Annotated in this window: 52 protein-coding genes, 1 tRNA gene and 1 pseudogene (1 of these 54 running past the window's edge); 29 read left to right on the top strand and 25 right to left on the bottom strand. The window is 65.9% G+C overall.

The genetic code is table 11. The features are described 5' to 3' along the window. Positions 1 to 541, top strand: the 3' end of a protein-coding gene (cprA, locus tag LRS53_RS14350; RefSeq protein WP_231356362.1) for a cationic peptide resistance protein CprA. The gene continues 611 nt to the left of window position 1, outside the view; 541 of the gene's 1,152 nt are visible here — the last part of the coding sequence; its start codon lies off the left edge, out of view; the stop codon is at positions 539 to 541. A gap of 42 nt (positions 542 to 583) precedes the next feature. On the opposite strand, the gene LRS53_RS14355 is transcribed toward cprA, so the two are convergent. Beyond that, positions 584 to 1,501, bottom strand: coding sequence for a bestrophin family protein (locus LRS53_RS14355; RefSeq protein ID WP_231356363.1), 918 nt, complete (start codon positions 1,499 to 1,501; stop codon positions 584 to 586). Positions 1,502 to 1,805: 304 nt separating this feature from the next. Here LRS53_RS14355 and LRS53_RS14360 point away from each other — a divergent pair, with 304 nt between their 5' ends. Beyond that, a complete protein-coding gene (locus LRS53_RS14360; RefSeq protein ID WP_231356364.1) occupies positions 1,806 to 2,444 on the top strand; it encodes a DsbA family oxidoreductase in 639 nt (212 codons plus the stop codon). On the opposite strand, the gene def is transcribed toward LRS53_RS14360, so the two are convergent. Then, positions 2,441 to 2,980 carry a peptide deformylase gene (gene def, locus LRS53_RS14365; protein ID WP_231356365.1) on the bottom strand — a complete coding sequence of 180 codons (540 nt, stop codon included), beginning with the start codon at positions 2,978 to 2,980 and terminating at the stop codon, positions 2,441 to 2,443. The genes LRS53_RS14360 and def overlap by 4 nt on opposite strands. Positions 2,981 to 3,033: 53 nt before the next feature. On the opposite strand from def, the gene LRS53_RS14370 reads away from it, so the two are divergent. After that, complete coding sequence (locus LRS53_RS14370) at positions 3,034 to 4,224, top strand: serine hydrolase domain-containing protein (protein ID WP_231356366.1); 1,191 nt, start codon at positions 3,034 to 3,036, stop codon at positions 4,222 to 4,224. Between the two features lie 4 nt (positions 4,225 to 4,228). Here LRS53_RS14370 and LRS53_RS14375 read toward each other — a convergent pair whose 3' ends face one another. The 6 genes from LRS53_RS14375 to LRS53_RS14400 form a co-directional block, all read right to left on the bottom strand. Then, the gene (locus tag LRS53_RS14375; protein WP_231356367.1) at positions 4,229 to 6,076 is read right to left on the bottom strand and encodes a M48 family metallopeptidase; all 1,848 of its coding nucleotides are present in this window, start codon (positions 6,074 to 6,076) and stop codon (positions 4,229 to 4,231) included. 4 nt (positions 6,077 to 6,080) lie between these two features. Then, positions 6,081 to 6,668, bottom strand: a complete 588-nt coding sequence (locus LRS53_RS14380; RefSeq protein ID WP_231356368.1) for a LemA family protein — start codon at positions 6,666 to 6,668, stop codon at positions 6,081 to 6,083. 122 nt (positions 6,669 to 6,790) lie between these two features. After that, a complete protein-coding gene (locus LRS53_RS14385) occupies positions 6,791 to 7,399 on the bottom strand; it encodes a hypothetical protein (protein ID WP_231356369.1) in 609 nt (202 codons plus the stop codon). Positions 7,400 to 7,817: 418 nt separating this feature from the next. Continuing rightward, positions 7,818 to 10,457: an aminopeptidase N gene (gene pepN / locus LRS53_RS14390; protein WP_231356370.1), complete on the bottom strand. Its 2,640-nt coding sequence runs from the start codon at positions 10,455 to 10,457 to the stop codon at positions 7,818 to 7,820. Between the two features lie 12 nt (positions 10,458 to 10,469). Next, positions 10,470 to 11,303, bottom strand: a complete 834-nt coding sequence (locus LRS53_RS14395) for a DUF2797 domain-containing protein (protein WP_177344776.1) — start codon at positions 11,301 to 11,303, stop codon at positions 10,470 to 10,472. 84 nt (positions 11,304 to 11,387) lie between these two features. Next, positions 11,388 to 11,651, bottom strand: coding sequence for a YeaC family protein (locus LRS53_RS14400; protein WP_059314391.1), 264 nt, complete (start codon positions 11,649 to 11,651; stop codon positions 11,388 to 11,390). Between the two features lie 281 nt (positions 11,652 to 11,932). Between LRS53_RS14400 and pdeM the strand changes: the two genes are divergently transcribed. Next, entirely contained in the window at positions 11,933 to 12,592 is a 660-nt protein-coding gene (pdeM, locus tag LRS53_RS14405; protein WP_231356371.1) for a ligase-associated DNA damage response endonuclease PdeM, read from the top strand. A gap of 161 nt (positions 12,593 to 12,753) precedes the next feature. Here pdeM and LRS53_RS14410 read toward each other — a convergent pair whose 3' ends face one another. Both LRS53_RS14410 and LRS53_RS14415 read right to left on the bottom strand, forming a co-directional pair. Continuing rightward, a complete protein-coding gene (locus tag LRS53_RS14410) occupies positions 12,754 to 12,978 on the bottom strand; it encodes a hypothetical protein (RefSeq protein WP_017641806.1) in 225 nt (74 codons plus the stop codon). A gap of 67 nt (positions 12,979 to 13,045) precedes the next feature. Next, a complete protein-coding gene (locus LRS53_RS14415) occupies positions 13,046 to 13,927 on the bottom strand; it encodes a polyprenyl synthetase family protein (RefSeq protein WP_231356372.1) in 882 nt (293 codons plus the stop codon). 135 nt (positions 13,928 to 14,062) lie between these two features. Between LRS53_RS14415 and fni the strand changes: the two genes are divergently transcribed. From fni to LRS53_RS14445, 6 genes are all read left to right on the top strand, one after another. Further along, positions 14,063 to 15,112 (top strand): type 2 isopentenyl-diphosphate Delta-isomerase, encoded by a 1,050-nt coding sequence (gene fni, locus LRS53_RS14420; protein ID WP_231356373.1) that lies wholly within the window; start codon positions 14,063 to 14,065, stop codon positions 15,110 to 15,112. Further along, a complete protein-coding gene (locus tag LRS53_RS14425) occupies positions 15,112 to 16,407 on the top strand; it encodes a nucleotide disphospho-sugar-binding domain-containing protein (RefSeq protein WP_231356374.1) in 1,296 nt (431 codons plus the stop codon). Before fni ends, LRS53_RS14425 begins: the two co-directional genes overlap by 1 nt. After that, a complete protein-coding gene (gene crtY, locus LRS53_RS14430) occupies positions 16,397 to 17,563 on the top strand; it encodes a lycopene beta-cyclase CrtY (RefSeq protein WP_231356375.1) in 1,167 nt (388 codons plus the stop codon). Before LRS53_RS14425 ends, crtY begins: the two co-directional genes overlap by 11 nt. Further along, positions 17,560 to 19,056 (top strand): phytoene desaturase, encoded by a 1,497-nt coding sequence (locus LRS53_RS14435; protein WP_231356376.1) that lies wholly within the window; start codon positions 17,560 to 17,562, stop codon positions 19,054 to 19,056. The genes crtY and LRS53_RS14435 overlap by 4 nt, the downstream gene beginning before the upstream one ends. Before the next feature lie 2 nt (positions 19,057 to 19,058). Further along, on the top strand, positions 19,059 to 19,994 hold the full coding sequence (locus tag LRS53_RS14440) for a phytoene/squalene synthase family protein (RefSeq protein ID WP_160923011.1): 936 nt from the start codon (positions 19,059 to 19,061) through the stop codon (positions 19,992 to 19,994). 172 nt (positions 19,995 to 20,166) lie between these two features. Continuing rightward, a complete protein-coding gene (locus tag LRS53_RS14445) occupies positions 20,167 to 20,700 on the top strand; it encodes a gluconate 2-dehydrogenase subunit 3 family protein (protein WP_017641813.1) in 534 nt (177 codons plus the stop codon). Positions 20,701 to 20,739: 39 nt separating this feature from the next. On the opposite strand, the gene LRS53_RS14450 is transcribed toward LRS53_RS14445, so the two are convergent. The 5 genes from LRS53_RS14450 to LRS53_RS14470 form a co-directional block, all read right to left on the bottom strand. Further along, positions 20,740 to 21,267, bottom strand: coding sequence for a sterol desaturase family protein (locus LRS53_RS14450; RefSeq protein ID WP_269216734.1), 528 nt, complete (start codon positions 21,265 to 21,267; stop codon positions 20,740 to 20,742). A gap of 165 nt (positions 21,268 to 21,432) precedes the next feature. Then, entirely contained in the window at positions 21,433 to 22,377 is a 945-nt protein-coding gene (yegS, locus tag LRS53_RS14455) for a lipid kinase YegS (RefSeq protein ID WP_064308030.1), read from the bottom strand. Positions 22,378 to 22,503: 126 nt separating this feature from the next. Beyond that, a complete protein-coding gene (locus tag LRS53_RS14460; RefSeq protein ID WP_231356377.1) occupies positions 22,504 to 23,700 on the bottom strand; it encodes a molybdopterin molybdotransferase MoeA in 1,197 nt (398 codons plus the stop codon). After that, positions 23,697 to 24,236, bottom strand: coding sequence for a molybdenum cofactor biosynthesis protein B (moaB, locus tag LRS53_RS14465; protein WP_017641817.1), 540 nt, complete (start codon positions 24,234 to 24,236; stop codon positions 23,697 to 23,699). The genes LRS53_RS14460 and moaB overlap by 4 nt, the downstream gene beginning before the upstream one ends. 231 nt (positions 24,237 to 24,467) lie before the next feature. Then, entirely contained in the window at positions 24,468 to 24,959 is a 492-nt protein-coding gene (locus LRS53_RS14470) for a hypothetical protein (protein ID WP_231356378.1), read from the bottom strand. 203 nt (positions 24,960 to 25,162) lie between these two features. Here LRS53_RS14470 and mobA point away from each other — a divergent pair, with 203 nt between their 5' ends. The 4 genes from mobA to LRS53_RS14490 all read left to right on the top strand — a co-directional run bounded on the left by mobA (position 25,163) and on the right by LRS53_RS14490 (position 27,238). After that, positions 25,163 to 25,744 (top strand): molybdenum cofactor guanylyltransferase MobA, encoded by a 582-nt coding sequence (mobA, locus tag LRS53_RS14475; RefSeq protein WP_231356379.1) that lies wholly within the window; start codon positions 25,163 to 25,165, stop codon positions 25,742 to 25,744. A 103-nt stretch (positions 25,745 to 25,847) separates the two neighbouring features. Then, a complete protein-coding gene (locus tag LRS53_RS14480; protein WP_064308028.1) occupies positions 25,848 to 26,069 on the top strand; it encodes a YgdI/YgdR family lipoprotein in 222 nt (73 codons plus the stop codon). A 76-nt stretch (positions 26,070 to 26,145) separates the two neighbouring features. Further along, positions 26,146 to 26,222 (top strand) — tRNA-Pro (locus tag LRS53_RS14485). Positions 26,223 to 26,647: 425 nt separating this feature from the next. After that, the gene (locus tag LRS53_RS14490) at positions 26,648 to 27,238 is read left to right on the top strand and encodes an HD domain-containing protein (protein ID WP_231356380.1); all 591 of its coding nucleotides are present in this window, start codon (positions 26,648 to 26,650) and stop codon (positions 27,236 to 27,238) included. Positions 27,239 to 27,385: 147 nt separating this feature from the next. On the opposite strand, the gene LRS53_RS14495 is transcribed toward LRS53_RS14490, so the two are convergent. The 3 genes from LRS53_RS14495 to LRS53_RS14505 form a co-directional block, all read right to left on the bottom strand. After that, on the bottom strand, positions 27,386 to 28,006 hold the full coding sequence (locus tag LRS53_RS14495; protein WP_231356381.1) for a LysE family translocator: 621 nt from the start codon (positions 28,004 to 28,006) through the stop codon (positions 27,386 to 27,388). A 105-nt stretch (positions 28,007 to 28,111) separates the two neighbouring features. Beyond that, positions 28,112 to 28,600, bottom strand: coding sequence for a hypothetical protein (locus tag LRS53_RS14500; RefSeq protein ID WP_064308016.1), 489 nt, complete (start codon positions 28,598 to 28,600; stop codon positions 28,112 to 28,114). Between the two features lie 206 nt (positions 28,601 to 28,806). After that, positions 28,807 to 29,193, bottom strand: a complete 387-nt coding sequence (locus LRS53_RS14505) for a response regulator (protein WP_082900412.1) — start codon at positions 29,191 to 29,193, stop codon at positions 28,807 to 28,809. A gap of 235 nt (positions 29,194 to 29,428) precedes the next feature. On the opposite strand from LRS53_RS14505, the gene LRS53_RS14510 reads away from it, so the two are divergent. The 6 genes and pseudogenes from LRS53_RS14510 (at position 29,429) to LRS53_RS23990 (ending at position 38,107) form a co-directional block, all read left to right on the top strand. Beyond that, positions 29,429 to 31,042, top strand: a complete 1,614-nt coding sequence (locus tag LRS53_RS14510) for a histidine kinase famiy protein (RefSeq protein ID WP_231356382.1) — start codon at positions 29,429 to 29,431, stop codon at positions 31,040 to 31,042. A gap of 261 nt (positions 31,043 to 31,303) precedes the next feature. Beyond that, complete coding sequence (locus tag LRS53_RS14515; protein ID WP_231356383.1) at positions 31,304 to 32,797, top strand: ATPase domain-containing protein; 1,494 nt, start codon at positions 31,304 to 31,306, stop codon at positions 32,795 to 32,797. Beyond that, positions 32,794 to 34,896, top strand: coding sequence for an ATP-binding protein (locus LRS53_RS14520; protein ID WP_231356384.1), 2,103 nt, complete (start codon positions 32,794 to 32,796; stop codon positions 34,894 to 34,896). The genes LRS53_RS14515 and LRS53_RS14520 overlap by 4 nt, the downstream gene beginning before the upstream one ends. A 35-nt stretch (positions 34,897 to 34,931) precedes the next feature. Further along, positions 34,932 to 35,417 carry a GNAT family N-acetyltransferase gene (locus tag LRS53_RS14525; protein WP_017641829.1) on the top strand — a complete coding sequence of 162 codons (486 nt, stop codon included), beginning with the start codon at positions 34,932 to 34,934 and terminating at the stop codon, positions 35,415 to 35,417. 857 nt (positions 35,418 to 36,274) lie between these two features. Beyond that, positions 36,275 to 37,249, top strand: a pseudogene (locus LRS53_RS23985) (methyl-accepting chemotaxis protein); the annotation flags it as partial. Between the two features lie 27 nt (positions 37,250 to 37,276). Continuing rightward, positions 37,277 to 38,107, top strand: coding sequence for a methyl-accepting chemotaxis protein (locus tag LRS53_RS23990; protein ID WP_442968529.1), 831 nt, complete (start codon positions 37,277 to 37,279; stop codon positions 38,105 to 38,107). 684 nt (positions 38,108 to 38,791) lie between these two features. On the opposite strand, the gene codA is transcribed toward LRS53_RS23990, so the two are convergent. After that, a complete protein-coding gene (codA, locus tag LRS53_RS14535; protein WP_231356386.1) occupies positions 38,792 to 40,033 on the bottom strand; it encodes a cytosine deaminase in 1,242 nt (413 codons plus the stop codon). A gap of 11 nt (positions 40,034 to 40,044) precedes the next feature. Next, complete coding sequence (gene codB, locus LRS53_RS14540; protein ID WP_269216735.1) at positions 40,045 to 41,304, bottom strand: cytosine permease; 1,260 nt, start codon at positions 41,302 to 41,304, stop codon at positions 40,045 to 40,047. 197 nt (positions 41,305 to 41,501) lie between these two features. Here codB and LRS53_RS14545 point away from each other — a divergent pair, with 197 nt between their 5' ends. From LRS53_RS14545 to LRS53_RS14580, 8 genes are all read left to right on the top strand, one after another. After that, positions 41,502 to 42,419, top strand: a complete 918-nt coding sequence (locus LRS53_RS14545; RefSeq protein ID WP_231356387.1) for a 3-hydroxyacyl-CoA dehydrogenase family protein — start codon at positions 41,502 to 41,504, stop codon at positions 42,417 to 42,419. Then, positions 42,416 to 43,852 carry a sigma-54 interaction domain-containing protein gene (locus LRS53_RS14550; protein WP_231356388.1) on the top strand — a complete coding sequence of 479 codons (1,437 nt, stop codon included), beginning with the start codon at positions 42,416 to 42,418 and terminating at the stop codon, positions 43,850 to 43,852. Before LRS53_RS14545 ends, LRS53_RS14550 begins: the two co-directional genes overlap by 4 nt. 358 nt (positions 43,853 to 44,210) lie before the next feature. Next, a complete protein-coding gene (locus LRS53_RS14555; protein WP_064308006.1) occupies positions 44,211 to 45,605 on the top strand; it encodes a GntP family permease in 1,395 nt (464 codons plus the stop codon). Between the two features lie 10 nt (positions 45,606 to 45,615). Further along, the gene (locus LRS53_RS14560; protein ID WP_231356389.1) at positions 45,616 to 46,368 is read left to right on the top strand and encodes a 3-hydroxybutyrate dehydrogenase; all 753 of its coding nucleotides are present in this window, start codon (positions 45,616 to 45,618) and stop codon (positions 46,366 to 46,368) included. Between the two features lie 19 nt (positions 46,369 to 46,387). Continuing rightward, a complete protein-coding gene (locus LRS53_RS14565) occupies positions 46,388 to 47,089 on the top strand; it encodes a CoA transferase subunit A (protein WP_007162850.1) in 702 nt (233 codons plus the stop codon). A 1-nt stretch (position 47,090) separates the two neighbouring features. Continuing rightward, complete coding sequence (locus LRS53_RS14570; protein WP_017641837.1) at positions 47,091 to 47,717, top strand: CoA transferase subunit B; 627 nt, start codon at positions 47,091 to 47,093, stop codon at positions 47,715 to 47,717. Positions 47,718 to 47,730: 13 nt separating this feature from the next. Then, complete coding sequence (locus LRS53_RS14575) at positions 47,731 to 48,912, top strand: acetyl-CoA C-acetyltransferase (RefSeq protein ID WP_231356390.1); 1,182 nt, start codon at positions 47,731 to 47,733, stop codon at positions 48,910 to 48,912. A 156-nt stretch (positions 48,913 to 49,068) separates the two neighbouring features. Continuing rightward, a complete protein-coding gene (locus LRS53_RS14580) occupies positions 49,069 to 50,490 on the top strand; it encodes a short-chain fatty acid transporter (RefSeq protein WP_231356391.1) in 1,422 nt (473 codons plus the stop codon). Between the two features lie 56 nt (positions 50,491 to 50,546). Here LRS53_RS14580 and LRS53_RS14585 read toward each other — a convergent pair whose 3' ends face one another. The 5 genes from LRS53_RS14585 to LRS53_RS14605 all read right to left on the bottom strand — a co-directional run bounded on the left by LRS53_RS14585 (position 50,547) and on the right by LRS53_RS14605 (position 54,392). Further along, the gene (locus LRS53_RS14585) at positions 50,547 to 50,771 is read right to left on the bottom strand and encodes a hypothetical protein (RefSeq protein WP_017641840.1); all 225 of its coding nucleotides are present in this window, start codon (positions 50,769 to 50,771) and stop codon (positions 50,547 to 50,549) included. A 130-nt stretch (positions 50,772 to 50,901) separates the two neighbouring features. Further along, positions 50,902 to 51,654 carry a TerC family protein gene (locus tag LRS53_RS14590; RefSeq protein WP_017641841.1) on the bottom strand — a complete coding sequence of 251 codons (753 nt, stop codon included), beginning with the start codon at positions 51,652 to 51,654 and terminating at the stop codon, positions 50,902 to 50,904. A gap of 113 nt (positions 51,655 to 51,767) precedes the next feature. Beyond that, positions 51,768 to 52,583, bottom strand: coding sequence for a quaternary amine ABC transporter ATP-binding protein (locus tag LRS53_RS14595; protein WP_133859485.1), 816 nt, complete (start codon positions 52,581 to 52,583; stop codon positions 51,768 to 51,770). Then, positions 52,580 to 53,431, bottom strand: coding sequence for an ABC transporter permease (locus LRS53_RS14600; RefSeq protein WP_231356392.1), 852 nt, complete (start codon positions 53,429 to 53,431; stop codon positions 52,580 to 52,582). The genes LRS53_RS14595 and LRS53_RS14600 overlap by 4 nt, the downstream gene beginning before the upstream one ends. A gap of 1 nt (position 53,432) precedes the next feature. Next, positions 53,433 to 54,392: an ABC transporter substrate-binding protein gene (locus tag LRS53_RS14605; RefSeq protein ID WP_231356393.1), complete on the bottom strand. Its 960-nt coding sequence runs from the start codon at positions 54,390 to 54,392 to the stop codon at positions 53,433 to 53,435. A 284-nt stretch (positions 54,393 to 54,676) separates the two neighbouring features. Between LRS53_RS14605 and LRS53_RS14610 the strand changes: the two genes are divergently transcribed. Then, entirely contained in the window at positions 54,677 to 55,513 is an 837-nt protein-coding gene (locus LRS53_RS14610) for an MBL fold metallo-hydrolase (RefSeq protein WP_231356394.1), read from the top strand. Positions 55,514 to 56,027: the final 514 nt, after the last annotated feature.

Consider the following 56,027-nt stretch of genomic DNA (forward strand, 5'->3'; position numbering starts at 1 on the left):
CGTCGTGGGCCACCGTCGCTCGGGCTGCAAAGCCTCGGGCAGCATCTTCTGGGTGTTCCGCATGGGCTTCGCGCTGGAGCGCTTCACCTGCGGTCTGGATGAGCAGATCGATGTCATTCCGGTGGACTACTGCGCCGAAGCCCTGGTGGAGCTGGCGCTCAAGCCCAAGCTGAACTACAGCCTTTACCACATTTCGGCGGGCAATGCGGGCGCCTGCACCTTCGGCGAAATCGACGAGGCCTATGCCGGCGCCATGGGCGACGCCCCGGTGGGCGAGCGCTATCGCCAGGTGGACAGCGCAGATCTCAAGGAACTCGCCGCCGACTTCAACGAACGCATTGGCCCGGCCAATCCACGCCTGGTGCTGCGCGCGCTCAAGCTGTACGGCGGCTTCGCCGATCTGAATTATCTGTTCGACAACCAGCGGCTGCTCGACGAAGGCATCGCCGCCCCACCGCGCTTCACCGATTATCTGGATGTCTGCGTGCATTCCTCGCGGGACATCAGCATACCCGCGCAGATGCAGTGGGACTTCAAGTAAGGCCTAACCCCGGTCCTGGCAATCGCCAGGGCCGGGTCTTGCTCAGACGCGGTCCTTTTCCGGCGAATTCAGCCGCGAATCCCGCACGATCTCGCTGACCGAAGCATAACCCCCGCGGGCATCGCGCAGCATGGTGCGCAGGTTGCCTTCGATGGTGTTGCAGATGGTACCCATGGTGATCTGGTGACGACTGCGCTGGAAGGGATTCTGCAGATCGGTGCCGACCTTTTCCATGGCCAGGAAGATGAAGCCCACCACGGTGGAGGCCAGCGGCGTGTACCACTCCAGGCTTTCCACCAGGCCGATGGGCATCAGCACGCAGAACAGGAAGATGAACAGCCGCGGAAAATTCACATAGGGATAGGGCAAGGGGGTATTGGCGATGCGCTCCATGCCGCCCTGCCAGTTGGACATATCGACGAAGGTGGCTTCCAGGCGCTCCAGGCGGATACTGTCCAGGCGACCGGCGCGGTATTCCAGGGCGATCAGGCTGGAGGAACCGCTGAGGATGGCGTTGGCGAAGTTGTTGGTCTCCTTGCGCATCGCCCACTCCTCCTTGCCCAGGTAGGTGCGCACCTCCTTGGGCAACGAATCGCCGCTGAGCTGGCAGGCCAGGCAGCGGACATAGGCGAGGTGACGCTCGATGAGCACCGTCTTGATCGCGTTGAAATGTTCGTCGCCGTCGTCGATGAGCGTCAGCGCCTGCCGGGCGAAGCTGCGCGAGCTGTTGACCATGCCGCCCCAGAGGGTGCGCGCCTCCCACCAGCGCTGGTAGGCACTGGTATTGCGAAAGCTGGTCAGCACGATCAGCGCCGAGCCGATCAGGGTCAAGGGAATGTTGGGCAGCTGCGCCCGATTGTCGACGAAAATCATGTAATCGACGGTAACGGCGATGTCCCACAGCAGCAGCCAGAACACCGACCAGCCGACGTAGGTGAAGGTTTGCCGAAGGAAGGTCATTTTGCTGGTGAAAAAACCCAAGGTGATAGTCCTTAGCGCGAGAAAGAAGGGATGCAGCCATAGGAACCTGGGGTCGAAAACAGGTTCAAGGCAAGCCTCTAGAGCGCGGATCGCCGCCCATTTCACGTAACAGGCCAGGGACAATTGCGTTTCTAGATATGAAGAGGCCCGTCGCGCAGGCCGTTACCTGGCCAAGGCAGCAGCGCCTGGCTGGTTGCCACGTCACGGAGCATATCGACCCGCTCAGCGAACATCCGCGCCCAGGTGCGGTCCGACGGACACCACGCCCTTCCGGAGCACTGCCATGACCGCCACCCCGCGCGTTCGTCTGGATGTCTGGAGCGACTACGTCTGCCCCTTCTGCTACCTGGAGCTGCCCCAGCTGGCGCGCCTGCAGGAGGAATTCGGCGATCAACTGGCCATCGAGTGGCATGCCTTCGAATTGCGCCCCGAACCCACGCCCACCCTGGATCCCGCCGGGGATTATCTGCGCCGGACCTGGGACCGGGCGGTCTATCCCATGGCGGCGGAATACGGCATGGTGCTGCGGCTACCACCGGTCCAGCCGCGCAGCCGTCTGGCCCTGGAAGCAGCGGAATTCGCCCGCGACCACGACCGCTTCGACGCCTTCCATACGGCGGTCTTCCAGGCCTTCTTCGAAGAGGGGCGCGATATCGGCGAGCGGGAGGTGCTGATCGATCTGGCGCGCCGCAGCGGTCTCGATGGCGAAGCCTTGCAGGCCAGCCTGGCGCGCGGTGACCACACCGACGTGGTGCTGCACGCCGAGGATCGCGCCGAAGCCCTGGGCATCACCGCCGTACCGACGCTGCTGCTGCGTTCCGCGCAGGCGCCCATCGAACAGGCGCGGGCTCTGGATGGAGCGGTACCCTTCGCCCAGTTGGCGGCAGCCGTCCGGGCGCAGCTGGACGCGAGCCAAGCCTAGCGCTGGGCGGCCGGCGTCAACTCGGGGAACAGCACCTCGGTAAAGCCGAAGCGGGCAAAGTCCTGAATCCGCGAGGGATAGAGCCGACCGATCAGGTGATCGTACTCGTGCAGCACCACCCGCGCATGGAAGCCTTCGGCCTGCTGGTCCACCAGGTTGCCCGCGCCATCCACGCCTCGATAACGGATTCGCCGCGGCCGCGGTACCTCGCCGCGCAGCCCGGGGATCGACAGGCAGCCTTCCCAGCCCAGTTCTTCGCGGGCATCGAGGACCTCGATGCGCGGATTGATCAGTACCTGCAGCGGTACCGGCGGCGCCTCGGGATAGCGGGCATTGCGCTCGAAGCCAAAGACCATCAGCTGCAGGTCCTCGCCGATCTGCGGGGCGGCAAGACCCACGCCACCCGCGGCGGCCATGGTATCGAACATGTCCTGGATCAACGCCTGCAGCTCCGCCGAGCCGAGGCGCTCGGCGGCTATCGGCGGCGCCACCCGCAGCAGCCGGGGATCACCCATCTTCAAAATTTCGCGAATCATGCGAGGATTCCTTCTTTGCCAGTCACCGGCGTTTCGCCAGGAGCTTAAACCAGATGTCCTCCCTACTGCTCGCCAGCGCCCTCGGTCTCGGCCTGAGCGCTCCCCTCGTCCAGGCCGAGGAAGCCGCCCTCGCCGCGCGGCTGGATCCGATTCTGGAGCGCGCCATCGCCCAGCAGCGCATCGTCGGTACCGTGGTCATGGTCGCCCGTCAGGGCCGGGTGGTGTATCACCGCGCGGCGGGATTCGCCGATCGGGAAGCGCAGCGGCCGATGCAGGAAGACCAGCTGTTTCGCTTCGCCTCCCTGACCAAACCGCTGGTGGCGGTGACGGCGCTGCGCCTGGCGGATCAGGGGCGCCTGGATCTGCAGGCGCCGGTCTGTCGCTACCTGCCCTACTTCACCCCGCACCTGGCCGATGGCACTCCAGCCGTGCCCACGCTGGCCCAGCTCCTCAGCCACACCGCGGGTCTGCACTACGGCTTCGGCGAAGACCAAGACGGTCCCTATCACCGCGCCGGGGTATCCGACGGCCTGGATGGCGCACCCCTGACTCTGGAAGAAAACCTGCGGCGCCTCGCCGGCGTACCGTTGGACTTCAAGCCAGGTACCCAGTGGCGCTACTCCCTCGGGCTGGATGTCCTGGGCGGCGTGCTGGAAGCCGCGACCGGCCTGCCCTTGCCTCAGGTCGTCCAGCAGCAGGTGGCGGCACCGCTCGACCTGCACGACCTGAGCTTTCACGTCAGCGATCCCAGCCGCCTGGCCACGGCCTATCGCGACGGCTATCCACGCCCGGAGCCCATGAGCGAGCCCTATCTGCTGCCCCTGCCCAAGGGCGGCATCCTCTATTCCCCGGCGCGGGCACTTTCGGCCACGGCCTTTCCCTCGGGCGGCGGCGGCATGCAGGGCAGTGCGGGAGACTACCTGGCCTTTCTGGAGGCGCTGCGCCAGGGCCAGCTGCTCACCCCGACCAGCCAGCGTCTGTTCATGGAAGACCAGATCCCCAGACTGCAACGCGACGACGCGCCAGGCTGGGGCTTCAGCCTGGGCGCGGCGGTGCTGCGCGATGCCCGGCTGGCGAAGACACCGCTGACGCCCGGTACCCTGCAATGGGGCGGGGTCTACGGCAACGCCTGGTTCATTGATCCGGCGCGCGAGCTGAGCGTGGTGATCCTCACCAACACGGCGATCGCAGGCATGAGTGGCCCCTTTCCCGACGCCATCCGCGATGCCCTCTACCGGGACTGATCGCTCAGCTGGACCGGCCAGGAGCGGTCGAGCGGTGAGGCAGTGGCAGCGGCCTGTCCTCGCCGCGAGAAAGCTGTGCCTGGATGACGGGAAAGGGCAATTCCAGCACGGCGCAACACAGCCTCAGCAGCTCCAGTTCGCGGATTCGTACGGCTTGATCCGCCTCCACCAAGCGGATCAAGCCTTCCAGTACCAGGGTCCGCGCCTCGACGCCCAACCGGCCCAGGCCCATCAGAGCCACTTCGAGCGCGGGTAGCCAGGCCAGTGGCGGCTGGTAGGCACAGTGCAGTCCGGGAAAGGTGGTTGCCACGGCCAGGAGGAAGGCGCGCCGCGCCGCCAGGATGCTCTCATGGGTCTGCTCGGCAGCGACCGCGTAGAGGGTGAGCACCGCCGTCCGCTCCTGGGCCAGGGTACGCCGCCCTGCAGGCTGCTGGCGTCCGGGCGCCAGGCTGCCGATCAGCTGGCGCTGGATGATCCGGGCGAGGCAATAGCGGGACAGATCCAGCTCCGCGGATCGCAGCTGCGTCTTGAGCGCGACCAGCAAGGTGCGCAAGGCAGGCCGGGGCAACTGCCGGATGGCCGGAAAGGTCAGTTGGGCCAGCGGCAGGTGCAGCGCCGTGTCCAGGCTATCCACCCAGCGTCGCCCCTCCCCCGCGGCAGTCGGCGCGGAGGCACCGGCCAGGGCCAGCAGCACCTCGGCGGCCTGTTGCGGGTCTTGCAGGAAGAGGTACAGCGCTGGCGGGATGTCCGCCAGGCGCTCGTCGGCCACCGCAGGCGGGGCTGTTGGTTGACTCGCGGTTGGTTGTGCCGGCGCGGGTGGCGGACTGCCGGCGACATAGGCCACGCCCGTGGGCAGCAGCGCCTCCGCCCGCAGGCGCTCCAGCTGCCATTCGTCGAACCCCGGTTCGAGTTGCTGGATGCGTTCCAGGACCGGTGGATGGGTGGCGAACCAGGACGCGCCGGAGTCGCCCAGCACCATGTGGGCGACGCTGCGCGCCCGGCGATGATAGAGCCGCCCCTGCAGCGGATGGGCGGCGATCTTTTTCAAGGCATCGGCCAGCCCCTGGGGATGGCGGGTGAACTGCACGGCGGAGGCATCTGCCAGGCGCCCGCGCGAGCGCGTCGCCGCGGCCTGGATCAGATTGGCGAAGAACAGTCCGCAGCCGCCGATCGCCAGCAGCACGGTGCCCAGCAACCAGCCCAGCAGATGGTTGCCGTCGACCCGGGTGGTGGTCGAGGTGCGATCGGAAAACAGCTCCTGTCCCAGATCGGCGATCAGGCTGATGCCATGCAGCCAGCCCAGCAGGCGCAGATTCAGGCGCATGTCGCCATTGAGCAGATGACTGAATTCATGGGCGACCACGCCCTGCAACTCGTCCCTGTTCAACTGCTGCAGGGCGCCGCGGGTCAGGCACAGGCTCGCATCGGCCGGTCCATAGCCACTGATGAAGGCATTGATGGCCGGTTCGTCCGGCAGCAGATACAGCCGCGGCACCGGTACGCCGGCGGCCAGCGCCATCTCCGCCACCACGTTGTGCAGCTGGCGGGTCCGGGGATTGGCCTGATCGTCCAGCGGCACCGCGCCCAATCGCCTGACTACCTCTTCTCCACCCTGACGGGCGAGTTGCCGGACCTTCCAGAAGGACGCTCCGGCGATGACGCCGACAAAGACCAATCCGCTCTTGACCAGCGTTGGCCCGCATCCGCCCAGGTAGTCGACGACCTCCCGCGGCAAGAACGCCAGGGCCAGTCCGGCACTGGCCAGTGCCATGAGCAGCACCACCAGAGCCAGCAAGGCCAGACACAACCGGGTGCGCCGACGCGCCGCGGCCTGGTCGTCGAGAAAGCGCACGAACTCAGCTCAGGCTGATTTGCGGCACCTGGCGCGCTGCCCCATCCGGCAGCGCCAAGGGCTGCGCCAGGCGAAAGCCGAAGCGGCTGGCGAGCAGCGATCCGGGAAAGGTCTCGCAGCGATTGTTGTAGTCCATCACCGCATCGTTATGGGCCTGACGCGCGTAGGCCAGCCGATTTTCCGTGGAGCTCAGCTCTTCCATCAACTGGATCACCGTCTCGTTGGCCTTGAGCTCCGGATAGGCTTCGCTCACGGCGAACAGCCGCCCGAGAGCGATGCCGAGCCCCTGCTCGCCCTGCTCCAGGGCATGCAGCGCGACGGGATCCTCCGGCCGGGTCTTGGCCTGATGCAGACCGGATTGCGCCTGCTGGCGCGCCACCATCACCGCCTGCAAGGTCTCGCGCTCGTGCTGCAGATAGCCCTTCACCGCCTCCACCAGATTGGGGATGAGGTCGTGTCGGCGAGTGAGCTGGACATCGATCTGGGCGAAGGCATTGCGATAGGCGTTACGCGCCGTGACCAGGGCATTGTAGAGGCTGATCGCGAACAGGCCGATGGCGACCAGGGCAGCCAGCAGGAGCAGCAATTTCATCGAATCGTCCTTGAAGGTGGTGAGAGTGCCAGTCTAGGAGCAAGCCGCGCCGATCGTTGTTCAGCGCGACGGATGCGGCGGTTGAGGGGACGGCTGGTGGATCATGGGCCGACCATCGCTGCTCAGGGCGAGGATGGCGCGCCCGTGTCGGTCGGCTGCCGTGGCGCCGAATCTCCCTTGCGGCTGTGCTGCACCTCCACCAGCAGGGCGTCACGCTCCTGGCGCATCTGGGCGAGACTGGTCTGAGCTCGGGTCAGCTCTTCCTGCAGCCGCTGGGCCTGGGCCTCGGAGGCGCGCAATTCCCGATTCTGCGCGCGCAGCCCGGTCACCACCTTGTGCGCCCGGGTGAGCCGCATGACCATGTTGTCCACCTTGAGCTCCAGGGCTTCGCGGTGGGACAGCAGCTCCTCGACGTAGGGGTCGTCGCTCTTTTTCCATTCGGGGTAGTTTTCGTCGTACACCTCCTCCGGTCCCTCGTCGAAGAGGTCGACGTTGCGGTTCGCCGCCGGGCCGGGGCTGACGGGAAGAGGTGGCGGCTGGGTATCGGCAGGCGGATTGGCCACCGCCTCGGGGAGGGCCGGCGCCTGCGCCTCGCTGGCCTCCTCGCCCTTGGCCGCGGCGTCGCCGGCGAAGTAGCGCTGCCACAGGAGAAACACCACCAGGGCGATCAGCAGGATGTTGCACAGGGTTATCAGGACGAATCCCCAATCCATCAGCTGTGCATGACTCATCTGCCGCTCCGCTCTCTTCCGGTGATAGGGCCTGGGTGCCGAGCGAGGCCACGCGCCTACCCTGACGGCGGCGGCGCCTCTCTGCAGCTGATTTGAATACAGTTGTCAGCCTAAAGCATTTCCATCAGCCAAGCGGCGCCAGAGTGGGGACGAATTGCCTGGCAGAGGGGCGTGCGCTGCTTTTCAGCGGGCCGGAGGAGCGACTGAAGCTGGCGGCGGGGAAAACCTGGGCGAAAAAAAGCCCGACGCTAGGCGTCAGGCTTGGCAGCGGCGGGCGATGTTGGGCTTCACGGCATCGGCCCAGCCCACCTGAGCTTCGGTAAGTTGGGCTGAAACGGCTCTATCTTCGACGCCCAACAACAACGCAATGCCGGGTGGGTGTTGGGCTTCGCTGCGCTCAACCCAACTACGGATGGTCCTACGCCAGGCTCTTGCTCACCACCTCGTAGACGTCGCTGGACAGCTCGCCGCTGGCCAGGATGCGCTCCAGCTCGGCGCGCATCAGCGCCTGGCGCGCGGGACCGTACTTCTTCCAGCGGGTCAGGGGCGTCAGCAGGCGCGAGGCGATCTGCGGATTGAGCCGATTGAGGGTGATGATTTGATCGGCCAGGAAGCGGTAGCCGCTGCCGTCCTCGGCATGGAAGTTGACCAGATTGCTGTTGGCGAAGGCGCCTATCAGCGCCCGCACCTTGTTGGGGTTTTTCAGGGTGAAGACCGGGTTTTCCATGAGTGCCTGGACGCGGGCCAGGCCGCCCGGCAGCGGACTGGAAGCCTGGACGCTGAGCCAGGTGTCCATGACCAGCGGATCGGCCTTGAACTCCTCGAAGAAGCGCGCCAGTACCTCCGCCTTTTCCTGCTCGAAACCGGAGTTGACCAGGGCGCTCAGCGCAGCCAGGCGCTCGGTCATGTTGTCGGCGTGCTCGAATTGCTCCAGAGCGGCGTCGCGCGCCTCCGGCTCTTCCAGCAGCATGAGGTAGCCCAGCGCAGCATTCTGCAGGCTGCGACGCGCGATATGGTCGGCGCTGGCCTGGTAGGGCGTGGCGCGCGATTCCTCCCGAGCGCTGCGATAACGCTGCCAGAGCACGTCGCGCAGGGCCTCGGCGATGGTACGGCGGGCCTGGCGACGGGCACCGTGGATGGCACCGGGATCAGCTTGCTCGGACAGCTCCACCAGGTAGGCCTCGGACGGCAGCGACAGCATCTCGACGACCATGGCCGGATCGAGGGACTCATCCGCCGCCACGGTGCGCAGGGCCTCCACCAGACGGGTGTCCAGCGGCTGGCCGGCGATCATCTCCTGCAGCACCTGCACCGCCAGTTGCTGACCGGCGTCCCAGCGATTGAAGCCGTCGCTGTCATGTTGCATGAGGAAGGTCAGCTGCTCACGGCTATAGGGGAAGCTGAGCTTGACCGGGGCGGAGAAGCCGCGAAGCAGCGAAGGCAGCGGGCGCTCGGGCACATCGACGAAGGTGAAGGTCTGCTCGGCCTGGGTGACCGACAGCACCCGGTCGGTACCCTGGGCAGCGGCTTCGCCCTCCAGGCGCAGCGGCAACTCGCGACCCTGACCATCCAGCAGGCCCAGCTGGACCGGGATGACGAAGGGCTCCTTGGTCGGCTGACCCGGGGTGGGCGGGCAGCTCTGGCGGAAGGTCAGGCGATAGGTCCTGGCCGCGGCATCGTACTGCTCGCTGACCGCCAGGCGCGGTGTGCCCGACTGGCTGTACCAGCGCTTGAACTGGCTGAAGTCGGCGCCGTTGGCGTCTTCCAGGGCCTTGATGAAGTCGTCGCAGGTCACGGCCTGGCCATCGTGGCGCTCGAAGTAGAGATCGGTGCCCTTGCGGAAGCCGTCCGGGCCCAGCAGGGTGTGCAGCATCCGCACCACCTCGGCGCCCTTCTCGTACACCGTCAGGGTGTAGAAGTTGGAGATCTCGATGAACTGGTCCGGGCGTACCGGGTGGGCCATGGGGCCGGCGTCTTCGGCGAACTGGTTGGTGCGCAGGAAGGCCACGTCCTCGATGCGCTTGACCGTCGGCGAATTCATGTCGGAGCTGAAGCCGGCATCGCGGAACACGGTGAAGCCTTCCTTGAGCGACAGCTGGAACCAGTCGCGGCAGGTCACGCGGTTGCCCGACCAGTTGTGGAAGTATTCGTGGGCGACGATGGCCTCGACGCGCTGGTGAGCGGCGTCGGTGGCGGTGCGCGGGCTGGCCAGCACGGCGCTGGAGTTGAAGATGTTGAGCCCCTTGTTTTCCATGGCGCCCATGTTGAAGTCGTTCACCGCGACGATCATGAAGATATCCAGATCGTATTCGCGGCCGTAGACCTCTTCGTCCCAGCGCATGGACTTCTTCAGGCTGTCCATGGCGTGCTGCAGCTTGCTGATGTTTTCCGGCTCGACGTAGATGCGCAGGGCCACGTCGCGGCCGCTGCCGGTACGGTAGCTGTCCTCCACGCACCAGAGATCACCGGCCACCAGGGCGAACAGATAGGCCGGCTTGGGGAAGGGATCTTCCCAGGTGGCCCAGTGCCGACCGCCTTCGGTCTCGCCGCTGGCCACGGGGTTGCCGTTGGAGAGCAGGATCGGGTACTTGGCCTTGTCGGCTTCCACCGTGGTGGTGAAGACGCTCATCACGTCCGGGCGGTCCAGGTAGTAGGTGATCTTGCGGAAGCCCTCGGCCTCGCACTGGGTGCAGAACATGGTGCCGGAGACGTACAGCCCTTCCAGAGCGGTGTTGCTTTCCGGGTGGATGCGCACCGAGGTCTTGAGCACGAAGGCCTCGCCCTGCGGCTGCAGGGTCAGGCTGCCCGCCTCGACCTGGTAGTCGCCGGCGGCTAGCGCCTGATCGTCCAGCGCCACCGCCAGCAATTCCAGCTCCTCGCCGTGCAGCACCAGCGGCGGCAGGCCGGCGCCACGCGCCGGATTACGCTGCAGCCGCAGTTCGGCGTGCACCAGGGTCTGGTCGTCGTGCAGCTCGAAGCGCAGGCGGGTTTCCTCGATGAGGTACTCGGGCGCCTGGTAGTCCTTGAGGTAGATGGTCTGGGGTTGGTCGGTGCGCATGGGTTTACATCCTTACTCGGAAACGGACACGGCCAGCTGATAGGCCGTGTACTTGCGAATGTTGATCACGCCGGTGTCGAACATCAGGTATTGACCCTTGATGCCCAGCAGCGTGCCTTCCACCACGGGGGTCTTTTCCAGGTCGTGACTGACCACCTTGGTGGGATAGACCGTCACCGGATAATGGATCTCGATAGGGGCCATGTCGACCACTGGCTGGATCGCCTGCAGGCCGAAGCGGCCCTGGAGATCGTCCAGGCCCTGGGCGCAGGCGTCGAAGATGCGCTCGCGTACCGCTACCAGGTCTTCCGGTGCGGCGACGCCCTTGAGCATGGCGCGCCAGTTGGTGCGATCGCCCACCTGGCTGCGCAACACGTCTTCCACCAGGCCGGACTGCTGGCGGGTGGCAACCCTCAGGATCGGCAGCGCCTGGTAGGCGCCCTGGTCGATCCAGCGGGTCGGCAACTGGGTGGCGCGGGTGATGCCGACCTTGAGGCCCGAGGAATTGGCCAGGTAGACCACGTGCGGCACCATGCAGTGGGCTTCGCCCCACTCCGGCTGGCGGCAGGTGCCGTGCTCGTAGTGGCACTTCTCGGGGCTGACGATGCAGCTGTCGCACTGGGCCAGGGCGGTGAAGCAGGGATAGCAGTAGCCCTGGCTGAAGCTCTTGCGGGTCTTGCGACCGCAGTGGGTGCAATGGATGGCGCCCAGGTATTCGAGGCGCACGCGGCGGCCGATCAGCGGGTTGACCGGCACCTCGCGCTCATCGAGGCGGAAGGCATAGTTGACGGGGTCGGCCAGGGTCACGGCCATCTTGCGCAGGGCGCCACGGCCCAGTTCGGTCATCACGGTAGGAATTTCTCGATCTCTAAAAGACGCGAGGTGCCTCTTCGTCACCGAAGGGCACCTCGTCGGGTAGGGCGTAGTCGATCAGTGAATGGCGTCGGACTTGAACAGGATGTTCTCGATGGGCACCGACTTGGAGGCGCATTCCTGAGGGCCCATGTAACCGGTCCGCTGGTCTTCGGGCAGGTGCTTGGCCTCGTAGGCGATCACTGCCTGCAGGCAGAGCTCGACCTGGTCACGACTGAGTTTGCGGCCATCGGGCCACTTGCCGATCTCCACGGCCAGCTTCAGGCCGTCGTAGATATCGGGGGTGATGTTTTCCAGCATCTGGGCGAAGGATGTCGACATGGGTCGCTCCGGACTCTAGTGAACCGCCAGTTTACCGGGCTGCCCGCCGCGGTGCACCTGGCCTGGCTCAATGGCGGTGATAGCGTGAGGTCTTGCGCGCGGGCAAGGAGGATCGCGGCCATGGGCCGCTCCTACGGGAGCATCCGTAGGATGCGGCCGCATCGGCGGACCGTCATCGCCGCAGGTTGACCCAGTCACGCGTCAGCGCTGCCCAACGTGCAACGCCGCTGAACCCTGGCACCCCGCCGCCATCAGAGCAGGAGGCCTTTTCTGGAGACCCCATGCCTGCCTATCACCCTCTCATCCTCGCCGGTGTCGAACTCTGGCTGCTCGCGGAAAAGGCCATCTACTGGCCGGCGCGCCAGGCGCTGTTGGTGGCGGACATTCATTTCGGCAAGGCCGCGGCGTTTCGGGCACTGGGTCAGCCGGTACCCCACGGCACTACAGCGGGCAATATCGCGCGACTGGACAGCCTGCTGACGCGCTACGACTGCCGCGAGATCATCTTTCTCGGTGACTTCCTGCACGCGCCGGAATCCCGCGCGCCCCTGACCATGGACACCCTGGAGCGCTGGCGGGAACACCAGGCCCACCTGCGGCTGCTGTTGATCCGCGGCAACCACGACCGCCGCGCGGGGGATCCACCGGCCGCCCTGGGTATCGACGTGGTAGCTGAGCCGCTGGAACTGGACGGCCTGTCGCTGCAGCACGAACCCGATCCCCATCCGCGACTGCCGGTGCTGGCCGGACACATCCATCCGGCGTTTCGCCTGCACGGCCGCGGGCGTCAGGCGCTACGCCTGCCCTGCTTCTGCCTGGAAAACGATGAAGTGTTGATCCTGCCGGCCTTCGGGGACTTCACCGGCGGGCACCTGCTGGCGCCCGATCCGGCGCGACGGATCTTCGTGGTAGGGGATGGCGGTATCTGGCCCCTGCGCTAGGTTCTGTACGAAAAGTGCCTACGCTCGGTGATGCTTCGTTGAAAAAGGCTTCGGAATGCTCATTTACCGCTAGTAAACTCCGCTTCCTCAGCCTATTTCGCCTCGCCTGACCTTCGCTCGTCGACTTTTCGTGCAGAACCTAGAACCAGATACCCCGGCGATCAGCCCTCTTCGGTGATCCCGGTGATGGTGATGCCGTGCCGCTCGAGCAGGGCTACGGTAGGTTCGTCGTAATCCCGCGGGACCTCGCTGTCATCGTACTCTTCCAGGGCATCGTCGCGGACGATCTGGGCGACCCGCTCCATGTCCGGCTTCTGCTCGGCTTCGGTGGTAACCACCGAGGTGTTGCCGTCAACGTTGCTGTAAGCAATTTTCCACTTCGACATCTCAGGACTCCTCACACGGGAACAAGGCTATCGAGAGATTAGAGGGCCAGACGCCCAGTAATTCGCCCTAACGCGGACGAAAGACGATATCCAGCAATCCGGCCAGGGCACCTTCGGCGCAATCGGCCGCGGCCAGCGCCTCGCGGGCCTGCTTGAGGTGACTCTGCAACTGGCGTTGAGCATGGTCACGGCCGAGCAGGCTTACCAGGGTGGACTTGTCGCCATCCTTGCCGGCGTCCTTGCCCAGGCCCTTGCCGTCGTCGAGATCGTCGAGCAACTGGAAGGCCATACCCAGCTGGCAGGCGAAAACATGGAAGGCTTCGCGCTGCGTTGCGCTGGTGACCAAGGTAGCACCGGCCATGCCCATGGCCGCGGAGAACAGCGCCCCGGTCTTGAGCTGGTTGGTGAGGGCGATGGCTTCGGCCGGACGCGTCTGGCGACCGTCGTGCAGGTCATGGTACTGGCCGCAGACCAGCCCGGCCGTACCGACCGCATCGGCCAGCTGGCAGACCATCTGGGTCCGGGTTTCCGCCGGCACCACGGCGAGGCCGGCGACCAGCCGCAGGGCATGACTGAGCAGGGCCACCGCCGCCAGCATGGCGACGTCTTCGCCGAATTCGACATGCAGGGTCGGACGGCCACGGCGCAGGCGCGCATCGTCCATGCAGGGCATGTCGTCGAGGAACAGGGAGGCCGCGTGCACCATTTCAACCGCGCAGCCCAGATCGAGCACGGCTTCGTCGGACTGACCCAGGTCCTCGGCGGCCAGGACCATCAGCAACGGACGCAGTCGCTTGCCCGGGGCCATGACCCCACTACGGATGGCGGCGGCGACCGGATCGGTCCCGGCCGGCAATAGCTCTGCCAGACGCTCGTCGATACGGGTACGCTGCCATTGCAGCGAAGCGGCAAAATTGTCTGTCGCGTTCGGCACTAATACGGTCGCCATGAGTCGAGATACTCCATATGTGGAACCGACGAACGGTCGCACCTCGGTGGATTAGGTCTTCGCAAAGCGAACCCGTCGTCCCCTACCAGACCACAACGACCGACGAAAGGTCATTCAGGGCGGACTCTAGAAGACATGGTGGATTGGGAACTGGCAAGCCGCAAGAACGATCATCTGGACATCGTGCTGGATCCCCACAAGGCCCGCAGCGCCGTTACCACGGGCTTCGACGCCTACCGCTTCACGCACTGCGCCCTGCCCGAACTGAATCTGGACGAGATAGACCTGGGTACTCGGCTGTTCGATCGCCCCCTGGCCGCGCCCCTGCTGATCAGCTCCATGACCGGCGGGCCAGAGCGGGCCGCGCTGATCAATCGCCATCTCGCCGAAGCGGCCCAGACCCTGGGTATCGCCCTGGCGGTCGGCTCCCAGCGGATCGCCCTGCAGCAGGGTGGCGACCAGGGCCTGACCGGCGAATTGCGGCGCCTGGCGCCGGACATACCACTGCTGGCCAACTTCGGTGCCGCCCAGCTGGTGGCCGGCTATGGTCTAGACGAGGCACTCCGCGCTGTGGAGATGATCGAGGCAGACGCCCTGATCGTGCATCTCAACCCCCTGCAGGAAGCCGTGCAGGCCGGTGGCGATCGGACCTGGCATGGCATCCTCGGCGCGCTGGAAAACCTGGTTACACATCTGGCCGTGCCGGTCGTCGTCAAGGAAGTCGGGGCCGGCCTTTCGGGCCGGGTCGCCCGGCAATTGCTGGAAGCAGGCGTGGCGGTGCTCGACGTTGCCGGGGCCGGTGGCACCAGTTGGGCCGCGGTCGAAGCCGAACGCGCCCGTGACGAGCAGCAGCGTGCCATCGCCCGCGCCTTCGCCGACTGGGGCATTCCCACCGCCGAGAGCCTGCGTCAGGTGCGCGCGGCCTGCCCCGCGGCGACGGTGATCGCCTCGGGCGGCATCCGCGACGGCATCGACGCCGCCAAGGCCATCCGCCTCGGCGCGGATCTGGCGGGCCAGGCCGCCGCGGCCCTGCCCGGCGCCACGGAATCCACCGAGGCAGTGATCGCGCATTTCCAGGTGGTGATCGAACAGCTGCGCATCGCCTGCTTCTGCACCGGCTCGGCCGATCTGGCCAGCTTGCGCCAGGCCGAGTTGCTGGACGTCACGCCGCTGCGGTGCCCATAGTGGCCGACACCCGACCGGACGCCGCCATGCATGTCGCCCTGATCTCGCCGCCGCTGCCAAGCCATTTGTCCACCCATCTGGTGCTGGGCGAGGCGCTGGTCGCCCTCGGCCACCGGGTCACCCTGTTGCACCAGGTGGAGGTGGGCGATCGGACGCTCCCAGCGGGTATCCAGTTTCAGGCCATAGGCGCGACCAGCCATCCGCGTGGCAGCCTGGGCCCCTTGCTCGCCCGTACCGCCAGCAGCAAGCCCTGGTCGGTGTTCGGGGTGATCGCCGACATGGCACGCAATACCGAATTGTTCTGCCGTGAAGGCCCAACCGTCCTGCGCGACCTGGGTGTCGATTGCCTGATCGCCGACCAGATGGAACCGGCCGGTGGCCTGCTCGGCGACCACCTGGGCCTGCCCTATGCCTCGCTGGCCTGCGCCGTGCCGATGAATCGCGAGCCCCACCTGCCGCTGCCCACCCTGCCCTTCGCCTATCCCGGCAATGAACGGGAACGGCAGATCGTCCAGGGCGCCACCCAGGTGTTCGACCTGATGATGCGTAGCCAGGGCAAGGTCATCCAGCGCCAGGCTCAGGCGTTCGGCCTTGGCGACCGGCGCACCCTCGACGAGTGCTTCTCGCCGTATCTGCAGTTGAGCCAATGCCTGCCGGGCTTCGACTTTCCGCGCCGCGCACCGCCACCGCACTTCCACGAGGTCGGCCCACTGCGCTCGCCGGCGGTGCGTGAGCAACGGCTGGAACTGGAGATCGATCCGCGCCGGCCCTTCGTCTTCGCCTCCTTCGGCACCCTGCAGGGCGGCCGGCTACCGCTGTTCCGCCGCATCGCCCAGGCCTGTCGCCAACTCGATGTCCAGGTGCTGATCGCTCACTGCGGGCGGCTGGACCCCAGCGCCAAGCGGCGTCTGCTGGACGACGGCGCCACCTGGGTGACCGACTTCGCGCCCCAGGAAGCGGCCATCGCCCGCGCCGATGCGGTCATCACCCATGGTGGCTTCAATACCGTGCTGGACGCCCTGGCGGCCGGCAAACCCATGCTCGCCCTGCCCATGGTCTTCGACCAGCCCGGCATCGCCCGGCGGTTGGAGCGGGTCGGCGCCGGCATCTGCCTGGCGCCGCGCCTGGCCAGCAAGGCCCGCCTGGCCCAGGCCCTGGGCGCCGTGCTGGCCGACCCGGCCTATCGCCGGGCGGCCGAACGCTTCGTGCCCATTACCCAGGCGGCCGGCGGCGTCGTGGCTGCCGCCCGCCTGGTAGACGGCCTGACCCGAAGAGGGCTCGATCGTGCGTCCTGATCTGCTGATCGTCGGCGGCGGCCTGGCCGGTGGCCTGCTCGCCCTGCGCCTGGCAGAGACGCGGCCAGAACTGGACTGGCGCCTGGTAGAAGCCGGCCCACGTCTGGGCGGCAACCACACCTGGTCATTCCACGAACCGGATCTCACGGCGCCGCAGCATGCCTGGATCGAGCCCCTGGTCGCTCACCGCTGGCCGGGCTACGAGGTGCGCTTCCCCGAGCGGCAGCGGCAGCTCGGCAGCGGCTACGCCAGCATCAGCGCCGAGCGCTTCCATGAGGTACTGAGCGCGCGCCTGCCCGCCGAACGCCTGCTGCTGGGTCGCCAGGTGCTGCGCCTACAGGACGACGGCGTGGTGTTTGCCGACGGCTACACCCTGGCCGCCGGCGCGGTGATCGACGCCCGCGGCCCACGCTCCGATCCGGCGCTCTGGCTGGGCTATCAGAAATTCCTCGGCCAGGAGGTCCGCCTCACCCGCCCCCATGGCCTGGCCGAACCCATCGTGATGGATGCCACCGTCGATCAGCTGGACGGTTACCGCTTCGTCTACAGCCTGCCGCTGGCCCCCGACCGGCTGCTGATCGAAGACACCTACTATGCCGACGGCGAAAGCCTGCCGGTCGAACGCCTGCGCCAGCACCTGGCCGACTATGCCGAGCAGCAGGGCTGGGAGATCGCCGAGGTGCTACGCGAGGAACAGGGCGTGCTGCCCATTACCCTGGGCGGCGATCTCGACCGCTACTGGGACAACGTCAGCGCCGGGGCGCCCATCGGCCTGGCCGCGGGCCTGTTCCACCCCACTACCGGCTACTCGCTACCGGAGGCGGTGCGCCTCGCGGAGCACCTGGCCGCCCAGCCTTTCACCTCCAGTGCCGCGCTGCGTGACACCCTGCGGCAGTATGCCCAGGGGCGCTGGCGGCAGCAGGGCTTCTTCCGCCTGCTCAATCGCATGCTCTTTCTCGCTGGCCGCCCCGAACACCGGGTACGCGTCATGCAAAGGTTCTACGGCCTCGGCGAACCACTGATCCAGCGGTTCTACGCCGGCCGCCTCACCGGCTTCGATCGCCTGCGCATTCTCTCCGGCAAACCGCCGGTACCGCTGAAACCGGCCCTGGATGCCGCGTTGGCGCGTCCCCCTCAGTTCAAGGAAGCACCATGACCCAAGGTAACGGGCCCAAACGGGCCATCGTCATCGGCGCCGGCTTTGGTGGTATCGCCCTGGCGATCCGCCTGCAGTCGGCCGGCATCGCCACCACCCTCATCGAGGGTCGCGACAAGCCCGGTGGCCGTGCCTACGTCTATGAGGACGCGGGCTTCACCTTCGATGCCGGCCCCACCGTCATCACCGATCCCTCGGCGCTCGAAGAGCTGTTCGCCCTCAGTGGTCGGCGGATGAGCGACTATGTGGAGCTACTCCCGGTCAGCCCTTTCTACCAGCTGTGCTGGGAAGACGGCACCCGCTTCGACTACGTCAACGACCAAGCCCGTCTGGACGAGCAGATCCGTGCCCTGGAACCGGACGACGTGGCCGGCTACCAGCGCTTTCTGGCCTATTCCCAGGCGGTGTTCGAAGAGGGCTACCTCCGTCTCGGCGCCAAGCCCTTCCTCAAGGTCGGCGACATGCTCGCCGCTGGCCCCAAGCTGGCCCAGCTCACCGCCTGGCGCAGCGTCTACACCCAGGTGTCGCGCTTCGTGAAGAGCGAGAAGCTCCGCCAGGCGCTGTCCTTTCACACCCTGCTGGTGGGCGGCAATCCCTTCGCCACCTCCTCGATCTATGCGCTGATCCATGCGCTGGAGCGCAAGTGGGGCGTCTGGTTCGCCAAGGGCGGTACCCATCAGTTGGTCCTGGGTTTGCTGAAACTCTTTAGCGACCTCGGTGGCGAGCTGCGGCTGAATGCGCCGGTGGAACGCATCCTCACCGAAGGCAATCGCGCCACCGGCGTCTGCCTGGCCGATGGCAGCCAGATCGCGGCTGACCTGGTGGCCTCCAACGCCGACGTGGTGCACACCTATCGCAAGCTGCTCGGTCACCACACCCATGGCGTGGTCGAGAGCAACCGCCTCAAGCGCAAGAGACACAGCATGTCGCTGTTCGTCATCCACTTCGGCCTGAACCAGCCGCCGGTGGGCCTCGAACACCACATGGTGTGCTTCGGCCAGCGCTATCGCGGTCTGATCGACGAATTGTTCAAGGGCCCGGGCGTCCCGGACGATTTCTCGCTCTACCTGCATTCGCCCTGCGTCACCGACCCCTCCCTGGCGCCACCCGGCCAGAGCGCCCACTACGTGCTGGCGCCCGTGCCGCACCTGGGCAATGCCGACGTCGACTGGAGCGTGGAAGGCCCACGCCTACGCGACAAGATCCTCGCCTATTTGGAAGAGCGCTACATGCCCGGCCTGCGAGCCAATCTGGTCACCTCGCGCATCTTCACCCCAGCCGACTTCCGCCAGGAGCTCAATGCCCACGTCGGCTCGGCCTTCTCCCTGGAGCCCATCCTCACCCAGAGCGCCTGGTTCCGCCCGCACAATCGCGATAAGGTCATTCCCAACCTCTACCTGGTCGGCGCGGGTACCCATCCCGGCGCCGGCGTTCCGGGCGTGGTGGGCTCGGCCAAGGCCACCGCCAGCGTCATCCTCGAGGAGCACGGTTAGCCATGACTGCCACCCATGACGTCGTCGACCACGCCGAGCAGAGCATCGCCGTCGGCTCCAAGAGCTTTGCCGCGGCCGCCAAGCTGTTCGCACCCGAGACCCGCGAGAGCGCGGTACTGCTGTATGCCTGGTGCCGCCATTGCGACGATGTCATCGACGGCCAGGAGCTGGGCCATGGCCAGGTCGAGGGCGACCGCCGTGGCGGTCGGGAACGCCTGGCCGAGCTGGAACGGCTGACCCGCGCCGCCTATGGCGATGAGCCCCTGCAGGATCCGGCCTTCGCCGCGTTCCAGCGGGTGGTCAAGCGCCACGGCATCCCCCTGGCCCTGCCGCTGGACCATCTGGCCGGTTTTCGCATGGACGTCGAGGAGCGCGTCTATGTGGAGCTGGAAGACACCCTGGAGTACTGCTACCACGTCGCCGGCGTAGTCGGGGTGATGATGGCGCGCATCATGGGCGCCGAAGACGAGGAGACCCTGGATCGCGCCTGTGACCTGGGCATGGCCTTCCAGCTCACCAACATCGCCCGCGACATCGTCGAGGACGCTCGCATCGGCCGCATCTACCTGCCACGGTTGTGGCTCGACGAGCTCGGCGTGCCGGCCGAAGAGCTGGCCGACCCCCGCCATCGCGCGGCGGTCGCCCAATTGGCCGAGCGGCTGGTACGTCTGGCCGAGCCCTACTACGATTCGGCGCGCCAGGGCCTCGCCGCCCTGCCCCTGCGCTCGGCCTGGGCCATCGCCACCGCCCGTGGCGTCTATCGCGAGATCGGCGTGCAGGTGCTGCACCTGGGCGCCCATGCCTGGGACCAACGTGTCAGCACCAGCACCGCCGACAAGCTGCGCCTGGTCTGCCGCGGCGCCGCCCGCGCCATGCTTTCCCGGCACCAGCGCGACGAGCCGCGCCCGGCTATGCTCTGGACCCGACCGCGCCGCTGACGCCAGCGATTACGCTTCGGTCACATTTGCGTGCATCTCAGGGATGCCCAACAGCAAACTTTTATGCGATAAACGGGTCGGATTAAAGCGACCCCTCGCGGGCCGCGGATGGATGGATGCCTGAGCCAGAGCGCTGCATCCGGTAGTCAGCCTACGAGTATGGGATTTGCACATGCACAAGACGGAAACGGCTGTTTCACACGATCGCTTCGCTGCCTCCTCGTCACTACTTGCCCTTGGCCTTTCCGCTAACGCGCAGTCCGGTTACAAGCCAGAATTCTTCAACGCCACCCAGTGGCGTACCCTGGTCGCCCTGTGCGCTCATCTGCAGGCCGACAGCCAGCAGGCTGATGCCCGCCTGCCCGAATTCATCGATCGCCACATGCTCACCCCCTACGCCCATGGCGACCGCTCCAACATCGTCGATCCCTTCGACGAACAGGCGCAGGTCCAGCAGGGCGCCAATCTGCGCGACCTGCTGCGTGACGGTCTGGCCGTGGTGGATAGCTATTGCACCGAGCGACTGGGTGCCGGTTTCGCCGACCTGGCGGCTGGCGAGCAGGCCCAGGTGGTCACCGCCGCCGAAGCAGGGACCCTCAATCCGCCGGCCAAGGAATTCATCGATCTACTGCGCAACGAGAGCGAGCGCAGCCAGTACGCCCATTCGCTGTTCGCCGCCTACGACGACACCCCCGCCGTCGCCTGACCCCGGTTAGCGCCTCCCAGGAGGCGCTTCCGCTCCCGCCTAGTCCACGCCTTCCTGCACCTGATCCCGGGCCTTGCGCTCACGCGAGGAATCCAGGGCGCCGCCGTGTATCTCACGCAACTGCTGTTTGAGCTGCTGGGTGGTTGGCGCCAGCAGGAAGCCGAAGGACACGCAGCCGTCCTTGCCGTCCACCGCATGGTGCATGCGGTGCGCCTGATAGAGCCGCTTCAGATAGCCAGTGCGCGGCACGTAGCGGAACGGCCAACGCTGGTGCACCAGCCCATCGTGGGCGATGAAATACAGTAGGCCGTAGAGGGTCATGCCGGCCCCTATCCACTGCAGGCGCCAGTAACCGGCATTGCCCAGGGCGATCAGCAGGATGGCGAGGCCGGCGAAAACAACCGCAAAGAGATCGTTCTTTTCGAACCAGCCCGTGCGTGGGCGGTGGTGGGATTCATGCCAGCCCCACCCCCAGCCGTGCATGATGTACTTGTGCGACCACCAGGCGAAGGCTTCCATGCCAGCCACCGTGGCCAGCACGATTCCCGCATTGATTAGTAATTCCAACGTTACCTCCGCAGCCACCTGCTTAGAAGCTGCTCACGATCTGCTACGCGTCGGCCAAACTGTGTTGAAAATACCTTCTGAATGCTCATTTACAATTCGTAAACTCCGCTTCCTCAGGCATTTTCGCCTTGTTTGACTCTAGCTCGCGAGATCGTGAACACCTTCTCAGGACGTCGCCACCGGCTCGGCCAGGGAGCCGGCGGTCTCGCCCAGCAGGGGCGAATCCACTGGTAGATAGACCTGCAGGATACCCGGACGCACCTCGAATCTCACCCGGTCGCGCTTGACCGGTTCGCCATCGAGGTTCATGTCCAGACCTTCGGCGGCTTCCAGCTCAACCCAAGGCAGGCGCGCGCGGATAAACATCTCTTCGGTGCTGAAGCCCTTGCTGAGGAATTCGCCAAGGGTACCGAGCACGTCCTGGGACGCCGGCAGGATGCCCACGTCGAGCAGTCCATCGTTGACCACGGCGGTGGGACAGAGCACATGGCCACCGCCCGCCTGACGACCATTGCCGATGCCCAGGGCGAGGAATTCACCCTCCCACTCGAAACCCGGCCCGCGGAAATGGCCGTGCGCCGAATGCACCTCGGCGAAGCGGGTCAGGCCGGTGAGCAGATAGGCCGCCCCGCCCAGCAGGCGCTTGAGTTCACCCGGGGTGTTGGCGGTGACCTGGGAGCCGAAGCCACCGGTGGCCATGTTGAGGAACAGTTGACCATCCGCCGCGACCAGGTCGATGGCGCTGGTCGGGCCGTCCAGCAGCGCCAGGGCCGCCGCGGGTTCTACCGGCACCCCTGCTGCGCGGGCGAAGTCGTTGGCGGTGCCCAGCGGCAGCAGACCGAGGCGCGCCTGGCTGTGGTTCTGGGCCATGGCTTCGGCCACCGCGCGCAGGGTGCCGTCGCCACCGGCCGCGACCAGGGTGCCATAGCCTTCGCGGGTCGCCTGCTCGACGAAGCGCGCCGCATCGTCTTCTTCCCAGGTTACCCGCACATCGATGCGATGACCGGCGGCACGCCGCTCGAGAATGGCCTCTCGAACGTCCTCGTTACCGGTTTCCTTGCCATTGAGAATGACCAGGGCTGCGTCAGCCAGGGTGCCTGTCGTCGTCATGTCTGTCGTCCAAGGTTGGCGCTGCGCGGCGAGATGCCGCGTCAGGTACCGGGCAGAGCCCGGCGTGCGATTCTGGAGACTAGGACTGTGGCCCAACGGCCACGTTCAGTCCTGACGATCGGTTGGCTACGCCTTGAGCAATTCCGCGAGGGGAATGAAGCGCACCAAGTCACCGACGGCGAAGGTGCGGTCCTCGCGGATCTCCACCAGACCATGGGCCCAGGCCGCGGTTTGCAGCACATTGGAACCCTGGTTGCGATGGGGCACCGCCCGGCCATTCTCCAGGCGCGCGCGCTGGTATTCACGGCGCGCCCCGGCTCGCGGCCAGTCGAAACCCGCCGGTACCTCGACGCTCAGCGGCGCCACGTCGATCTTGCCGGCCCGGCGCAGCAGATAGGGCCGCGCCAGCAGGCCGAAGGTCACCAGGGTCGAGGCGGGGTTGCCCGGCAGGCCGATCAGCGGGATACCGCGGAAACGCCCACAGGTCAGCGGCTTGCCCGGCTTGAGCGCCAGCTTCCACAGGGTCAGCTCGCCTTCCTCGCGCAGTGCCTGGCCCAGATAGTCGGCCTCCCCCACCGAGACGCCGCCGGTGGACAGGATCAGATCGGCCTGCAGCGCGCCGAGCCGCTGGCGGGTCTCGGCGAGGTCGTCCGGTAGGATGCCCTGGTCCGAGACCTCGCAGCCCAGCCGCCGCAGCCAACTGATGAGCAGGGCACGATTGCTGTTGTAGATCTGCCCCGGTCCCAGGGGCTGCCCAGGCGCCACGAGTTCATCGCCGGTGGACAGGACCGCTACCTTGGGGCGGCGAAAGACGTCCAGCCGGGCACGCCCGAGGGACGCCGCGACGCCCAGTTCCGCCGGGCCCAGGGCAGTACCGGCCGACAGGACCTCGTCCCCCACCTTGACCTCGTTGCCGCGGCGGCGGATGTTGCGCCCTAGTCGTAGTTGCTCGACGAAGCGGACCCGACCGTCGTCCAGCACCTCGGTGTTTTCCTGCATTTCCACGCAGTCGGCACCCGCCGGCACCGGCGCGCCGGTAAAGATGCGCGCACAGGTGCCTAGCTCCAGCGGCGCCGGTGCCTGGCCGGCGAAGATACGCTGGGAAACCCGCAGCGGCTCGCCCTGCCAGTCATCCAGGCGCAAGGCATAGCCGTCCATGGCACTGTTGTCCCAGGGCGGCAGGTCCAGGTCGGCGATCAGCGGAGCGGCCAGGATGCGCCCGTCGGCGTCTTCCAGGGCGACGCGCTCCTGGGGCAAGGGACCGTCTTCGGCGGCCATGGCCAGCAACCGCGCCAGGGCCTCTTCCAGCGATAGCAGGCTCATCCGCGCGGCCCGCAGGGTTCGGCCTGCTTCAGATGCGGCACGAAGTTGCAGGGGCGATGACGGTTGTCCAGCTGCTCGGCGAGGATGCCGTCCCAGGCGGTGCGGCAGGCATTGGTCGAACCGGGCAGGCAGCAGACCAGGGTGCCGTTGGCCAGACCGGCCAGGGCACGGGACTGCACGGTGGAGGTGCCGATGTCGGCCACGGAGATCTGGCGGAACAGCTCGCCGAAGCCGTCCACCTGCTTGTCTAGCAGGCAGGCCACGGCTTCCGGGGTGCTGTCGCGACCGGTGAAGCCGGTGCCACCGGTGATGAGCACCACCTGCACCTGGTCTTCGGCGATCCAGTGGGCGACCTGGGCGCGGATCCGGTAGAGGTCATCTTTGAGCAGCACGCGGTCGGCGAGGAAGTGGCCGGCGGCCTGCAGGCGGTCGACGAACAGCTGACCCGAGGTATCGGTCTCGAAGGTGCGGGTGTCACTGACCGTGAGGACGGCAACGTTCAGCGGTACGAAAACCGCCTCGGCTTTATGGCTCATCTGCTTGGGTTTCCGAAGAGTGCGAAAGAAAGGGTGCAGCGGAAGACCGCTGGACGGGCAGCGGGTTTCCCGTGGGTGAGGTGACCAGGGGTGGCCAGGAGGCGAGCGCTCCGGCAGGGAGGCTCGCTGTCGGCCACCAGGGTCAGGGAAGACATCCGCGCGGGCTGCATAGCGACAGCCTAGAGGAAAAGCCGACGCGCCTTCAACCCGCAGGGGCGCGACCGGCCATGGCTAGCGCTGGCGCTGTTCGCCCTCGGCATGGCTGTCCCACTTGATGGGTCGCGGATCGGCGATGTCGTTGGCGTCCTGGCTGAAGCGACCATATTGCGGCGCGATATCCGGATCCTCTTCCCAGGTCGCCTGCTGGGTGAAGGTGCCGGCTTTGCGATCGAAGGTGAGGAAGTGCCGGGCCGTCTTGCCGCCCCAGTCCGCGGACGGCAGCGAGATGAAATCCACCTGGTACTTATCGTCGGTCAGTTGGCCGTGCACCACGTAGACGCCATAGTGCTCCTCGCGCGGCGAGATGATCTTGTAGACGCCATTGCTGTAGTAATAGAGGGTGGCGTCGGGATAGGGCTTCTTCTCGTAGAGCTTTTCGTAGAACAGCTTCTGCCGGATGGTCGGCTTGCCGAAGGTGACCTTGACCGAGGGCGGTTCGTCACCGCCCGCGCCAAAGGCGGGCAAGGCCGCCAGGGCCAGGGCGGAAAGCAGCATCGTCTTCATCTTTTCCAAACTCCTTCTGGGCAGGGACTCCCCTCCACCAGGCGGAGAGGATCAAAGGTGTCTAGTACGGCCCTTTGCAGGGCACGCCCGAGTCTAGCCCAGGGCTCCTGCCCGAACAAACCCCGCCAGGGCCGGCAGCCAGGGCTGAAACCGGGCTAGGATGGGCGCCCGCTTCCCACGTCCTGACACCCGAGGTCTTCTGCATGTCTCTCCTGCCCGCTTCCATCCTGATCCTTGCCGGCGGGCGCGGCCAACGCATGGGCGGGCGCGACAAGGGCCTGGTGGAATGGCAGGGCCAGCCGCTGGTGGCCCAGGTACAGGCGGCGGTGCGAACGCTGACCGATGACCTGGTGATCTCCTGCAACCGCAACGCGCCGCGCTATGCTCAATGGGCCGACCAACTAGTGGCCGATGACCAGCCGGACTTTCCCGGCCCCCTGGCCGGCATCCTCGCCGGCCTCGCCGTGGCGCGGCATGACTGGGTGCTGCTGCTGCCCTGCGATGCGCCCCGTATCGATACCGCCCTCGCCCGGCAGCTGCTGACCGCAGCCCAGGCGAGCGACGGCCCGGTGATGGCGCGCCAGGGCGGCTACTGGCAACCGCTGTTCAGCGCCCTGCCCCGGCGCCTGCTGCCGGCGCTGCGCCAGGCCTGGGCAGGCGGCGAGCGCAGTCCGCGTGGGGCCCTGCTGCCGCTGGGTCTGACCGCGGTGGATTTCGCCGAAGACGATATCCGCCTGGCCAACTTCAACGATCCCGCGGCGCTGGAAAGCGCGATCCGCCCCTAGCGGGCCATCGAGCCAGAGGGCGTGACCCACCGGTTCCCGGACGAACTTGACCCCGCGCCAGCGGTCCTAAGGCCGCTTGGTTGCCAAGAAAGGAGACCGTCACATGAACAAGCACCTGTTCCCCGCCGCCCTGTTGGTCGTCGCCAGCACCCTGCTCGCCGGCTGCTCCACGCCCAGCGTCATCACCCTCAACGATGGCCGCGAGATCCAGGCCACCGACACGCCGAAGTACGATGACGACTCGGGCTTCTATACCTTCAAGCAGCTCGACGGCAAGCCGACCCGCATCAACAAGGACCAGGTTCGCACCATCAAGGAGCTCTGATTCCTGCCCGGCGCGATTTTTTTACCTAACCCCTTGTGCTTGCATGAGTTTTAGGTAGAATGCGCGCCATCCATTACGGAGCGTAGCGCAGCTTGGTAGCGCGTCTCGTTCGGGACGAGAAGGTCGCTGGTTCGAATCCAGTCGCTCCGACCAATCTGATCCGCCAGGATCACCCCAAGGCCCGCCTAGTGCGGGCTTTGTTGTTTCTGGGGTTTGGCTATTTACCTCGGTAGCGCTGTTCGTTTTCTCTAGCGCTACTACTTGCCGTACGGCGATACCTCAAGCATGACCTTAGGCACGCGTATGGCCGAGGCACCAATAAGCGGCGAGCCGGCTACGCGAATCGCATTCGAGCAGACCTTGCAGGCGCTTGACCTCATGGCCTACGAACTGACCGGCAGGGCTTTGAGCGCCCTCGCGCTGAATCGCAGGGGTGCCGAGTCACCGGCTCTGCTAGAGCGGCAAGGTCAGAAGCTAGCTCTTCCTGGCTAGCAATAGGCCGCATGAGAATGGCGTTTTCGTGTGCGCTGAGGGCAGCGCTATACTGCAAGCGACACCCATGCGATAGGAAAGCCTAGATGGATAAATCTCGACTCTCCGGCTCGTTAGAATTCTTACGTGAGGCCGAACGCCTAAAAGATGTACTACGTAGTGCTCATACCTCTTCAGGCCGTATGGAAAGCACCGCGGAACACACGTGGCGGCTTTGCCTAATGGCTATGGTTTTCGAGCCAGAGTTAAGCGACGTTGATTTCACGAAGCTGCTCAAAATCGCTGTCATCCACGATCTCGGCGAAGCGCTGAACGGCGATATTCCGGCTCCCCAGGCAGGTGCTCGAAGTAAGTCGATTCAGGAGCGTCAGGATCTTGAAGCGCTGATGGCGCCGCTAGCAGCTGATCAACGAAACTCGTTTCTAGCCCTCTGGGACGAGTACGATCAGGCCTCATCGCCCGAGGCACGACTAGTAAAAGGTTTGGATAAGCTGGAGACGATTCTTCAGCATACTCAGGGACAAAACCCGGCTGATTTCGACTACGCCTTTAATCTGGCCTATGGTCGCAATTACACCGAGGGAGTTCCTCTGCTAGCCGCCATCCGAAAGGAATTGGATGAAAAAACACGTCAGTTGCACGAGGCTGGACAGCAGGCGGCCGCTCGCAATCCTTAGCGCTGAGGATAGAAACAAATGCCTATCTAAGCCGCTTACGAGCGGCTTTTTTTCGCATCATTCTCTCTGGCCGTAGCAGGCCACCATAACGGTCCTGACCGTCTTGACACTTGCGCACGCCATCGTCGCTCCGGCCATACCCTCCCCCTACCGCCGACTCAACGCCAGCCTCGCCGCGAACAGCAGAAAGACCACTCCCGTCACCCGATCCAGCCAGCGGATCACCGCGGCCTTGCGCAGGGTCTCGCCCAGGGTGCGGGTGGCGCCGATCAGGGTCAGGGACCAGAGCAGGCTCAGCAGTACATGGATGGCGACCAGGCCGAAGGTCCAGGCGATCAGGGGTTGGCCCTGGGGGATGAACTGGGGCAGGAAGGACACATAGAAGATGCCGATCTTGGGATTGAGGACATTGCCGAGCAGGCCCTTGAGGAACCAGTTAGAGGCCTTACCGCCCTCGCCTGTCGTGGGTGCGAGGGCGGTACGGGGGCGCAGCAGCAGGTTGAGGCCGAGCCAGCAGAGGTAGGCGGCGCCGCAGTACTTGAGCAGCGTATAGGCCAGTTCCGAGACCGCCAGCAACGCGCCCAGGCCAAAGGCGACGGCGGCGCCCCAGAGCAGGCAGCCGGCATTGATCCCCAGGGCTGCGCGCCAGGCCTGGGCGCGGCCTTCGGCCGCGGCGGTGCGCAGGATCAGGGCGGTATCGAGGCCTGGGGTGAGGGTGAGCAGGGAGGCGGCCAGGGTGAAGGCCAGCAGGTTGTCGGCGAGGGGCATGGTGGGGCCTGTTGCGGCGAGTGGCTCGCAACGGTAGCACGCGCCAGGACAGCGATCAGCCTGCCCCTGTATCGCAAGGCCGCCCGCAGGCGGCCATGACGAGGCTCAGCCGGCGGCGCGGAAGGCCGGTTCCTGGTCGGCAATGTAGCGGGCCGCGGCGCGGCGGGCTTCCAGTTCGAAGGCCTGGGGATGGCGATCGACGATGCGCTCCAGGGTGCCACGGGGAATGCCGTCGGCTTCGAAGTCGGTACGGCATTGCAGGGCGCCGGCGTGGCAGACGTTGCGCTCGACGGCCTCGATCAGGCCTCCAGCGCGCAGGCTCTTGACGATGTTGTGAGGCAGACGGCGACTGCGGCGCAGGGCGGCCGTGGCCGTGGCCAGAACGTCGAGAACCTCGTTTTCCACCGGGCTGAAGGGACCGTTGCCAAGCTTGCCCTTCTGCAGCAGGTAACGACGGGAGAGCAGATTGCCTTGGCGTTCGAGGGCCTCTCTAGCCGCCAGATCGAGGCGACCACGGCTTTCCAGGCTGCGCTCCAGCGCGATGAGAAATTCCCAATCGGTGATCTGAGAAATCTGGGTGATGACTGCGTCCATGAAGCGCTCCTTGCCAGTCGGGAATAGATGGCACATTGATAGCGTTCGGCGTATTTGGTTCCCTGCCAAAAGGGCTTGCCGACGGACGTCATATCATTTGGCCAGTGCCGCCGTAGTCGTGCCGACGAACGTCTTCTTTCCAGGCACCAACGGTGGGATCACTGATGTGGGTCGAGGGCGATTGGGAGATCGGCAGGCAGGGGGCGCTAGCGGCGCGGCAGCAGGTTTTCGACCAGCTGGCTGAGGTCGGCGACACTCCAGGGCTTGGGCAGGAAGGCCGCGCGACGCGGCAGGATGGCGAGGTCCTGGTCGATGTAGCCGGAGATGATGATGAAGGGCACCGTAGGCCAGCTGACGGCGGCCAACTGGGCGAAGGCCAGGCCGTCCAGCATGCCTGGCACGTTGACGTCGGCGATGACCAGCTTGGTATCACTGCCGCGGGCGTCCATGTGCGCCAGGGCCTCGTCGCTGGAAGCCACCGCCACGACATCCAGTCCCTGTTCGGTCAGGATTTCGGTCAGCAGCTCGCGCTGCCCCGGATCGTCTTCCAGAACAAGAATTTGTCTTTGTATATCAAGGCTTCTCGGCTTCATGGCAGCTCAGACATCAGATGCCGGAGAGGTTCTCCGCAAACTTACCTAACGGTCACCTGAGAGAGGTGAGCGGTACACTGGCAAATGGCCGCCAAAGCCGCGCCGCGTCTGGCTTTCAGCCCGGCAAAGGATGATGCCAGACGGCCTCGGACGGCGCGCCAGTGAAGTTTTTTTGCCGCTTGGCTGTCTGAGGGCCATACCGCCCCATTTTGCCTGCGCAAGGATTCCGCCCCCCGTGAGCCGACAGCACCCACCCCGCAAGGCGCGGGTCGATAATTCAGCGACGAGCGATGTTTCGCACGAGGGCAAGAATATTTTCTTCGCCGCGGTGGAAACGACGCGGATGCCGATGCTGATCACCGATCCCAACCAGCCGGACAATCCGATACTCTTCGCCAACAATGCCTTCACCGAGATGACCGGCTACCAGGTGGACGAGTTGCTGGGGCGCAATTGCCGTTTCCTGCAGGGCCCGGAAACCGATCGCTCGGCGGTCGCCCAGGTTCGCGAGGCGGTGGAACAGGAGCGGGAGGCCTCGGTGGAGATCATCAATTATCGCAAGGATGGCTCGACCTTCTGGAATGCGCTGTTCGTCTCGCCGGTGTACAACGAATCGGGCGAGCTGACCTACTACTTCGCGTCCCAGCTGGACGTCAGCCGCCGTCGCGACGCCGAGGATGCCCTGCGCCAGGCGCAGAAGATGGAGGCGCTCGGCCAGCTCACCGGCGGTATCGCCCACGACTTCAACAACCTGCTGCAGGTGATGATGGGCTATATCGACATCATCCAGCGTACTGCGGAAAAGCCCAGCTTCGACCAGGAGCGCATCGTTCGCAGCGCTACCCACGCCAAGTCCGCCGCCGAACGCGCCAGCACCCTCACCCAGCAATTGCTGGCCTTCTCGCGCAAGCAGAAGCTCGAAGGCCGGGTGCTGAATCTGAACAACCTGATTCGCTCCTCCCACGAACTGGCCGAGCGGACCCTGGGCGATGTGGAGATCCGCACGCAGCTGGATCCGAACCTGTGGAATTGCCGCATCGATCCGACCCAGGCTGAGGTCGCGCTGCTCAATATCCTGATCAATGCGCGGAACGCCCTGGCGGATCGAGCGCAACCCAGCCTGGGCATCGAGACGCGCAACGTCGAGGTGCGCGAACTGGCCAATATGTCCTACGACGGCCTCATGCCGGGCCGTTACGTCAGCCTAGCGATCACCGACAACGGCCACGGCATGCCGGCCAGCATCCGGGACCGGGTGATGGATCCCTTCTTCACCACCAAGGAGGAAGGCAAGGGCTCGGGGCTGGGTCTATCGATGGTCTATGGCTTCGCCAAGCAATCCGGCGGCACGGTGCGCATCTACTCGGAAGAGGACGTTGGCACCACCCTGCGCCTGTACTTCCCGGTGGACGACAGCCACATCACCCATCAGCAGGGCGAGCAGCGCTCGGAGCGCCGTAATGGCACCGAACGCATCCTGGTGGTGGAAGACCGCCCGGACGTCGCCGAATTGGCCAAGCTGGTGCTGGAGGACTATGGCTACACCGCCCAGATTGCCTTCAACGCCAGCGCGGCCCTGCGCGTGCTGCGGGAGACCGAACAGCCCTTCGATCTGCTCTTCACCGACCTGATCATGCCGGGCGGCATGAACGGCGTGATGCTGGCGCGGGAGGTGAAACGCCTGCATCCGGAGATCAAGGTGCTGCTCACCACCGGCTATGCCGAGAACTCCCTGGAGCGCACCGACATCGGCGGTTCGGAGTTCGATGTGATCTCCAAGCCCTATATCCCCAACGATCTGGCGCGCAAGATCCGCCGGGTACTGGATGGCCCGAACGGGATCGCCTGAGCACCGCGCCGCGCCAGCCGGTACCGACGTATCGGTATGGCCGGGTGACCGCCTGTCACAGTGGCCTGGCGCCGGCGACAGCATTAGACTGACCATTAACAAGGTGCGGGTCTTGCCGTCACCCTCTCCCGCCGAGGTCTTTCGGCGTGCTGCCGTCACTGCCTGCACCTTGCCGCCGCCCTGTCGAGTCCGCTCGGGGCGCAGGCTGGGCCGCGTATATCCTGTGTTTTTCGCTTCCGCCACCACGAGGTCCGGTCATCCATGAGTTCTCCCAGCCAGTCAATTATCGCGACAGGCAATGCCGGTCTGGATCAGGTGTTACGCGGCGGTTTGCCCAAGGACCGGCTCTATCTGCTGGAAGGCACTCCGGGGTCGGGCAAGACTACCCTGGGCCTGCAATTTCTCTTCGAGGGGGTGCGTCGAGGCGAATCGGTGCTGTACATCACCCTGTCGGAAACCAGCGAGGAGCTGCAGAGCGTCGCCGAATCCCACGGCTGGAGCCTGGAAGGCATGCACCTGTTCGAATTGTCGGCTGCCGATGCGGTGCTGGGCGGCGCGCAGGAGCAGACCATCCTGCACCCCTGGGAATCCGAACTGGGCGATACCATTGAGTTGATCCAGACCCGGGTGGATGAGCTCAAGCCAAGCCGACTGGTGTTCGACAGCTTGTCGGAGATGCGCCTGCTGGCCCAGGACCCGCTGCGCTATCGACGCCAGGTGCTGGCGCTCAAGCAATTCTTCGCCGGCCGCGGCCTCACCGTCCTGTTGGTGGATGACCTGACCACCAGCGGCGGCGAGCGGGACAATCATCTGCACAGCCTCTGCCACGGGGTGCTGACCCTGGAACGCCTGACCCTGGACTTCGGCGCCGCTCGTCGCCGCCTGCAGATCCAGAAGCTGCGCGGTCGGGACTTCGTCGCCGGCTATCACGACTTCACCATCCGCCATGGCGGCCTGGAGGTCTATCCGCGGATGATCGCCGCGGGGCGCTACCAGGATTTCGCCGGCGAACCGGTACCCAGCAGCATCGCCGACATGGATGCCCTGTTGCACGGCGGGCCCTTGCGTGGCACCAGCACCCTGATCACCGGGCCGGCCGGCACCGGCAAGACGACCCTGGCACTGCAGTACGTGATGGCCGCCTGCGCCCGGGGCGAGAGGTGCGCCCTCTATGAATTCGACGAGCGCATCGGCACCCTGCTCAAGCGTGCGGAAAGCATGGGGATGCCGCTGCTGCGCCATATCGAGGAAGGCCTGCTGGTTGTTCACCAGATCGATCCCGCCGAGCTGTCTCCTGGTGAATTCGCCTGGCGCGTGCGGCGAGACGTCGAGGAGGACAACTGCCGGATGCTGGTGCTGGACAGCCTCAACGGCTACCTCGCCGCCATGCCCCAGGAACAGCAGTTGATCCTGCAGCTGCACGAATTGCTCTCCTATCTGAGCCAGTCCGGGGTCGTCACCTTTCTCATCAACCCCCAGCATGGCCTGGTCGGCTCGATGACCTCCAGCCTGGACATCTCCTATATCGCCGACACCGTGGTGCTGATTCGCTTCTTCGAGGCCCAGGGACGCCTGCGCAAGGCCATCTCCATCCTCAAGCATCGCGGGGGTGGCCATGAGGATGCGATTCGGGAATTGCGCATCGATACCCGGGGCATCCGCGTGGGCCAGCCCCTGGTGGACTTCCGCGGCGTGTTGACCGGGCCCCCGGAATACTTCGGTGCCAAGCAACCCCTGATGGAAGAGCGCGATTGACCGAGACCACGACGCCGGCCTGTGAGCTGATCATCTGCGCCCCGCTGCGGGGTGACGCGGCCAGTCTGCAGCGCCTCTTCACCCAGGGCTACCATACGCGTTACCTGGCCAGCCTCGACGAGGTCGCCGCCGCGCTGGGCGACGAGACGGGCATCATCGTGTTCACCGAAGAGGCCCTGCGCCAGGACCTGCATGCGCTGGCAGAGGCGCTGGAGCGGCAACCGACCTGGTCGGACATCCCGCTGGTGCTGCTGGCCTCAGACGCCAAGCGCTCGGGCCGCGGCAATGACCTCCTGCGTCGGCAACTGCCGGCGGCGACCACCAATCTGGTCATCCTGGAGCGCCCGCTGAGCGGTGCCTCGCTGCTGAGCAGCGTGGCCTCGGCCTGGCGTTCGCGCCTGCGCCAGTTCGAGATGCGCGACCGCCTCGCCGAACTCGCCCAGGAACGCGAGCGCATGCAGACGCTGCTGGAGAACCTGCCGGTCGGCGCGTGCTTCATGGACAGCGAAGGCCGCACCCTGGTCAGCAATCCCTTCTATGAGCAGCATGTGCCCGGTCAGCGCATCCCCTCCCAGCAACCCGAGGAAGCCACACGCTGGACCGCGCTCGACGACAGTGGACGCCTCTTGCCGCCCGAGCGCTTTCCGGGTGCCCGCGCCCTGGCTGGCGAACGGGTCAAGGGCCAGGATTTCTATCACACCACCGCGACCGGCGAGGAATCCTGGTTGCGGGTAAGCGCGGTGCCCCTGCACGACGCCACCCAGCGGATCATCGGGGCGACCACGGTGATCGCCGACATCAGCGACGAGAAGCGCGCCGAACTGGCCTTGCGCCGCTTCAACGAAGAACTGGAATTCCAGGTCGCAGAGCGCACCCGGACCCTGGCCCACACCCTCAGCGAGCTGCAACGGGAAACCGTCGAGCGCGGTCGCGCCGAGGAGCAGTTGCGCCAGTCACTGAAGATGGAAGCGGTCGGCCAGCTCACCGGCGGCATCGCCCATGACTTCAACAACATGCTGACCGGGGTACTGGGCGCCCTGGATCTGATGAAGATCAAGAACAAGGGCCAGCTGGCGGGCCTGGAGCGCTACATGGAAGCCGCCCAGCATTCGGCGCACCGGGCGGCGGCGCTGACCCAGCGGCTGTTGGCCTTTTCCCGGCGGCAATCGCTGGAATCCCGGCCGATGTCTGCCAATGAGCTGATCCTGGCGCTGCAGGACCTGCTGCAACGCACGGTGAGCGAGCAGATCTCGGTGACCCTGGCGCTGGCCGATGACCTGCCCTGGATCCTGGCGGATGCCAACCAGCTGGAGAATGCCCTGCTCAACCTGGTGATCAATGCCCGCGATGCCATGCCGCACGGCGGTGTCATCACCCTGGAGACCTATCCGCTGACGGTCACCGAGCCGGGTAGCGGGGATGATGCGCTGGCCCTGGGCGACTACGTCTGCCTTGAGGTCCGGGACACCGGGACCGGCATCCCCGAGCGCCTGCTCGGCAAGGTGCTCGAACCCTTCTTCACCACCAAGCCCCAGGGCCAGGGCACGGGGCTGGGTCTGTCGATGGTCTATGGCTTCGCCCGGCAGAGCAACGGCCGCCTGACCATCGCCAGCGACACGACGGGGACGCGGGTTTGCGTCTGCCTGCCGGCGGCCGAGCAGCGCCGCGAACCCAAGCGGATCGAGCCGGCCGAATTCGTCCAGGGCGCTGGCGAGACCATCCTCCTGGTGGAGGACGACGATGCGGTGCGGTTGGTCAATCAGGAAGCGCTGGAAGCCCTGGGTTATCGCGTCTGGAGCGCGGCCGAAGGCAAGGCCGCGTTGCACCTGCTGGAGCAGATCCCGCGGCTGGATCTGCTGGTGACCGATGTGGGCCTGCCGGGCCTCAATGGTCGCCAGCTGGCGGAAGTGATCCAGCAGCTCAGGCCGCGGCTGCCGGTGCTGTTCCTCACCGGCTACGCCGAGGGCGCGCTCAGTAGGACCAGCTTTCTGGGTGGTAACATGGAGTTGATGACCAAGCCCTTCACCCTGGACCAGTTGGCCGCGCAGGTCGCCGCCATGCTGTCCGGGTCCGCCAATCGGGCCGTGGTGCCCTCCTGAGGTCGCCGCTGCCCCGCGACCTGACCAAGGCACCCATGACCACCCAGATCCGCCCCGCCCGCCGCACCGACGCCGCCCGTATCCATGCATTGATCGTCGAGTTGGCCGACTACGAAAAGGCCATCCACGAGGTCCTGGCCAGTCCGGCCCAGATCGAGGCCACGCTGTTCGCCGCCGACACCCCGACCCGCGCCCTGGTCGCCGAGCAGGAAGGTGTGGTGGTGGGCTATGCCGTGTATTTCTACAGCTATTCCACCTGGTTGGGCCGCAACGGGATCTACCTGGAAGACCTCTATGTGAGCCCCAGCGCCCGCGGCACCGGCCTGGGCAAGGGCCTGCTGCGCGAGCTGGCCCGCGAGGCGGTGGCCAACGATTGCGGTCGCCTGGAATGGAGCGTGCTGGACTGGAACACGCCCGCCATCGACTTCTACGAAAGCCTGGGCGCCCAGGCCCAGAGCGAATGGGTACGCTATCGCCTGGATGGCGCCGCGCTGCGGGATTTCGCCGAAAGCGGGCGATAGGCTTTCATAGGTTGGGCTGAGCGCAGCGAAGCCCAACAGCTGTTTCCCCGGCGCCGGATTTGTTGGGCTTCGACGGTAGAGCCGTCTCAGCCCAACCTACGGTGATCGCGGCCATGGCATGGTCACGATAGCTGAACCGCCGTAGGTTGGGCTGAGCGCAGCGAAGCCCGACAGCTGTTGCCCTGGCGCCGGATTTGTTGGGCTTCGACGGTAGAGCCGTCTCAGCCCAACCTACGGTGATCGCAGCATGGTCACGATAGATGGACCGCCGTAGGTTGGGTTGAGCGCAGCGAAGCCCAACAGCTGTTGCCCCGGCGCCGGATTTGTTGGGCTTCGACGATAGAGCCGTCTCAACCCAACCTACGGTGATCGCGGCATGGTCACGATAGCTGGACCGCCGTAGGTTGGGTTGAGCAACGGGCCTGGCCTGAACGGCGGCAATACTGGGCCGCCAGATAAGCCTTACTGGGCAAGAACTCCTACCATCTGACTTTTGCAGATAAGTTCAGCCGCCCGTCCTCACAGTAACGCCGAGCATCCCCCGCCGTTCACCGGTTGACCAAATTTTCACATTTTCATTGTCAGATTAATCCCACCGCCCTGCCCTGCCGCGCTCTGCAGCCGCGCCTTTCAGCAGTAGTTGAAAACGTATTGCTGCCCCCTTCGGAAGATCACCAGAGCGCATCCCAACCCGAAAACGTATCGCGATAACTATGACTGCCTGCGCAACACGCGGCGGCCGCTCGCCTTCGAAGCCCCCTGTCCAGGTAGTCCACATGCAACATAATGGCTGGAATTTTCTTAGCAATATCAGCGTTCGGGCCAAGCTCACGCTCGGCTTTTCCCTGCTCCTGGGCATGATCCTGCTGGTGGCCTATACCGGCTGGCAGGCTATCGAGACCCTTCGCAATCGGAGCGAGCGAGCAAGCGACATCTCAGATTTCAGCACGATGGCGCGAGATATGCGCATCGAGCGACTGCTGTACTTCGTCAAGGCCGATGATACTCAGGCGGGCAAGTGGCTCACGGCACTGGATAAGACGGAAAAGCAGTTGCTGGCGATTGGACCTAATTTCAAATCGCCCATTAACTTGGCGCTGATCGCGGATACGGAATCCACCCTCAAGAGGTACCGTGAATTCTACAACCAAGCCGTTACCGCAACTCGCGCGCGTGAAGCAACGCGCAAGGTCGCGTCCGCTGCCGCCGAGGCGGCCAATGAGCAGCTCCTGGCACTGTCCAAGGCGGCAGGTGCGGAAAGCGGTCGCTATGCGGATCGCCAAATAGTCGCTGACCTGTTCCTCAACGTCCAACGGATGAGAATCAACTTCCGTGGTTATGCCTCGCTGCCGAGCCCGGACACCGAAGAGGCCGCGCGGAGCGCCATCGCCACGGTGCTGGCCCAGGTCAAGGGACTCGATTCGACTGAGCTGCCAAGCAGTGCCATCCAGGCGTTCTCCGGCGAGGTCAGCAACTATCAGCGCGAGCTGCAGCACCTGATCGCAGAGCAGGCGGAGGTCGACAAGGCGCAGGGCGGTATCTCGATCTCCATCACGGCGATTCTCACCGTGGCCGACAAAATGACCGACATCCAGAGTGAGCTCCAGATAGCCGATGCTGCCGGGGCCCGCCAGATGCTGCTGCTCTGGCTTGGCGTGGCCATCGTCCTGGGCCTGCTCAGTGCCTGGTTGATCACCCGCTCCATTGTCAGGCCGCTAAAGGAAACCGTGGCCTTGGCGGAGACCGTTGCCACTGGCGACTTCACTCATCAGCAGCAGGTCACCCGTAAAGACGAACTGGGTGCGCTCCAGGCCAGCATGCAGCGGATGACCACCAATCTGCGCGGGCTGATCGGCGAGATGAAGGACGGCGTCGTGCAGGTGGCCAGCGCGGCCGAGCAGTTGTCGGCCGTTACCGAGCAGACCAGCGCCGGCGTACAGTCTCAGAAAGTCGAGACCGACCAGATCGCCACCGCGATGCAGGAAATGACGGCCACTACCCACGAGGTGGCACGCAATGCCGGCGAAGCCGCCCGATCCGCGCTGGAAGCCAGCCAGCAGGCCCTGCAGGGCGATGAGGCTGTCAGCAGGGCGGTCGCGCAGATAGAGCTGCTGGCCAGCGAGATGGATTCGACCAAGACCGCCATGGCCACGCTGCGCAGCCATGCCGAAAGCATCGGCGGGGTGCTTGATGTGATCAAGGCCGTGGCCGAGCAGACCAACCTGCTGGCGCTGAATGCGGCCATCGAGGCGGCTCGAGCGGGCGAGGCGGGCCGTGGCTTCGCGGTAGTGGCCGACGAGGTGCGCGGACTGGCCCAGCGCACTCGCTCTTCCACCGACGAGATCGCGCAGCTGATCACCGGCTTGGGCCAGAGCACCGACCGGATGGCGGTGGTGCTCGAGCAGAACATGCTGCTGACCGACAGCAGCGTAGGACTGTCGCGTGAAGCCGGTGAGATGCTCAAGCGCATCACCCAGGCGGTGCGCGACATCGAATCCATGAACGAGCAGATTGCCTGCGCCGCAGAGCAGCAGAGCGCTGTAGGCGAAGAGATCAGCCGCGGCGTGACCAACGTGCGCGACATCTCCGATCAGACGGCCGCCGCCAGCGAGGAAACCGCTTCGTCGAGCATGGAATTGGCGCGCATTGGCGTTCGCCTGCAGGAAATGACCAGTCGCTTCAAGGTATAGGACAAGCAGGCGCGACCGGGTCGATCATGCATGAAACGCCGATGAGATCGACCCGCTATAACGGTAATGGACCGACCTGCCTGTTTTCGTCGATTAAACGGCAGAAAACCCGTCGTGGGCTTCGCGGAACAGCAACGCCAGGGGGTTGGTTCGGAACGACTGTCCGTACTTGCAAGACCACTTTTCCAGCCCAGAAACCAAGCTCATTTCACCCAAATAACACCCTATCTTCGCTTGACCTTGGTCCGGCAGGGGATGCTCGTGGAAGATGCCCAGAAAGATAAAATGAAGCTGCTGAGTTGGGCGCTCGCAATAATGGTAACGGGCCTAGCCTGCCTGTTCACGGTCGTCATGCTCAAGGTCTCTTGACCGGGCGCTTTGTCATGAGGCGATCTCGGAGGCCAGCACCTGTGCCTGAAGCACGGCATTGACGATCCATCGATGCGGCCGCTCCGACACCCTGGCTTCCCGTAGGAGCGGCCCATGGCCGCGATCCGTGTCAGCCGGCGCGTGGAAACGGCGCAGCCTTATCCGCTGGAGCTTCGGCATGGGGCTTGCCCTCACCCCAGCCCTCTCCCAGAGGAGAGGGGGTTGTTCGAGCGAGCGGCAGGTCTTTGTCAGTACTGAAGAATCGCGATCAACCGGCACCAGCCTATTCATCGCACAGTCCCCAGCCAGAGTCCATTACAGATCCGCCAACTCCACCTGCGCCGGGCGGCGTTGCATCAGCACCTTGCCGTGGCGGATGGAATACAGCGGCAGGCCCTGGCTGCGGACCATCTCGTAGTCGCTGTCGGCGGAGAGCACCAGCAGATTGGCGGGGCGCCCCTCCTCCAGGCCATAGCGGTCGCCCAGGCACAGCGCCTTGGCACTGTTCACCGTGACCAGATCCAGCGCCGACTGCAGGTTGCGATAGCCGAGCATATGGCAGATGTGCAGCCCCGCCTCCAGCACGCGCAGGATGTTGCCGTTGCCCAGCGGATACCAGGGATCGACGATGGAATCCTGGGCGAAGCAGACGTTGAGGCCGGCCTCCAGCAGCTCGTTGACCCGGGTCACGCCGCGGCGCTTGGGAAAGCTGTCGAAGCGGCCCTGCAGGTGGATGCTCTCGGTCGGGCAGGAAATGAAGTTGATGCCGGCATGGGTCAGCAGGCGGAACAGCTTGGCGCAGTAGGCGTTGTCGTAGGAGCCCATGGCGGTGGTGTGGCTGGCGGTGACCCGCGAACCCATGGCGCGGCTGCGCGCCTCTTCGGCCAGCACCTCGAGAAAGCGCGAATGCGGATCGTCGGTCTCGTCGCAATGGACGTCCACCAGGCAACCAGTGCGCTCGGCCAGGTCCATGAGGAATTTCACCGAGCTCACGCCCTGGTCGCGGGTGTATTCGAAGTGGGGAATGCCGCCGACCACGTCAGCGCCCAGGCGAATCGACTCCTCCATCAGCTGACGGCCGTTCTTGAAGGATTCGATGCCCTCCTGGGGAAAGGCGACGATCTGCAGATCGATCAGGTGGGCGGTTTCCTCGCGCACCTCCAGCATGGCCTTGAGCGCGGCCAGGGACGGATCGGTCACGTCGACATGGGTGCGCACGTGCTGGATGCCGTGGGCGGCCAGGGCGCGGATGGTGCGCGTGGCGCGGGTCTTGGTGTCTTCCTGGGTGATGGTGGCCTTGCGCTCGCCCCAGCATTCGATGCCTTCGAACAGGGTGCCGCTCATGTTCCAGCGCGGCTCGCCGGCGGTCAGGGTGGCATCGAGGTGGATGTGCGGCTCGACGAAGGGCGGCACCACCAGGTTGCCGGCGGCGTCGATATCGTCCGGCCCCACCGCGGGGGGCATCAACTGCTCGGCGATGGCGGCGATGCGCCCGCCTTCGAGGCGGATGTCGTACAGCCCTTCGCGGTCACGCAGGCGGGCGTTGAGGATGCGCATGATGGATCTCCCTAGAGCGAGGCAGGAGCAGTAGTACGCCCCCGAGTCAGTCCATTGAACACGCCATAGGCCAGTGCCGCCACCCCAATACCCACCAGCGGTGCGACCCAGGGTGAGCCGAAGGCGGCGATGGTGCCCAGCCCATAGGCGGCCAGGCCCGGCCAGTTGTAGTGCGGCAGGCGGGCCTCGGCGAGCAAGGGATAGCGCCCGCGATGGCGCAGCCAGAAGTCGGCGACGATCACCCCGCCGATGGGCGGGATCACCGTACCGAGCAGGACCAGATAGGGCACCAGCAGGTCGTACATGCCCAGCACCGCCAGGGCGGTGCCGATCAGGGCGCCAGCCAGGGTCACGGTCTTGCGGCGGTCGGTACGCACCAGGTTGCAACCGGCCACGGCGAAGTTGTAGATGGTGTTGTCCTGGGTGCTCCAGATGTTGAGCAGCAGCATAGCCAGGGCGGCGGTGGCGAAGCCCTGCAGCATCAGCACCTCCACCACGTCGGGCTGCTGGTAGACGATGGCGCCATAGGCGCCGATCAGCACCATCAGGCCGTTGCCGATGAAGAAGCCGATCAGGCTGGCCAGCACCGCCACTCGCGTGGAGCGGGCGAAGCGCGTCCAGTTGGTGGCCTGGGTGGCGCCGCTGACGAAGGTGCCGAATACCAGGGTGATGGCGGTGGACAGGTCCAGGCTGCTGCTGGGTTGGATCGCCAGCAGGCCGGCCAGGCCGCCGGCCTTGGCGGTGGTCACGCTCATGGACAGGATCAGCAGCAGCGCCATGGCCGGCACGGCGATCCAGGAAAGGATCTCCAGGCCGCGATAACCGATGTAGGCAGTGGCGCAGAAGCCCAGGCCGAATACCGCCATCAGCGCCAGCACCGCGCCCTGCTCCAGGCCGAAGTACTTGCCCAGCACCACGGCGGCAGTGGCCGTACCCCAGGCGTACCAGCCGATCTGGGTGAAGCCGAGGATGAGGTCGCACAGCTTGCTGCCGCGCTCGCCGAAGGCGAAGCGCCCCATGAGCACCGAGTTGAGGCCGCTGCGACAGGCGATATGGCCGAGGGCGGCGGCATAGACACCCAGCAGCAGATTGCCGAGGGCGATCACCAGCAGCAGGTCGGCGAAACCGAAGGCCACTCCCAGCTTGCCGCCGGCGAACATGGTGGCGGTAAAGAAGGTGAAGCCCAGCAGCACCATGGCCAAGGAGGCCAAGCCCTTGCGGGCCTCGGGCGGGACTTCGCTCAGGGGGTAGTCGTTGCCAGCGTTGCTCATGGCGATCTCCTCGGGATGGGCGTGCCTGTCCTTAGCAGTGCCCGTGCCAGGCATCGTCGAGCGGCGTGGCAGAGCCGTGGCGTAGCCGCAGGTCCGCAGCTGGAGCCCACCTTTGGTGCAAGGGAGCGCTCCCGTGCCTTGGCCGGGGGCGGTCAAGTGTGAGACGGTTGCCGCGGCCGTCTCACAAGGAAAAGATCATGACCACGCCACGCCTCGCCGTCCTGGGTTCCGGTCTCATGGGCATCGGCATCGCCGTGCATCTCGCCCACCACGGCCATGCCGTGCGCCTGCAGGATGTCGACCCCGCCCGTCTCGCCGAGGTAGCCGCCACCGCGCGCACCCTGCTCGCCGAGCTGGAAGAAGCCGACATCGCCGTGGACACCGAGGCGGTCGTCGCCCGCCTCACGACCACGACCGAGCTTGCCGATCTCGCCGACTGCGACCTGCTGTTCGAAGCCGTACCCGAGCGCCTGGAACTCAAGCATCGTCTCTATGCCCAGCTCGAAGCCGTGCTGCGCCCGGACGCCCTGATCGCCAGCAACACCAGCGGCCTGCCCCCGGACGAGCTGGCCGCGCACCTGCGCCATCCCGAGCGCCTGCTGATCGCCCACTTCTGGAATCCGCCGCACTTCATTCCCCTGGTGGAGCTGGTGCCCGGCACGGCCACCCTACCCACGCACCTGGAGTCCGTGCGCCACCTGCTGGAAGCCGCCGACCTGGAGGCCGTGGTGTTGCAGCGGGCCATTCCCGGCTTCGTCGGCAATCGCCTGCAATTCGCCCTGTTGCGCGAGGCCCTGCACATCGTGCAGAGCGGCGCGGCGGATGCCGAGACGGTGGATCGGGTGATGCGCGCTTCCCTGGGTCGGCGCTATGCCATGGTCGGCCCCCTGGAGGCGGCGGACATGGGCGGGCTGGACACCTTTCGCGACATTGCCAGCCACCTCTGGCCAACCCTGGCGCGGGACGAGGCGCCGCTGCAGCTGCTGGAAGACCAGGTAGCCGCCGGCCGCACCGGCGTGCGCAGTGGCGCGGGCTTCTATGACTGGGACGCGGCGCGGCGCGAACGCATCGTCCAGCGGCGGCTGCACCAGCTGCGCCATGCGCTGAAGCCATGAGCCGCACCCCACCCGGTCTGCCGGGGCTGGAAGACTATGCCGGCATTCGCCAGCGGGCGATCCGCTCGCTGTTCGAGATCATCGAGCAGACCAGCAATGGCACGGTGATCGTCGACCGCGACGCGCGCATCGTCTGGATCAACCAGAGATACGCCCAGCACTTCGGCCTGCCGGATGCCGCCGCCGCCATCGGCCAGCCAGTGGAGCAGATCATTCCCCATAGCCTGTTGCGGGAGGTGGCGCGCAACGGCCAGCCGATCCTGCTGGACATGCTGGAGACCCGTAGCGGCCCCCTGGTGGTGATGCGGCTGCCCATCCATACCGATGACGGCGAACTGATCGGCGCCATCGGCTTCGCCCTGTTCGACCAGTTGCAGCAGCTGGCACCCCTGGTGACCCGCTACCTGCGCATCCAGGAAGAGCTGGCCACCACCCGGCGTTCGCTGCAGCACGCGCGTACCGCCAAGTACGGCTTCGGCCATTTCGTCGGCAGCGGACCGGCCAGCCTGGAGGTCAAGCGCCGCGCCCGCCGCGCTGCCGCCAGTGCGGCCGCGGTGCTGCTGTTGGGCGAGACCGGCACCGGCAAGGAGCTGCTGGCCCACGCCATCCATGGCGCCTCGCCGCGGGCCGGGCGACCCTTCGTCAGCATCAATGCCGCGGCCATTCCGGAAAGCCTGCTGGAAGCGGAATTCTTCGGCACCGCGCCTGGCGCCTTCACCGGTGCCGAGCGCCGGGCACGTCCAGGCAAGTTGCAGATCGCCCAGGGCGGCACCCTGTTTCTCGATGAGATCGGCGACATGCCCCTGGCCTTGCAGGCCAAGCTGCTGCGGGTGCTGCAGGAAAAGGAGTACGAACCCCTGGGCTCCAACGAGGTGCTGGCCTGCGACGTGCGGATGATCGCCGCGACCTCGCGTGACCTGGACGTCGCCGTGGCCGAGGGGCGCTTTCGCGCCGATCTCTATTACCGACTCAATGTGCTGCCGATCCGCATCCCGCCGCTGCGTGAGCGCCTGGACGACCTGGCGGTGCTGGCAGAGGCCATCCTCGACAGTCTGCCCCAGGTAGGCGGACAGCCCACCCCTGAACTCACCGCCGATGGCCTGGCGCTGCTGCAGCGCCAACCCTGGCCCGGCAACGTGCGCGAGTTGCGCAACGTGCTGGAGCGCGCGGTGCTCTTGGGTGACGACAGCCAGTTGGATGCGAGGGCACTGGCCGAAGCCTTAGGTCTCTCTGCCGAAGGGCCTAGGCCGTCCGTGGCGAGCGCCACCGGCGAAACCTATGCCGAAGCCCGCCGGCGCTTCGATCGCGAGCTGTTGCAGGGCACTCTGGCCAGCTGCGGCAGCAAGGTGGACGAAGCCGCCCGCCGCCTGGGGCTGGGGCGGTCCACGCTGTACAAGAAACTAGTGGCCTTGGGGCTGACGTCTCAAGATTGAGATATATCTACATAAAGAGACAGCCTGTAGGAGCGGCCCATGGCCGCGATGGATCGTCAATCGCGGCCATGGGCCGCTCCTACAGGTCACGACCGTAGGTTGGGTTGAGACGGCTCTATCGTCGAAGCCCAACATGAAAGGCCATGGGCTGATGTTGGGCTTCGCTTCGCTCAACCCAATCTACGGGGTCCAGCTTTTGAGACAAAATGGCGGTAAATGGCAGTGATCAAAATAAAAACTTTTACAAAACAATAGCTTATAAAGCTGGCACGGTTCTGGCTCCTGTGTTCAGGCGATCCCTGTATCGCCCTATAACAACAAGAACCGCTTCGCCCCAGGCGAAGCTCTAGGAGAAGCCATGAGTGTCCTGATCGCACTCGCTGCCCTGGCGCTGCTGATGTTCGCCGCCTACCGGGGTTTCAGTGTCATCCTCTTCGCCCCCCTCGCCGCCCTCGGCGCTGTGCTGCTCACCGATCCGTCCGCCGTGGCGCCCGCCTTCACCGGGGTGTTCATGGACAAGATGGTGGGCTTTCTCAAACTCTATTTCCCGGTGTTCATGCTGGGCGCCCTGTTCGGCAAGCTGATCGAGCTGTCGGGCTTTTCCCGCGCCATCGTCGCCGCGGCCATTCGCCTGCTCGGTCGCGAGCGGGCCATCCCAGTGATCGTCGCGGTCTGCGCCCTGCTGACCTATGGCGGCGTCTCGTTGTTCGTGGTGGTCTTCGCCGTCTATCCCTTCGCCGCCGAGATGTTTCGCCAGAGTGACATCCCCAAGCGACTGATCCCGGCCACCATCGCCCTGGGCGCCTTCTCCTTCACCATGGATGCCCTGCCCGGCACCCCGCAGATCCAGAACATCATCCCCACCAGCTTCTTCCAGACCACCGCCTGGGCCGCGCCCTGGCTGGGCCTGGCCGGGTCGCTGTTTGTCATCGCGGTGGGCCTCACCTACCTCGGCAGCGCCCGCCGCAAGGCCCGCAACAGTGGCGAAGGCTATGCCAGCGTGCCGCTGCGCAACGAACCCGAGACCGCCGCCGACCTGCCGCTGCCCAATCCCTGGCTGGCCCTGGCACCGCTGGTGCTGGTGGGCGTGCTCAACCTCTTGCTGACCCGCTGGATTCCCGACTGGTACGGCGCCACCCATAACCTGGCGCTGCCGGGCATGGCCAAGCCAGTGACCCAGGAGGTGGCCAAGCTGACCGGCATCTGGGCGGTGGAAGGCGCGCTGCTGGCGGGCATCCTGCTGGTGCTGGCCACGGGTTTCGGCGCCATCCGCGGGCGGTTGGCCGAGGGCAGCAAGACCGCCGTCTCCGGCGCCCTGCTAGCCGGGATGAACACGGCGTCCGAATACGGCTTCGGCGCGGTGATCGCCGCCCTGCCCGGCTTCGTGCTCTTCGCCCAGGGCCTCAAGGCCATCCCCGATCCGCTGATCAACGAGGCGGTGAGCGTGACCCTGCTGGCCGGCATCACCGGCTCGGCCTCCGGTGGCATGAGCATCGCCCTGGCCGCCATGAGCGATACCTTCATCGCCGCCGCCAATGCCGCGGGCATCCCGCTGGAGGTGCTGCACCGGGTGGCCTCCATGGCCAGTGGTGGCATGGACACCCTGCCGCACAACGGCGCGGTCATCACCCTGCTGGCGGTGACCGGCCTGACCCATCGCGAAGCCTATGGCGGCATCTTCAAGATCACCCTGATCAAGACCGCTGCGGTGTTCTTCGTCATCGGCCTCTACTACCTGACCGGCCTCGTCTAAGGAGACAATCATGGACCTTACCGGCAAGACCGCCCTGGTCACCGGCTCCACCAGCGGCATCGGCCTGGGCATCGCCCAGCACCTGGCCGCCGCTGGCGCCACCCTCATCCTCAACGGCTTCGGCGATCCCGCTGCGGCCCAGGCCAGCCTGCCCGGTCGCTCGGGCTTCCATGGCGCCGACCTGGCCAACCCGGCGGAGATCGAAGACCTCTTCGCCTACGCCAAACGCGACTTCGGCGGCGTGGACATCCTGGTCAACAACGCCGGCATCCAGCATGTGGCGCCGCTGGAGGACTTTCCGGTGGAGCGCTGGGACGCGGTGATCGCCCTCAATCTCTCGGCGGTGTTCCACACCACTCGCCTGGCGCTGCCGAGCATGCGCGAACGCGACTGGGGACGGATCGTCAACATCTCCTCGGTGCACGGCCTGGTCGCTTCCACTGGCAAGGCGGCCTACGTGGCCGCCAAGCATGGTGTGGTGGGCCTGACCAAGGTCACGGCCCTGGAGACCGCTCGCACTGGCATTACCTGCAACGCGCTCTGCCCGGGTTTCGTGCTCACCCCGCTGATCCAGCAGCAGTTGGACAGCCGTGGCAGCGACCCGGACCAGGCCCGTCGCGACCTGCTCAGCGAGAAGCAGCCGTCGCAGGAATTCGTCACCACCAACCAGCTGGGCGAGCTGGCACTGTTCCTGTGCAGCGACGCCGCTGCCCAGGTGCGCGGCGCCGCCTGGACCATGGACGGCGGCTGGACCGCCCAATAACGACAAGAGGATCTCTGCCATGAACAAGCTCTACCCCAACGCCGCGGCCGCCCTCGACGGGCTGGTCAGCGACGGCATCACCCTGGCCGTGGGTGGCTTCGGCCTCTGCGGCATTCCCGAGGCGCTGATCGCCGCGCTGCGTGACACCGGCGCCCGCGAGCTGACCGCCATCAGCAACAACGCCGGGGTGGACGGCTTCGGCCTCGGCCAGCTGCTGGAGACCCGGCAGATCCGCAAGATGATTTCCTCCTATGTGGGCGAGAACAAGGAATTCGAGCGCCAGTACCTGGCCGGCGAGCTGGAGCTGGAATTCACCCCCCAGGGCACCCTGGCCGAGAAGCTGCGCGCCGGTGGCGCCGGCATCCCGGCGTTCTACACCCGTACCGGCTACGGCACCCTGGTGGCCGAGGGCAAGGAGGTGCGCGACTTCAATGGCCAGCCCCATGTCATGGAACTGGCGCTGACCGCCGACGTGGCCCTAGTCAAGGCGCAACGCGCCGACAAGGCCGGCAATCTGGTGTTCAACAAGACCGCGCGCAACTTCAACCCGCTGTGCGCCATGGCCGGTCGCGTCTGCGTGGCCGAGGTGGAAGAGCTGGTGGAAGTCGGTGAGCTGGACCCCGACCAGATCCACCTGCCCGGCATCTTCGTGCAGCGTCTGGTGGTCAACGCAAGCCCCGAGAAACGCATCGAGAAACGCACCCTGAGCGAGGAGAAGTAAGATGGCCTGGACCCGCGAACAGATGGCGCAACGCGCCGCCCGGGAGCTGCAGGACGGCTTCTACGTCAACCTCGGCATCGGCTTGCCGACCCTCGTCGCCAACTACATCCCCGCCGGCATGGACGTCTGGCTGCAGTCGGAAAACGGCCTGCTGGGCATCGGCCCCTTCCCTACCGCCGAGACGGTCGATCCGGACCTGATCAACGCCGGCAAGCAGACCGTCACCGCCCTGCCCGGCAGCAGCTATTTCGATAGCGCCACCAGCTTCGGCATGATCCGCGGCGGCCATGTGAACCTGGCCATCCTGGGCGCCATGCAGGTGTCGGAAAAAGGTGACCTGGCCAACTGGATGATCCCCGGCAAGATGGTCAAGGGCATGGGCGGCGCCATGGACCTGGTGGCTGGCGTGCAGCGCGTGGTGGTGCTGATGGAACACACCGCCAAGGGCGCCCACAAGATCCTGCCGGCCTGCGACCTGCCGCTGACCGGGGTTGGCGTGGTCGACCTGATCATCACCGACCTGGCCGTGCTGGAGGTGACCGAAGGCGGCCTGAAACTGGTGGAGCTGGCCGAAGGCGTGAGCCTAGATGAACTGCGCGCCGCCACCGGCGCCCCCATCCAGGCCTGAGGAGATCCCAGCCATGCAAGACGTCGTCATCGTCGCTGCCACCCGCACCGCGGTCGGCAGTTTCCAGGGTTCGCTGGCCAATGTGCCCGCCGTGGAGCTCGGCGCCACCGTCATCCGCGCCCTGCTGGAGCAGACCGGCGTGGCGCCGGCCGCGGTGGATGAAGTCATCCTCGGCCAGGTGCTCACCGCCGGTGCGGGCCAGAATCCGGCGCGCCAGGCGGCGGTCAAGGCCGGCCTGCCCCACGAGGTGCCGGCCCTGACCCTGAACAAGGTCTGCGGCTCCGGCCTCAAGGCGGTGCAGCTGGCGGTCCAGGCGATCCGCTGCGGCGACGCCGAGATCGTCGTCGCCGGCGGCATGGAGAACATGAGCCTGGCGCCCTATGTGCTGCCCAAGGTACGCACCGGCTTGCGCCTGGGCCATGCCGAGCTGGTCGACACCATGCTCAGCGATGGGCTGTGGGATGCCTTCAACGACTACCACATGGGCCAGACCGCGGAGAATCTGGTGCAGAAATACGGCATCAGCCGCGAGGCCCAGGATGCCTTCGCTGCACGCTCCCAGCAGCGCGCCGCGGCCGCGGTGGAGTCCGGGCGGTTCCGCGAGGAGATCACCCCGGTGGCCATCCCCCAGCGCAAGGGCGAACCGCTGCTGTTCGACACCGACGAAGGCATTCGCGCCGACACTACCGCCGAAGGTCTGGCGCGCCTGCGTCCAGCCTTCACCAAGGACGGCAGCGTCACCGCGGGCAACGCCTCCAGCCTCAACGATGGCGCCGCTGCCGTGCTGGTGATGAGCGCGGCCAAGGCCGCCGCCCTGGGGCTCACGCCGCTGGCCCATATCGCCGCCTATGCCAGCGCGGGAGTGGATCCGGCGATCATGGGCATCGGCCCGGTCTCGGCCACCCGCAAGACGCTGGAAAAAGCCGGCTGGCGGCTGGCCGATCTGGACCTGATCGAAGCCAACGAAGCCTTCGCCGCCCAGGCCCTGGCGGTGGGCCAGGAGCTGGGCTGGGATGACGACAAGGTCAACGTCAACGGCGGCGCCATCGCCCTGGGCCATCCCATCGGCGCCTCCGGTTGCCGAGTGCTGGTGACCCTGCTCCACGAACTACGCCGCCGTGACGGACGGAGGGGTCTGGCGACTCTATGCATCGGTGGTGGCCAGGGCGTGGCCCTGGCGGTGGAGCGGCGGTAGTGGGTTGATCGCGGCCATGGGCCGCTCCTACAGGGACATATGAACCTGTAGGAGCGGCCCATGGCCGCGATATGACCTCAACGCGTGGAAAAGGCTGCGCCGTTTTCCACGCTACGCCTGATGTCCCTGTCCAAAACAACAACAAAAGGATCCACCATGAGTTCAACCCCTTCCCGCGACTCGCGCAGCGCGCGGTTCGCCCTGGCCTGTTCCAACTGGGCCGAACGCTGGTTTCCCGATTCCTGGGTCTTCGCGGTGCTCGCCGTGGCCGTGGTGGCCCTGGCCGCCCTGGGCATGGGCGCACCGGCGGCCACCACCGCCAAGGCCTTCGGCGATGGCTTCTGGAGTCTGATCCCCTTCACCATGCAGATGGCCTTCGTGGTCATCGGCGGCTATGTGGTCGCCAGCTCAGGCCCGGCCGGGCGCCTGATCGAACGCCTGGCGCGGGTGCCGCGCACCGGACGCGGCGCGGTGTGCTGGGTGGCCCTGGTCGCCATGCTCGCCTCCTTGCTCAACTGGGGTCTGAGCCTGGTGTTCGGCGGCCTATTGGTGCGCGCCCTGGCGCGGCGAGAAGAACTCAAGATGGACTATCGCGCCGCTGGCGCTGCGGCCTACCTGGGCCTGGGCGCGGTCTGGGCGCTGGGGCTGTCGTCCTCGGCGGCGCAACTGCAGGCCAATCCGGCCAGCCTGCCCCCGTCGATCCTGGCCATCACCGGGGTGATCCCCTTCAGCCAGACGCTGTTCCTCTGGCAGTCCGGCGTCCTGCTGCTGGTGTTGCTGGTGGTCTCGGCGGTGATCGCCTATGTCACCGCCCCGGGGCCGGACAGCGCGCGCGATGCCCGCGCCTGTGGCGTCGATGTCACCCCGGCGCCCAAGCCGGCCGCCAGGCCGACCCGTCCGGGTGAATGGCTGGAATACAGCCCGATCCTGATCGTGTTGCTGGTGCTGCTGGCCGCGGGTTGGCTGGTGCAGGAATTCGCCAGCAAGCCGGCCATCGAGGCCATTTCGGGGCTGAACACCTACAACCTGCTGTTCATCTCCCTGGGCGCTCTGCTGCACTGGCGACCCCGGCACTTCCTCGACGCCGTGGCCCGCGCGGTACCGGCCACCACCGGGGTGTTGATCCAGTTTCCGCTGTACGGCTCCATCGCCGCCATCCTGACCAAGGTCAACGGCGCCGATGGCCAGACCCTGGCGCACCATATTGCAGCGTTCTTCACCCAGATCGCCACCCACGACACCTTCGCCCTGCTGATGGGCGTCTATTCGGCGCTGCTGGGGTTCTTCATCCCCTCGGGTGGGGGCAAGTGGATCATCGAGGCGCCCTATGTGATGCAGGTGGCCAACGACCTGCAGTATCACCTGGGCTGGGCCGTGCAGATCTACAACGCCGCCGAGGCCCTGCCGAATCTGATCAATCCCTTCTACATGCTGCCGCTGCTGGGCGTGCTGGGGCTGAAGGCGCGCGACCTGGTCGGCTTTTCCTTCGTGCAGCTGCTGGTCCATGCACCCCTGGTGCTGGTGCTGCTGTGGCTGTTGGGGGGAACGTTGACGTATCTGCCGCCGGTACACCCGTAGCTCGGGTGGGGCGCAGACGATAAAGCGGGAGGGGTAAAGCGGAAGCCGGCTGAATCTCAGCCGGCGATGGCCAGGCGGGTGCTGTCGATGATGGCCTGCAGGCGGCTCGGGCTGCTGTATTCGTCACGATAGATCCGGCGGGTGTGCTTGGCCACGCCATGTTCGTTGACGACGATGAAGGAAAAACCCCGTTTGCTAGGGGCGTCGATGACGCAGCTCATCGGCGCGAAAGCGGCGCTGAGGGCATGCATGGCGTTCTGGGCTTGGGCTTGTATGTTCATGACTTCAGTTGTAAACCTCACGTGTGACGCTGCTATGACAAGGGTCCAGACCGATAGTGCCTAGTCCTTGAATTAATTGTTAGCAATAGACGTGCCGGAATGTAACAAGGCCTTCCGGCACGTCTTTTCCTTACTTGCCAGCCGTCTGCTGGCGACGCTTGGCCCGCCGCGACAGCATGTTCAGACCCTCGATCAGCGCCGAGAAGGCCATGGCCGCATAGATATAGCCCTTGGGCACATGGGCGCCGAAACCCTCGGCGATCAGGGTCATGCCGATCATGATCAGGAAGCCCAGCGCCAGCATCACGACGGTGGGGTTCCGGTCGATGAATTTGGCCAGGGGATCGGCCGCCAGCAACATGACGGTCACCGCCACCACCACCGCGATCACCATCACCGGCAGGTGTTCGGTCATGCCCACGGCGGTGATGATGCTGTCCACCGAGAACACCAGATCCAGCAAGAGGATCTGCACGATGGCCGAGCCGAACGCCAGGGTCGCCGTCTCAGCGCCCTTGGTCAGGGCGCTGTCGGGCTCGGGATCGACGTTGTGGTGAATCTCCTTGGTCGCCTTCCACAACAGGAACAGGCCACCGGCGATGAGGATCAGGTCCTTCCAGGAAAAGCTCTTGCCGAACACCTCGATGATCGGCTCGGTGAGCTGGACGATCCAGGCCACGGTGCCGAGCAGGCCCAGGCGCAGGATCAACGCCAGGCTGATACCGATGCGGCGGCCCTTCTGCTGTTGATGGGCGGGCAGCTTGTTGGTGAGGATGGAGATGAAGATCAGGTTGTCGATACCCAGCACCACCTCCATCACGATCAGGGTAGCCAGGGCAGCCCAGACGGTCGGATCGGCAGCGAGTTGTAGCAGATAGTCCATTGCGGTGCGGTTCCAGTGGGAAGAGAAAGGCCTGACGCGGGGTCAGGCCGCAGGTCTCACCATCAGAGCCTTGGCGGTGTGAAATGCTCGTGAAGACCTCTACTGCAATTGTTTCAAACTGTCGCAGCGGTACGTCGCTGGACGAAGCGCGCCACGTAGTCGTCGGCCGGCTGGCCGAGGATGTCCGCTGGGGTGCCCACCTGCACCAGCCGACCGTCACGCAGGATGGCGATGCGATTGCCCAAGCGCAGCGCCTCGTCGAGGTCGTGGGTGATGAAGACGATGGTCTTGTGCAGGCGCTGTTGCAATTCCAGCAGCTGCTCCTGCATCTCGGCGCGGATCAGCGGGTCGAGGGCGGAAAAAGCCTCGTCCATCAGGATGATCTCGGTGTCCGCCGCCAGGGCGCGGGCCAGGCCGACCCGCTGGCGCATGCCGCCGGACAACTGGTGCGGCCACTTGCGCTCGTAACCGGCCAGGCCGACTACCTCCAGCCAGTGCAGCGCCCGCTCCCGGCAGACCGCCTTGGGCTCGCCGCGCACCTTGAGTCCGTAGGCGACGTTGTCCAGCACCCGCCGATGCGGCAAGAGGCCGAAGCTCTGGAACACCATGCTGATGCGCTGGCGCCGCAACTCGCGCAACGCCGGCAGGGGCAGTTGCAGGATGTCCTGACCATCGATGAGGATGCGCCCGCTGCTCGGATCGATCAGCCGGTTGAAGTGGCGCACCAGGGTCGACTTGCCGGAACCCGAGAGCCCCATGATGACGAAGATCTCGCCTTCGGCGATCTCCAGGGAGAGATCGTCCACCCCCACCACGCAACCGGTACGGGCGAGGATATCGGCCTTGTCGTGCCCTTCACGGAGCAAGGCCAGGGCTGCCTGCTCGCGCTTGCCGAAGATCTTGGAGACCCGCTCGACGACGATCTTCATCGCTCCACCTCGTGGCGCTGGCGGCCATAGGCCTGGGTGATGCGGTCGATGACCACGGCGAGAATGACGATGGCCAGTCCCGCCTGCAGGCCTTTGCCCACGTCCAGGGTCTGGATGCCCACCAGGACCTCTTCACCGAGGCCGCGTGCGCCGATCATGGAGGCGATCACCACCATGGACAGCGCCATCATGGTGGTCTGATTGATGCCGGCCATGATGCTTGGCAGCGCCAGCGGCAGCTGCACGCCGAACAGCTGTTGCCAGCGATTGGCGCCAAAGGCGTTGACCGCTTCCATGACCTCGCGATCGACCTGGCGGATACCCAGGTCGGTGAGGCGGATCAGGGGCGGCGCGGCATAGATCACCGTGGCGAAGATCGCCGGCACCTTGCCCAGGCCGAACAGCATCAGCACCGGGATCAGGTACACGAAGCTGGGCATGGTCTGCATGATGTCCAGCAGCGGCATCAGCACCAGGCGCAGGCGAGCGCTGCGGGCGCAGAGGATGCCCAAGGGTATGCCGATGATCACCGCGATGGCGGTGGCCACCAGCACCAGGGCCAGGGTCTGCATCAGCTTGTCCCAAAGCCCCAGGGCGCCGACCAGGAACAGCAGTCCGGTGATCAGCAGGGTCGGCAACACCCGGCGGGTGGCATGGGCGGCCAGGGCCGCGACGATCAGCAACAGCGCCCACCAGGGGGTGCCGCGCAGTAGGCCTTCGAGCCAGACGATGGCCTGCAGCAGGGTGTCGGAGACGGTGCGGAAGACATCGCCGTAGCGGGTCACCAGCCAGTCGACACCACGATTGACGGCGTCGGCGAAGGAAAAGGTCAGGCCTTCGGGAAACATCCTAGAGCGCCGCCTGGATCTTGCTGCGCGCCGCCGCGTCGGTCACCCAGGCCTGCCACAGTTCGGGATGGGCCTTGAGCAGCGCCTTGGCCGCGGTGGGGGCGTCCTGCTTGGCTTCGGCCTGTTCGGCCAGGGTGCGGTTGAGCAGTTCGATGGGCACGTTGACCCGACTGAGCACGGCCACCAGCTCGGGGGCGCCGTCGTGGAAAGGCTTGGAGAGACCGGCCTGCACCTGGATGCGCTTCTCTTCGCCGGCGCGCGGCTTGAGTTGAACCATGTCCACGCGCCCCAGCAGCGGCGTCGGCGACCAGTAGTAGGTCAGGATCGGTTGCTTGCGCCGAGTGGCCGAGACGATGGCCGCATCCAGCGCCGGTCCGGTGCCGGGACGAAAGTTGGTGTACTTGTCGCTCAAGCCGTAACTCTGCAGCATCTGGGTGTTTTCCAACTCGCACGTCCAACCGGCCGGGCAGTTGTAGAAACGGCCCTTGCCTGGCTCTTCCGGATCGCGGAACAGCTCGGCATATTGTCCCAGGTCGGCGATGCTCTTCAAGTCGGGGGCCTTGGCGCCCTCGCCTTCCACCAGATAACGCGGCACATACCAGCCTTCGGTGGCGCCTTCGATGGGCGCGCCCACGCCGACCACCTTGCCGGCCGCGGCGGCCTTGTTCCAGGCCTCGCTGCGACCGATCCACTCCTCGGCGAAGACCTGGATGTCATTGTTGCCCAGCGCCTGCTCCAGGGTGATGGAGTTGCCAGGAATGCTGTCCACGGTGCAGTCATAGCCGTGCTGCAGAACGAAACCCATCAACTCGGTGAGCAGCATGCCACTCTCCCAGTTCACCCCGGCGAACTTCACCGGCTTGCTGGCGCACCAGCTGTCGGCCTGGGCGGTGCCGGCGGCGAGCAGGCCAAGGGAAAGGCCGGCGGCCAGGAGGGAACGGCGGGGAAAGGCTATGGGCATGGGTGGCTCCGTCTGCACTGGGAGGGCCAGGGCGGCAGAGCCGTTCCGCTGGCGACCCTACCTTGGTCAGCGGCGCGGGCCCAGGGTTCAGCCAAGGGCCCTGGCGCCGCCGCTGTGAGGCGCGCGGGTGCTGAATCCCGCCACATGCTCCGGTCGATTGATTGCCGCCACTTCAGCACCAACGACCGCTCCTGGCCCGTTGCGACACCCGCGCGGACGGCCGCTGCGCTCGAACTTTGCCCGCGCTCGGCTCTTCTACCGGGAACACCCACGCGGAGCCGATCATGCGTATCCATCACCTCAACTGCGGCTGCATGTGCCCCCTGGGCGGGGCGCTGTACGACGGTTTCAGCCATGGCCTTGCCGCCCACCTCGCCTGTCATTGCCTGCTGGTGGAAACCGACCGGGACGGTCTGGTGCTGGTGGATACCGGTTTTGGCGAAGCCGATCTGCGGGAGCGGGGCCGGCGGCTGAGTCCCTTCTTCCGGCTGATGAATCGCATCCAGTACGACCCCGAGCTCAGCGCCCTGGCGCAGATTCGCCGCCTGGGTTTTCGTCCGGGCGATGTTCGCCATATCGTGCTGACCCACCTGGACTTCGATCACGCCGGCGGCCTGGATGACTTTCCCCAGGCCCAGGTCCATGTGCTCCAGCGTGAATGGGACGCCCAGCGCCAGCGCCACGGCTTCATCGGCCGCCGTCGCTACAGCCCGGCGCAGTGGGAAGGGATCCGCCATTGGAATTTCCATGAACCCCGGGGTGAGCAGTGGAACGGCTTTGCCAGCGTGCGTGACCTGCCTGGGCTGCCGCCGGAGATCCTGATGATCCCGCTGCCCGGTCATACCCCGGGCCATGCCGGCATCGCCATCCAGCATGAGGGCGGCTGGCTGCTGCACGCGGGCGATGCCTACTTCTACCGCGACGAGATGCGACAGGCCGAACGCCACTGCACACCGGGCCTGAGGTTCTACCAGCGGCTGATGGAAGCCGACCGTACCAGTCGCCTGGACAACCAGGCGCGCCTGCGCGAACTTTCCCTGCGCCAGGATCTGGGGCTGACGCTGTTCTGCAGCCATGACCTGGTGGAGTTTCGGCAATTGCAGGAATGTAAGCAGGCGTAGGTTGGGCTGAGCGCAACGAAGCCCAACAGGACTCAAGCCGAGTTCCTCAATGTTGGGCTTCGACGATGGAGCCGTCTCAACCCAACCTACGACGCGACCCGCCACTGCGGTCCCGTAGGTTGGGCTGAGCGCAGCGAAGCCCAACAGGACCTAGGCCGAACTCCTCAGTGTTGGGCTTCGACGGTGGAGCCGTCTCAACCCAACCTACGACGCGACCCGCCACTGCGGTCCCGTAGGTTGGGCTGAGCGTAGCGAAGCCCAACGGGATCAGTCCTCAATGTTGGGCTTCGACAGTGGAGCCGTCTCAACCCAACCTACGACGCGATCCGCCACTGCAGTCCCGTAGGTTGGGCTAAGCGCAGCGAAGCCCAACAGGACCAAGCCGAGCTCCTCAATGTTGGGCTTCGACGGTGGAGCCGTCTCAACCCAACCTACGATGCGACCCGCCACTGCGGTCCCGTAGGTTGGGCTGAGCGCAGCGAAGCCCAACAGGACCAAGCCGAGCTCCTCAATG

This window comes from Pseudomonas sp. PLB05, assembly GCF_021106615.1.
GTDB classification, from domain to species: Bacteria; Pseudomonadota; Gammaproteobacteria; order Pseudomonadales; family Pseudomonadaceae; genus Chryseomonas; species Chryseomonas benzopyrenica.

Excerpts from the sequence above, each read along its gene's own strand:
- LRS53_RS14595 (WP_133859485.1), bottom strand. The coding sequence starts at position 52,583 with ATGAAGATCGTCGTCGAGCGGGTCTCCAAGATCTTCGGCAAGCGCGAG.
- yegS (WP_064308030.1), bottom strand. The coding sequence starts at position 22,377 with ATGACGACGACAGGCACCCTGGCTGACGCAGCCCTGGTCATTCTCAAT.
- LRS53_RS14355 (WP_231356363.1), bottom strand. The coding sequence starts at position 1,501 with ATGACCTTCCTTCGGCAAACCTTCACCTACGTCGGCTGGTCGGTGTTC.
- LRS53_RS14445 (WP_017641813.1), top strand. The coding sequence starts at position 20,167 with ATGCACAAGACGGAAACGGCTGTTTCACACGATCGCTTCGCTGCCTCC.
- LRS53_RS14395 (WP_177344776.1), bottom strand. The coding sequence starts at position 11,303 with ATGACCGAACTGGGCCGTGGCGCCCTGCGCAAGATGGCCGTGACCCTG.
- LRS53_RS14440 (WP_160923011.1), top strand. The coding sequence starts at position 19,059 with ATGACTGCCACCCATGACGTCGTCGACCACGCCGAGCAGAGCATCGCC.
- LRS53_RS14560 (WP_231356389.1), top strand. The coding sequence starts at position 45,616 with ATGGACCTTACCGGCAAGACCGCCCTGGTCACCGGCTCCACCAGCGGC.
- pdeM (WP_231356371.1), top strand. The coding sequence starts at position 11,933 with ATGCCTGCCTATCACCCTCTCATCCTCGCCGGTGTCGAACTCTGGCTG.
- LRS53_RS14515 (WP_231356383.1), top strand. The coding sequence starts at position 31,304 with ATGAGTTCTCCCAGCCAGTCAATTATCGCGACAGGCAATGCCGGTCTG.
- LRS53_RS14545 (WP_231356387.1), top strand. The coding sequence starts at position 41,502 with ATGACCACGCCACGCCTCGCCGTCCTGGGTTCCGGTCTCATGGGCATC.
- LRS53_RS14435 (WP_231356376.1), top strand. The coding sequence starts at position 17,560 with ATGACCCAAGGTAACGGGCCCAAACGGGCCATCGTCATCGGCGCCGGC.
- LRS53_RS14590 (WP_017641841.1), bottom strand. The coding sequence starts at position 51,654 with ATGGACTATCTGCTACAACTCGCTGCCGATCCGACCGTCTGGGCTGCC.
- LRS53_RS14410 (WP_017641806.1), bottom strand. The coding sequence starts at position 12,978 with ATGTCGAAGTGGAAAATTGCTTACAGCAACGTTGACGGCAACACCTCG.
- LRS53_RS14610 (WP_231356394.1), top strand. The coding sequence starts at position 54,677 with ATGCGTATCCATCACCTCAACTGCGGCTGCATGTGCCCCCTGGGCGGG.
- LRS53_RS14400 (WP_059314391.1), bottom strand. The coding sequence starts at position 11,651 with ATGTCGACATCCTTCGCCCAGATGCTGGAAAACATCACCCCCGATATC.
- def (WP_231356365.1), bottom strand. The coding sequence starts at position 2,980 with ATGATTCGCGAAATTTTGAAGATGGGTGATCCCCGGCTGCTGCGGGTG.
- LRS53_RS23990 (WP_442968529.1), top strand. The coding sequence starts at position 37,277 with ATGAAGGACGGCGTCGTGCAGGTGGCCAGCGCGGCCGAGCAGTTGTCG.
- codA (WP_231356386.1), bottom strand. The coding sequence starts at position 40,033 with ATGCGCATCCTCAACGCCCGCCTGCGTGACCGCGAAGGGCTGTACGAC.
- LRS53_RS14580 (WP_231356391.1), top strand. The coding sequence starts at position 49,069 with ATGAGTTCAACCCCTTCCCGCGACTCGCGCAGCGCGCGGTTCGCCCTG.
- fni (WP_231356373.1), top strand. The coding sequence starts at position 14,063 with ATGGTGGATTGGGAACTGGCAAGCCGCAAGAACGATCATCTGGACATC.
- pepN (WP_231356370.1), bottom strand. The coding sequence starts at position 10,457 with ATGCGCACCGACCAACCCCAGACCATCTACCTCAAGGACTACCAGGCG.
- LRS53_RS14385 (WP_231356369.1), bottom strand. The coding sequence starts at position 7,399 with ATGAGTCATGCACAGCTGATGGATTGGGGATTCGTCCTGATAACCCTG.
- LRS53_RS14460 (WP_231356377.1), bottom strand. The coding sequence starts at position 23,700 with ATGAGCCTGCTATCGCTGGAAGAGGCCCTGGCGCGGTTGCTGGCCATG.
- LRS53_RS14505 (WP_082900412.1), bottom strand. The coding sequence starts at position 29,193 with ATGAAGCCGAGAAGCCTTGATATACAAAGACAAATTCTTGTTCTGGAA.
- LRS53_RS14380 (WP_231356368.1), bottom strand. The coding sequence starts at position 6,668 with ATGAAATTGCTGCTCCTGCTGGCTGCCCTGGTCGCCATCGGCCTGTTC.
- LRS53_RS14605 (WP_231356393.1), bottom strand. The coding sequence starts at position 54,392 with ATGCCCATAGCCTTTCCCCGCCGTTCCCTCCTGGCCGCCGGCCTTTCC.
- LRS53_RS14565 (WP_007162850.1), top strand. The coding sequence starts at position 46,388 with ATGAACAAGCTCTACCCCAACGCCGCGGCCGCCCTCGACGGGCTGGTC.
- LRS53_RS14500 (WP_064308016.1), bottom strand. The coding sequence starts at position 28,600 with ATGGACGCAGTCATCACCCAGATTTCTCAGATCACCGATTGGGAATTT.
- LRS53_RS14480 (WP_064308028.1), top strand. The coding sequence starts at position 25,848 with ATGAACAAGCACCTGTTCCCCGCCGCCCTGTTGGTCGTCGCCAGCACC.
- mobA (WP_231356379.1), top strand. The coding sequence starts at position 25,163 with ATGTCTCTCCTGCCCGCTTCCATCCTGATCCTTGCCGGCGGGCGCGGC.
- LRS53_RS14370 (WP_231356366.1), top strand. The coding sequence starts at position 3,034 with ATGTCCTCCCTACTGCTCGCCAGCGCCCTCGGTCTCGGCCTGAGCGCT.
- LRS53_RS14600 (WP_231356392.1), bottom strand. The coding sequence starts at position 53,431 with ATGTTTCCCGAAGGCCTGACCTTTTCCTTCGCCGACGCCGTCAATCGT.
- codB (WP_269216735.1), bottom strand. The coding sequence starts at position 41,304 with ATGAGCAACGCTGGCAACGACTACCCCCTGAGCGAAGTCCCGCCCGAG.
- LRS53_RS14570 (WP_017641837.1), top strand. The coding sequence starts at position 47,091 with ATGGCCTGGACCCGCGAACAGATGGCGCAACGCGCCGCCCGGGAGCTG.
- LRS53_RS14415 (WP_231356372.1), bottom strand. The coding sequence starts at position 13,927 with ATGGCGACCGTATTAGTGCCGAACGCGACAGACAATTTTGCCGCTTCG.
- LRS53_RS14495 (WP_231356381.1), bottom strand. The coding sequence starts at position 28,006 with ATGCCCCTCGCCGACAACCTGCTGGCCTTCACCCTGGCCGCCTCCCTG.
- LRS53_RS14555 (WP_064308006.1), top strand. The coding sequence starts at position 44,211 with ATGAGTGTCCTGATCGCACTCGCTGCCCTGGCGCTGCTGATGTTCGCC.
- LRS53_RS14575 (WP_231356390.1), top strand. The coding sequence starts at position 47,731 with ATGCAAGACGTCGTCATCGTCGCTGCCACCCGCACCGCGGTCGGCAGT.
- LRS53_RS14585 (WP_017641840.1), bottom strand. The coding sequence starts at position 50,771 with ATGAACATACAAGCCCAAGCCCAGAACGCCATGCATGCCCTCAGCGCC.
- LRS53_RS14525 (WP_017641829.1), top strand. The coding sequence starts at position 34,932 with ATGACCACCCAGATCCGCCCCGCCCGCCGCACCGACGCCGCCCGTATC.
- LRS53_RS14470 (WP_231356378.1), bottom strand. The coding sequence starts at position 24,959 with ATGAAGACGATGCTGCTTTCCGCCCTGGCCCTGGCGGCCTTGCCCGCC.
- LRS53_RS14490 (WP_231356380.1), top strand. The coding sequence starts at position 26,648 with ATGGATAAATCTCGACTCTCCGGCTCGTTAGAATTCTTACGTGAGGCC.
- LRS53_RS14360 (WP_231356364.1), top strand. The coding sequence starts at position 1,806 with ATGACCGCCACCCCGCGCGTTCGTCTGGATGTCTGGAGCGACTACGTC.
- moaB (WP_017641817.1), bottom strand. The coding sequence starts at position 24,236 with ATGAGCCATAAAGCCGAGGCGGTTTTCGTACCGCTGAACGTTGCCGTC.
- LRS53_RS14550 (WP_231356388.1), top strand. The coding sequence starts at position 42,416 with ATGAGCCGCACCCCACCCGGTCTGCCGGGGCTGGAAGACTATGCCGGC.